37 protein-coding genes (1 of these 37 running past the window's edge) are annotated in these 57,671 nt (G+C 74.6%); 27 read left to right on the forward strand and 10 right to left on the reverse strand.

The window, feature by feature from the left end; translation table 11 throughout:
• Nucleotides 1–189 precede the first annotated feature (189 nt).
• The gene (locus tag ACR807_RS09360) at nt 190–1,386 is read right to left on the reverse strand and encodes a pectate lyase (protein WP_438920828.1); all 1,197 of its coding nucleotides are present in this window, start codon (nt 1,384–1,386) and stop codon (nt 190–192) included.
• 1,161 nt (nt 1,387–2,547) lie between these two features.
• On the opposite strand from ACR807_RS09360, the gene ACR807_RS09365 reads away from it, so the two are divergent.
• Entirely contained in the window at nt 2,548–2,871 is a 324-nt protein-coding gene (locus ACR807_RS09365; protein ID WP_438920829.1) for a DUF6342 family protein, read from the forward strand.
• Nucleotides 2,872–3,068: 197 nt separating this feature from the next.
• Here the strand turns inward: ACR807_RS09365 and ACR807_RS09370 are convergent, their stop codons facing one another.
• On the reverse strand, nt 3,069–4,238 hold the full coding sequence (locus tag ACR807_RS09370; RefSeq protein WP_438920830.1) for an RNA polymerase sigma factor: 1,170 nt from the start codon (nt 4,236–4,238) through the stop codon (nt 3,069–3,071).
• Between the two features lie 327 nt (nt 4,239–4,565).
• On the opposite strand from ACR807_RS09370, the gene ACR807_RS09375 reads away from it, so the two are divergent.
• Nucleotides 4,566–5,126, forward strand: coding sequence for an EF-hand domain-containing protein (locus ACR807_RS09375; RefSeq protein ID WP_438920831.1), 561 nt, complete (start codon nt 4,566–4,568; stop codon nt 5,124–5,126).
• 52 nt (nt 5,127–5,178) lie between these two features.
• Here ACR807_RS09375 and ACR807_RS09380 read toward each other — a convergent pair whose 3' ends face one another.
• The 3 genes from ACR807_RS09380 to ACR807_RS09390 are packed head-to-tail and all read right to left on the reverse strand — an operon-like array spanning nt 5,179 to nt 6,607.
• Complete coding sequence (locus ACR807_RS09380) at nt 5,179–5,658, reverse strand: hypothetical protein (protein ID WP_438920832.1); 480 nt, start codon at nt 5,656–5,658, stop codon at nt 5,179–5,181.
• Nucleotides 5,634–5,981, reverse strand: a complete 348-nt coding sequence (locus tag ACR807_RS09385) for a DUF6114 domain-containing protein (RefSeq protein WP_438920833.1) — start codon at nt 5,979–5,981, stop codon at nt 5,634–5,636. Before ACR807_RS09385 ends, ACR807_RS09380 begins: the two co-directional genes overlap by 25 nt.
• Nucleotides 5,981–6,607 carry a DUF6230 family protein gene (locus ACR807_RS09390; RefSeq protein ID WP_438920834.1) on the reverse strand — a complete coding sequence of 209 codons (627 nt, stop codon included), beginning with the start codon at nt 6,605–6,607 and terminating at the stop codon, nt 5,981–5,983. Before ACR807_RS09390 ends, ACR807_RS09385 begins: the two co-directional genes overlap by 1 nt.
• Before the next feature lie 211 nt (nt 6,608–6,818).
• On the opposite strand from ACR807_RS09390, the gene ACR807_RS09395 reads away from it, so the two are divergent.
• The 8 genes from ACR807_RS09395 (at nt 6,819) to ACR807_RS09430 (ending at nt 27,458) form a co-directional block, all read left to right on the forward strand.
• Nucleotides 6,819–14,162 carry an SDR family NAD(P)-dependent oxidoreductase gene (locus ACR807_RS09395; RefSeq protein WP_438920835.1) on the forward strand — a complete coding sequence of 2,448 codons (7,344 nt, stop codon included), beginning with the start codon at nt 6,819–6,821 and terminating at the stop codon, nt 14,160–14,162.
• Nucleotides 14,159–15,451, forward strand: coding sequence for a wax ester/triacylglycerol synthase domain-containing protein (locus ACR807_RS09400; protein WP_438920836.1), 1,293 nt, complete (start codon nt 14,159–14,161; stop codon nt 15,449–15,451). The genes ACR807_RS09395 and ACR807_RS09400 overlap by 4 nt, the downstream gene beginning before the upstream one ends.
• Nucleotides 15,448–21,345, forward strand: a complete 5,898-nt coding sequence (locus ACR807_RS09405; protein ID WP_438920837.1) for an SDR family NAD(P)-dependent oxidoreductase — start codon at nt 15,448–15,450, stop codon at nt 21,343–21,345. The genes ACR807_RS09400 and ACR807_RS09405 overlap by 4 nt, the downstream gene beginning before the upstream one ends.
• Nucleotides 21,342–21,512, forward strand: a complete 171-nt coding sequence (locus ACR807_RS09410; protein ID WP_438920838.1) for a hypothetical protein — start codon at nt 21,342–21,344, stop codon at nt 21,510–21,512. Before ACR807_RS09405 ends, ACR807_RS09410 begins: the two co-directional genes overlap by 4 nt.
• Nucleotides 21,509–23,077: a PfaD family polyunsaturated fatty acid/polyketide biosynthesis protein gene (locus tag ACR807_RS09415; RefSeq protein WP_438920839.1), complete on the forward strand. Its 1,569-nt coding sequence runs from the start codon at nt 21,509–21,511 to the stop codon at nt 23,075–23,077. The genes ACR807_RS09410 and ACR807_RS09415 overlap by 4 nt, the downstream gene beginning before the upstream one ends.
• A complete protein-coding gene (locus ACR807_RS09420; protein WP_438920840.1) occupies nt 23,074–24,222 on the forward strand; it encodes an SDR family oxidoreductase in 1,149 nt (382 codons plus the stop codon). The genes ACR807_RS09415 and ACR807_RS09420 overlap by 4 nt, the downstream gene beginning before the upstream one ends.
• Before the next feature lie 118 nt (nt 24,223–24,340).
• Nucleotides 24,341–25,639 (forward strand): ROK family transcriptional regulator, encoded by a 1,299-nt coding sequence (locus ACR807_RS09425; protein WP_438920841.1) that lies wholly within the window; start codon nt 24,341–24,343, stop codon nt 25,637–25,639.
• 298 nt (nt 25,640–25,937) lie between these two features.
• Nucleotides 25,938–27,458, forward strand: coding sequence for a cellulase family glycosylhydrolase (locus ACR807_RS09430; RefSeq protein WP_438920842.1), 1,521 nt, complete (start codon nt 25,938–25,940; stop codon nt 27,456–27,458).
• A 66-nt stretch (nt 27,459–27,524) separates the two neighbouring features.
• On the opposite strand, the gene ACR807_RS09435 is transcribed toward ACR807_RS09430, so the two are convergent.
• Both ACR807_RS09435 and ACR807_RS09440 read right to left on the reverse strand, forming a co-directional pair.
• On the reverse strand, nt 27,525–28,055 hold the full coding sequence (locus ACR807_RS09435) for a flavin reductase family protein (RefSeq protein WP_438920843.1): 531 nt from the start codon (nt 28,053–28,055) through the stop codon (nt 27,525–27,527).
• A gap of 105 nt (nt 28,056–28,160) precedes the next feature.
• A complete protein-coding gene (locus tag ACR807_RS09440; RefSeq protein WP_438920844.1) occupies nt 28,161–29,711 on the reverse strand; it encodes a tryptophan halogenase family protein in 1,551 nt (516 codons plus the stop codon).
• Nucleotides 29,712–30,035: 324 nt separating this feature from the next.
• Here ACR807_RS09440 and ACR807_RS09445 point away from each other — a divergent pair, with 324 nt between their 5' ends.
• From ACR807_RS09445 to ACR807_RS09500, 12 genes are all read left to right on the forward strand, one after another.
• Nucleotides 30,036–37,130, forward strand: coding sequence for a non-ribosomal peptide synthetase (locus tag ACR807_RS09445; RefSeq protein WP_438920845.1), 7,095 nt, complete (start codon nt 30,036–30,038; stop codon nt 37,128–37,130).
• A gap of 5 nt (nt 37,131–37,135) precedes the next feature.
• Nucleotides 37,136–37,357 carry an MbtH family protein gene (locus ACR807_RS09450; RefSeq protein WP_438920846.1) on the forward strand — a complete coding sequence of 74 codons (222 nt, stop codon included), beginning with the start codon at nt 37,136–37,138 and terminating at the stop codon, nt 37,355–37,357.
• A gap of 211 nt (nt 37,358–37,568) precedes the next feature.
• Complete coding sequence (locus tag ACR807_RS09455; protein WP_438920847.1) at nt 37,569–38,513, forward strand: ABC transporter ATP-binding protein; 945 nt, start codon at nt 37,569–37,571, stop codon at nt 38,511–38,513.
• A gap of 2 nt (nt 38,514–38,515) precedes the next feature.
• Complete coding sequence (locus ACR807_RS09460) at nt 38,516–39,349, forward strand: hypothetical protein (protein ID WP_438920848.1); 834 nt, start codon at nt 38,516–38,518, stop codon at nt 39,347–39,349.
• Between the two features lie 1,913 nt (nt 39,350–41,262).
• Entirely contained in the window at nt 41,263–42,726 is a 1,464-nt protein-coding gene (locus tag ACR807_RS09465) for a tryptophan 7-halogenase (RefSeq protein WP_438920849.1), read from the forward strand.
• Nucleotides 42,727–42,800: 74 nt separating this feature from the next.
• Nucleotides 42,801–43,733 (forward strand): ArsR/SmtB family transcription factor, encoded by a 933-nt coding sequence (locus ACR807_RS09470; protein WP_438920850.1) that lies wholly within the window; start codon nt 42,801–42,803, stop codon nt 43,731–43,733.
• Between the two features lie 100 nt (nt 43,734–43,833).
• Nucleotides 43,834–45,018, forward strand: a complete 1,185-nt coding sequence (locus ACR807_RS09475; RefSeq protein WP_438920851.1) for a LeuA family protein — start codon at nt 43,834–43,836, stop codon at nt 45,016–45,018.
• 11 nt (nt 45,019–45,029) lie between these two features.
• Entirely contained in the window at nt 45,030–46,427 is a 1,398-nt protein-coding gene (leuC, locus tag ACR807_RS09480; RefSeq protein WP_438920864.1) for a 3-isopropylmalate dehydratase large subunit, read from the forward strand.
• Complete coding sequence (gene leuD / locus ACR807_RS09485; RefSeq protein WP_438920852.1) at nt 46,415–47,014, forward strand: 3-isopropylmalate dehydratase small subunit; 600 nt, start codon at nt 46,415–46,417, stop codon at nt 47,012–47,014. The genes leuC and leuD overlap by 13 nt, the downstream gene beginning before the upstream one ends.
• Nucleotides 47,011–48,039, forward strand: a complete 1,029-nt coding sequence (locus ACR807_RS09490) for an isocitrate/isopropylmalate dehydrogenase family protein (protein ID WP_438920853.1) — start codon at nt 47,011–47,013, stop codon at nt 48,037–48,039. The genes leuD and ACR807_RS09490 overlap by 4 nt, the downstream gene beginning before the upstream one ends.
• Before the next feature lie 43 nt (nt 48,040–48,082).
• A complete protein-coding gene (locus ACR807_RS09495; RefSeq protein ID WP_438920854.1) occupies nt 48,083–49,180 on the forward strand; it encodes an SAM-dependent methyltransferase in 1,098 nt (365 codons plus the stop codon).
• Nucleotides 49,177–50,322, forward strand: coding sequence for a pyridoxal phosphate-dependent aminotransferase (locus tag ACR807_RS09500; RefSeq protein WP_438920855.1), 1,146 nt, complete (start codon nt 49,177–49,179; stop codon nt 50,320–50,322). Before ACR807_RS09495 ends, ACR807_RS09500 begins: the two co-directional genes overlap by 4 nt.
• A gap of 8 nt (nt 50,323–50,330) precedes the next feature.
• On the opposite strand, the gene ACR807_RS09505 is transcribed toward ACR807_RS09500, so the two are convergent.
• A complete protein-coding gene (locus ACR807_RS09505; protein WP_438920856.1) occupies nt 50,331–50,990 on the reverse strand; it encodes a response regulator in 660 nt (219 codons plus the stop codon).
• Between the two features lie 93 nt (nt 50,991–51,083).
• Here ACR807_RS09505 and ACR807_RS09510 point away from each other — a divergent pair, with 93 nt between their 5' ends.
• Entirely contained in the window at nt 51,084–52,619 is a 1,536-nt protein-coding gene (locus tag ACR807_RS09510; RefSeq protein WP_438920857.1) for a sensor histidine kinase, read from the forward strand.
• A 28-nt stretch (nt 52,620–52,647) separates the two neighbouring features.
• Nucleotides 52,648–53,343: a tryptophan 2,3-dioxygenase family protein gene (locus ACR807_RS09515; RefSeq protein ID WP_438920858.1), complete on the forward strand. Its 696-nt coding sequence runs from the start codon at nt 52,648–52,650 to the stop codon at nt 53,341–53,343.
• An 18-nt stretch (nt 53,344–53,361) separates the two neighbouring features.
• Here the strand turns inward: ACR807_RS09515 and gntA are convergent, their stop codons facing one another.
• Both gntA and ACR807_RS09525 read right to left on the reverse strand, forming a co-directional pair.
• A complete protein-coding gene (gene gntA, locus ACR807_RS09520) occupies nt 53,362–54,030 on the reverse strand; it encodes a guanitoxin biosynthesis heme-dependent pre-guanitoxin N-hydroxylase GntA (RefSeq protein WP_438920859.1) in 669 nt (222 codons plus the stop codon).
• Nucleotides 54,008–55,261 (reverse strand): cytochrome P450, encoded by a 1,254-nt coding sequence (locus ACR807_RS09525; protein ID WP_438920860.1) that lies wholly within the window; start codon nt 55,259–55,261, stop codon nt 54,008–54,010. The genes gntA and ACR807_RS09525 overlap by 23 nt, the downstream gene beginning before the upstream one ends.
• A 238-nt stretch (nt 55,262–55,499) precedes the next feature.
• Between ACR807_RS09525 and ACR807_RS09530 the strand changes: the two genes are divergently transcribed.
• From ACR807_RS09530 to ACR807_RS09540, 3 genes are all read left to right on the forward strand, one after another.
• Nucleotides 55,500–57,233, forward strand: a complete 1,734-nt coding sequence (locus ACR807_RS09530) for a fatty acyl-AMP ligase (RefSeq protein WP_438920861.1) — start codon at nt 55,500–55,502, stop codon at nt 57,231–57,233.
• Nucleotides 57,230–57,532, forward strand: coding sequence for an acyl carrier protein (locus tag ACR807_RS09535; protein ID WP_438920862.1), 303 nt, complete (start codon nt 57,230–57,232; stop codon nt 57,530–57,532). Before ACR807_RS09530 ends, ACR807_RS09535 begins: the two co-directional genes overlap by 4 nt.
• Nucleotides 57,533–57,546: 14 nt before the next feature.
• On the forward strand, nt 57,547–57,671 hold part of the coding region annotated (locus ACR807_RS09540) for a non-ribosomal peptide synthase/polyketide synthase (RefSeq protein WP_438920863.1) (this coding region is incomplete at its 3' end). The annotated region continues 19,893 nt past the right edge of the window; 125 of 20,018 annotated nt are visible.

Here is a 57,671-nt window from a genome sequence, read left to right on the forward strand (position 1 = left end):
GGTGCAGGTGGCGCTGTTGAGCGCGAAGCCGGCGGGTGCGGGGGCCGTGGCCGCCGGCACCCCGCCGCCCACCACCGCCACCACCGCGGTGACCGCTCCGGCGAAGCGCGCGCGGAGCATCGTCATGCGTTTCACGGATCTCCTTCGATCGATGAAGCGATGCCGCTGTCGGGTCGCCCCGCGGGCCGACTACCGCTGGGTGATGTCGGACGGCGAGTAGAAGCAGTTCCTGCCGTCCGCGCCCTCGCCGATCTTCTTCGGCTCGGAGCCCTTCGGCACGCCCTGGTACTTCTCGCAGATCACCGCGCTGCCGTAGACGGTGATGCGGGAGAAGCGGGCGGTGTCGCCCCAGTTCGTGTTGATGCCCGCCAGCACCTTGGTCGACCGCGCCGTGACGCCGTCCATGACCACGTGCCGCTGGTAGGACGTCGAGCAGTTGCCGCACGCCCGGTACAGCTTGCCCGCGTTGTGCACCTGGAAGTTCCGGATCGTCACCGTGCCCGCGCCGTTGTGCTGGAACACCTTGTCCGACGCCGACTTCGCGCCGCCGCCGTCGACCAGGTAGGTCGCCGAGGAGCTGGAGGACTTGAACGTCGCCGCGTCCTCGCCCACGTCGTTCCACCAGACGTTGCGGATGGTGCAGGACCCCTCGCAGTGGATGCCGTCACCGGCCGGCGCGTCGATGAACAGGTTCTCGATCGTGCCGCCGTTGGCCACCACGAACATCGGGTCCTGGCTCTCGCCCTGACCGCCGTCGCCGATGCCGTAGTACTTCTTCATCCCACCGTTGAAGTACGTGCCCACGTTCCGCGTGGTCGTCTGGTGCACGCTGCCGGTGTCGGTGGGCCACGGGCCGCTGCCGTCACCGCCACCCGGCTGCTGCGACGTCGTGGTCGTGGTCGTCGTCGTGGTCCGGGTGGTGGTCGAGGTCGAGGTGCTGGTGCCGGTGGGTGAACCGGTGCACACCACGCCGTTGAGCGTGAACGACGACGGGGCCGGGTTGGAGCTCGTCCACGATCCGTTGAAGCCCGGCGTGACCGAGGCGCCCGTGCCCAGCGAACCGTTGTAGCCGGCATTGCGGACCGTCACCGCACCACCGGACTGGGTGAATTCACCGCCCCACAGCTGCGTGACCTGCTGACCCGCGGGGAACGCCCACTCCAGCGTCCACCCCGACAGCGCGTCACCCAGGTTGGTCACGGTCACGTTGGCGCTGAAACCACCCTGCCACTGAGTGGTCACGCTGTAGTCCACCCGGCACCCGACCGCCGCATTGGCATTCGTGCCGACCGCCATCACCAGGCCCCCGGTCAAAGCCGCCACCGACATGGTCGCGGCAATACCGGTGGTCCGACTCCTCACCCGCTCGCCCATGCGCAGACTCATGCGTCGCCTCCTTGCGAACAGCACTCCTGGACATCGGTTCCGCATCAGCGTGCCCACCGCCAACTGGCGGGATCAGCGGTGATCACAGGCTCTGGGAACGCTCCCAGAGAGCATTGCGCAACTTTTCGGGACTGGCAACAACATTCACATTCATGAACGGCCGGTTCCGTTTCGATCATGCAGGTACGACGCTTGCGGATTGACAATTCGTCAACCGGACATCAGGTCGCATCACCGAGAGCGAGCGGTCAAGACTGCGCGCTGTGCATCTTTCCGGCCAATCGCAGATCATTCACGAACATGAACAAAACGAGTGCGAACGACGACGACGCTTGACGCGTCCGGGTTTCACACCCCGGTGTTGAGGTGGAGTGCGAGGGTGGCTGGGTCGGGCCGGCGGTGCGGGTACGGCGGCAGGCAGTGGCCAGGCGGACGTCAGCTCCGCGGCCACTCGGCCGCAGGTGCCGCTGCGGCGCGGATGCGCCGGCACTCGAAGCTTCCCACCGACCAAGGGGAACGGCGGTGCTCCGGCCGGCGAATAGTGCATACGAGTGACGCCGTCCCCGCTGGGATGGACGACTCGGGTGACGCGGTTGACGGCGAAGTCCTGCTCGGTTTTACGGGGTGATCGATCACGTAATCGCGAACGGGTTGCGGCACTCTGCGGTTTTGCGGTAGATATGCACTGGAGCCCACCCGACCTCGAAGCCGCTGTTCACGGCGGCTTCCGGAGTTGTCGTCCGAGAGGCGTGTCCAATGTCTGACGTCGGCGCACTCGATGTCGTACGCACTCGGGTGGTCATCTCGCATTCGCGCAGAAGGCGCTGCGCCATCGGTCCCAGCGTCCTCCGCCATCCGGCGGTTCATTCCGGCCGGTCGACGGCCGACGCCGAAATAATTGTGGTCCGGCGAGATCGTGGTGCAACGCCGTGACATCTCGCCCCGATCCCCGGTCGAGGGCCAGGAGGGGTGGGTTCGCGGTTGAGGCTGGTCACACCTGGTTCGTGGCTCGGGGCGTTCACGGCGGACCGGCCGGGCCCGCGGGCGAGGAGAGGCGAGTGGTCGAACCGGCGACCACGGCGCCGGCACGTGCCGTGCGGGTGGGAAGTCACCTGCTCCGGAGTTCCGAACAAGGTTTCCCGGAAACGGAAGGACATCGTGATGGCGGACATCGACCTCGGAGAAGCGACGGACTGGGCGGAAGGGGACACGCACGGCCGGATCAGCCTGCAACCGAACAAGGAGTTCAACACGCCGACGCAATCCGCGCCTGCGGAGAAGGACGTGGTCATCAGTTCGCCGTTGAGCATCGAGCTCTCGGTCAACACCAACCACTCCACCGATCAGCAGGGGGACAAAGTCATCTTCACCACCTACCACGGTGACCAGAAGAGAACCATCGCGGTGCTCGACTCCCAGGGCAACCTCTACATCGCCGGCCGCGTCTTCGAAGGGCAAACGAACCTGTTGACCATGTACACGTAGGCGCGGCTGCGCCCCGGCACGATCACGTCGTGCTGTCGTGCCAGATGCCCGCGGGCGGTTCCGCCGCGGGCATCGGTGCTGTCGTCCGGCCGCCTCCCGCGGTGACGACGTCGCCCTGCGCGAGTCCTCCTCCCACGCGCAGAACGTCGGAGCGGCGCTGCGCCTCCGGGCGGCACCGGCCGAAGGGGAAGGGTTTTTCACCACCTCCGCTGTCCGGTCTCGTGCCGGGTAGTCGATCCGGCGCCGCCCACTGCGGGTTCCCGCGAAGGGGCGACGATGCCGTCCCGGTGCGGCGCCGCGGGTGCGTCGGGCGTTCGGGACTCCTGTCGGGGTGTGCCCGGCCATCGCGCGTCCGGGACGTCGGTGCCGATCGGTGACCGTGCGCCGATCGGCGGCCGTGGGCCGACCGGGGACGTGGGTACGGGTGCGGCGGTGTCGGTCGGCGTGGAGGAACGTGCCTCGGCGAGCGCGGAAGGGGTGGGTGGGGTGGTTCCGGGCTGCGGGGTCGTGTTCTCCCGGGCGCGCGGCGCGGCAGTGTCCTGAGTGGTCTCGGGTTCCGGGCCGGGCGCGGTGGCCCGGTCGCGGGTCGGCGGGCTGGTTCGGGACTGCTCCGCCGCCCCGGGCGGGGTGGCCGTGGGCGTGGGACCGGGTATCGCGGGCGGTGCGGTCGTCGTGCCGGGCGGGGCGTGGACCGTGACGGGCGGGGCGTGGACCGCGACGGGCGGTGGATCGGCTACCGGGCCGTGGTGGGGCAGCGGGGTGACGCTGATCGCGACGGCGGTCAGGGCGACGGGTGCGGTGGCCGCCGCCGCCGCGGTGCTCTGGCGAACCCAGCGCAGGACGGTGCCGGCCACCGCGGCGGTGGCCCCGGCGGCGAGGTGGCGCAGCAGGCGACGGGCCCGGGTGAGGTGGGACTGCACCGCACGGGTGGTCAGTCCCAACTCGGCGGCGGTCTGCCCGGTGGTGGCACCGGCGGCGATCGACCGGCACACCTGCCGCGTGGTGGGCGGCAGGTCGTCCAACGCCTGGACCAGCCAGGCGGCCAGTGCCCGGTCGACGACCACCTCGTCGGGGTCCACCGGGGGCGGGGTGGCGGCCCGCAGCCGCGCGAGGGCGCCCTGCTCCCGTTGTGCCCGCCGGACCCGGTCGACCGACCTGTGGCGGGCGACCACCCCCAACCACCGGTCGAGCGACTCCACGCCCCCGGTCCCGTCCCTACCCGCGTCCGCCCGGTCGCGGGCCAGCAGGGTCAGCAGGGTCAGCACCGCGTCGTGCACGCAGTCCTCGGCCTCGAACCGCGACATCCCCGCCTGTTGACAACGCCGCACCACCCGCGCCACCACGCGAGCCAGCTCATCGGAGTCCATCCCGCTCCTCCCACCCTCGCGCACCTCACCTGCCCGCCCCTTCGCAGGCCGTGAGGCGACGCGCCGTTCCACCCGGTGGCGTGTCACCACCTTCAGTGGCAGCATCGCTGCGGGTGACACCGACGTGACGTTCGGAGCAACTGAATGACCCGTTCGGGTTAATATTAGTGTGAAAGGTGGAGCTGCGGCGGGGCAACCCCGCCGAACAGGGCCCCGATGGGTCAACCCATCGGGTAACGCGGGCACCCTTTCGGACCTTGTCCGCTGACTCCGGACGGCGGCATCCTGTGTGCCGTCCGCCTCGACCGATCACGCGGGGAGCGTCCAGTGCCGGTGAACGACCTGCTCAAGGCCAAGATCGAACACGGCTTCTCGCACCTGGACGTGGACGGCGACGGGCTGCTGACCGAACAGGACCACGTCCTGATGGGGCGCCGCACCGCCGAAGCCCTCGGGCACGCCCCCGGCTCCCCGCAGGAGCAGCGCATCGTCGACGCCTACCTGCGGATCTGGCACGACCTGCACCTGCCGCACATCCCCGATGGGGGCGTCGCCATCTCGCGCGAGCAGTTCGTCGGCTCCACCGGGTCGCTGTCCGACGACCCGGAGGGCGCGCGGGCCGGCGTCGGCGCGCTCGCCGAGGCGTTCCTGTCCATCGCCGACACCGATGTCGACGGCCGGGTGAGCCCGGTCGAGTACGCGGCGTTCCTGCGGGGGCACTTCCCCGGCTTGACCGAGGCCGAGGTGGCCGAGGCGTTCGCGCACCTCGACACCGACGACGACGGTCACCTCACCGCCGAGGAGTTCACCCGCGCGTGCGTGGAGTTCTGGTCCAGCACCGACCCGGACGCCCCGGGCAACTGGTGGATGGGCCGCCCGTTCGCGTGACCCCACGGGACTTCGCGGGACTCCGCGGGACGAGCCGGCGGCACGCCTCCGGCTAGCGCTGCCGTTCGAGGGCGAAGCGGCTCACCGTCGCGGTCGACGCGTCGAGCCGCACGTCCTCGGCCACGACGTCGGTCAACGTGACCGACGGCGCGGGCAGCGACAGCGGGAGAGCGTTCGCGGCCAGGGTGATCGGCACCCGGCCGAACAGCCTGCCCGACACGGACCTCGCCTCCAGCACCACGGTCCCGGAGAAGCGCGAGTTCCCGACGCGGATGACCACACCCGGCCGCGGGACCAGCTCGGCGTCGAGCAGTTCCAGCGATCCCATGCGCAGCACGACCTCGGAGCCCTGTTCGTAGCGGACGTCGTGCGCGACCGCGGTGCGGGCGCGGAGGGACCCGTGCGCCACGTCGACCGGCGCCGACGACCCCACCGCGGGCCAGCTCTCCCGCACGGGCCACACCGCGGTGGCGCCGAGCACGAGGACCACCGCGGACAGGCGGCCGATCACGCCGGTCGGCCCGCGCGCCACGCCGTCGCGAGGGAACCGGCGACGAGGGCCAGCGCCGTCCCGACGAGGAACCCGCCGAGGTTCGCCACGACGTAGGCGACGAACCCGAGGGCAATCACCGCCACACCGATGGCGACGCTGCGCGCGGGCCGCCGCCACAGCGCGACACCGCCGCCCACCAGGCCCGCGGCGACGAGCACCGAGCCGATCCCGCCGATGCCCTGGACGAGCAGGAACCGGTAGCCGGTGACGGGGACGAGCAGGACCTCCACCCCGGCGAGCACCGCGAGCAGCCCCGCCCAGAACGGGCGCTCGCCGCGCCACCGGGTGAACCGCGCGACCATCAGAAGCACTCCTGGCGTCCGGGCACCGCGGTGATGTGCAGGCCGGTGAGCTTGAAGACGCCCGCGGTCGTGGTGCCGGACCTCGACCTGAGGTCGTCGATGACGATCGCGTCCGCCTGGTGGGCGTAGTCGCCGTCCCTCCCGGTGACGCCGCGCGCGCCCCGGTCGACCTTCCCGGCGTCCGTTCCCAGCACCAGGTTGGTGAGCGTCGCGTCGGAGTGCATGTCGGAGAGGTTGAGCACAAGGTCGCTCGCCTCGACCGCCTCGTCGCCACCCGCCCTGGCGACGATCGTCACCTCCCCGACGAGGCTCGGGACCAGGGCGGAGAAGCACAGGTCCTCGACCCGGGCGGACCCGATGCTGGTGACCACCACCGCGTCCTGGTCCTCGCCGACGCCGACGAACTGGGCGAAGCCGTCGCCCTCCACGCGCTTGGCGGAGAACTTGAAGTTCTCGCCGGAGAAGGCGAAGGCGGTGGGGACGGCCGCGGTGGCGGTGGCGGTGACCAGCCCCGCGGCGAGGCCGGTGCTCGTGGCGAGCACGACGGTGAACCGCGACCACCGCGTCCGGCCTCGTGCCGGGGTCAACGGCGTGGTGCGGTCGTCGGACATGCGGTCGTCGGACATGGGGGCCTTCCGCAGGGGGAACGGTGTCGCGGAGGCCGACCGTAGGGGGGCCACCGGGAGGTGAAGCCCGTGCGCCACCGGATCGGGTGAAAGATCATCACATGATCACCCGAAGGAGTGGACGACGTTTGGGTGCGGCGAACCCGGTCGGTAGATCTTGTCGCCCCGACCGGAGTGCGACGGCCTCGCACCGATCGCCACGGAGCCCTCCTTGACGCAGCACGACCTCGTCGCCGTCGTCGGCGTCGCCTGCCGGCTGCCCGGCGGCATCACGGACCTCGACGGGCTGTGGGCGGCGCTGTCGGCCGGGCGGGACCTGGTGGGCGAGATCCCGCCGGACCGCTTCGACGTCGACCGGTTCATCGACGAGCGGGGGCCGCGCCGGGGCAAGAGCTACGCCCGCGCCGCGGGCGTGCTCACCGGCGTGGACCTCGCCGCGTTCGACGCGGACTACTTCGGCATGTCCCCGAAGGAGGCGACCCGGGTCGACCCGCAGCAGCGGCTGCTGCTGGAGATGGCGGTCGAGGCCCTCGACGACGCGGGCATCGACGCCCGCGCGGTGGCGGGGTCGGACGCGGCGGTCGTGGTCGGCATCTCCGACAGCGGCTACAGCACCCTGCAGCAGACCGACCTGCGCGGCATCAACGCCTACACCAACGCGGGCGGCGCGAACTCGATCGCGGCCAACCGGTTGTCGCACTTCTTCGACCTGCGCGGCCCGAGCCTGGCGGTCGACACCGCCTGCTCGTCGTCCCTCGTGGCCCTGCACCAGGCGGTGCGGGGCCTGGCGGCGGGGGAGGGCGGACTCGCGCTGGTCGGCGGGATCAGCCTGCTGCTCAACCCCGCCACGCACGTCGGGTTCGCCCAGGCGTCGATGCTCTCGCCCAGCGGGCGCTGCCGGACCTTCTCCGCCGACGCGGACGGGTACGTGCGCGCCGAGGGCGGCGCGGTGGTGGTGCTCAAGCGGCTGTCGGACGCGGTGCGGGACGGCGACCGGGTGCACGCGGTGGTCCTGGGCAGCGGGGTGAACTGCGACGGGCGCACCGCCGGTCTCTCCTCGCCCCGTGCGCGGACCCAGGAAGCCCTGCTGCGCGAGGTGTACCGGCGGGCGGGCGTCGAACCGGGTGAACTGGCGTACTTCGAGGCGCACGGCACCGGGACCCCGGCGGGCGACCCGGCCGAGTGCGCCGCGGTGGGCGGCGCGCTGGGGCGCGGCCGGGGGACCCCGCTGCCGATCGGGTCGGTCAAGACCAACCTCGGCCACCTGGAGGCGGCGTCCGGCCTGGCCGGGCTGCTGAAGGCGGTGCTCGTGCTGCGGCACGGCGAGATCCCGGCGTCGCTGCACGGCGAGCGGCCCAACCCGGCGATCGACTTCGCCGGGCTGGGGCTCGCCCCGGTCGCGCGGCGGACCCCGCTGGAGCACGCCGGTCGGCCGGTCGTGGGCGTGAACTCCTTCGGCTTCGGCGGTGCCAACGCCCACGTCGTCCTGACCGCCGGCCCCACCGGACCCGACCCTGCGGCCGACCCCGCGCCCGACGCGGGACGCGCGCTGCCGATCGTCGTGTCGGGGCACTCGCCGGAGGCGCTGGCCCGAGCCGCGGCGCTGCTCGCCGAGCAGGCGGACCGGACCGCGCCGCGGGACTTCTACGACCTCTGCCACACCACCACCCGCCGCCGCGGCCGGCGCCCGCACCGCGCGGCGGTCCTGGCGCGGGACCCCCGCGAGGCCGCGGACCGGCTGCGCGCCCTCGCGGAGCGACCCGAACCGGTCCGGGAGAGCACCGGCGGGACCGCTTTCGCCTTCACCGGCAACGGCGCGCACTGGGCGCGGATGGGCGTCGACCTCCTCGACGACCCCGCGTTCCGGGTGGCCGTCGAGGAGGTCGACGCCGCGCTGCGGGAGCACCAGCGGTGGTCGGTGCTCGACGAGCTGCGCGCCCGGCCCCGCCGTTCCCGGCTGCGCCGCACCGAGTTCGCCCAGCCCGCGTTGTTCGCCGTGCAGGTCGGTGTCGTGGCGGCACTGCGGGCGCGCGGGATCGTCCCGGCGGCCGTCGTCGGGCACAGCGTGGGGGAGATCGCCGCGGCCCACGTCGCGGGCGCGCTGGACCTGGCCTCCGCGTGCCGGGTGCTGGCCGTGCGCAGCGCCGCCCAGGGGCGCACCGCGGGCCGGGGCCGCATGGCCGCCGTCGGGCTGCCCGAGGCCGAGGCGGTGCGGCTGTTGACGAGCCGGCCCGGGTTGTCGCTCGCCGGGGTCAACAGCGACCGGGACGTGACGATCAGCGGTGACGCCGGGCAGCTCGCGGACCTGGGCCGCGAACTGGCGGCGCGGGACGTGTTCTTCCGGGAGCTCGACCTGGACTACGCCTTCCACAGCCCGGTCATGGACGCCGTCGAGCACGAGGTCCGCGCCGGACTCGCGGGCCTGGTCGCGCACCGCGCGGCGGTGCCGGTGGTGTCCTCGGTGACCGGCCGGCCGATCACCGGTCCCGAGCTGGACGCGCGGTACTGGTGGCGGAACGTCCGGGAACCGGTGGCCTTCGCCCCCGCCGTGCGACACCTGCTGGACGACGGCGTCGACGCGTTCGTGGAGATCGGGCCGCACCCCGTGCTGCGCACCTACCTGCGCAGGCTCGCCCCCGAAGCGCTGGTGCTGCCCACCCTGCGCCGGGACTCGCCCGGCGGACCGGCGATCCGCGCCACCACCGAAGCGCTCCTCGCGGCCGGCGCGCCGGCCGACCGGGACGCCCACTTCCCCCGTCCCGGGACCGTGGTGGGGCTGCCGGCCTACCCGTGGCAGCGGGAGCGGCACTGGAACGGGGACACCGACCGGTGGGTGCGCTCCAGCGGCACCGGGAGGACCGACCACCCGCTGCTCGGGGAACGGGTGCCGGTCGCCGCCCCCACCTGGCAGGACGTGGTCGAACCGGTGCGCGTGCCGTGGCTGGCCGACCACCGCGTCGGCGGCGCCGTGGTGATGCCCGCCGCCGGGTACGTCGAGATGGCGCTGGCCGCCGGCGCACGGGTCCACGAGGACGCCGTGGAGGTCACCGACCTGCGGATCGACCAGGCGCTGGTGCTGCCCTGGGACGAGGACGTCACCACCACCCTGCAGTGCTCGCTGACCGAGGACGGCGGCCTGCGCATCGCCGGCCGCACCGACGGCACCGACGCGTGGCGGGTCCACGCGACCGGGCGGGTCCGCCGCCTGTGGGCCTCGCCCCCGCCGGCCCGCCACCCCGGCGCCGGACGGCCGGAACCGGTCGACGTGCCGGTCGAGCGGCTCTACCGGTCCGCGGCCGAGGCGGGCCTGGACTACGGCCCGCGGTTCCGGGTCCTGCGGGAACTGCGCGTCGGACCGGACGAGGTGGTCGCGCGGTACCACTGCGGGGAAGCCGTCGCCGGTTACGAGGCGCACCCCGTCGTGCTGGACGGCGCGCTGCAAGCCGGTGCGCCGCTGCTCGGCGACACCGCCCCGGGCAGCGCCTTCCTGCCCGCGGCCATCGGCGCCGTCCGGCGCCACCGAGCCCCGGCGCGCACCGGCTTCGCGCACGTGCGCTCACGCCACCGGGACCACGCGCACGTCCGGTGGGACGTGGTCCTCACCGACGAGTTCGGCGTCGTCGCGGTGGAACTGGACGACGTGGTGCTGCGCCGGTTCGACGCGACCGGCACCGACCGGGTGGAGCGGCTGCGCACCGTGCTGCGGGCCGCCCCGCTCGGGAACGGGGCCCGCGCGCCGCTGCCGGGCGCGCGGGACGTGCTCGCCGCGGCGGCGGACGGGGTGACGTGGGCGCGCCGGGAGCTCGAACGCCTGGACGACGGGTTCCTGCCGCGCCTGGTGACGTGCTCCGCCCACTACGCCGCCGCGGCGCTGGGGGAGTTCACGCCCACCGGGGCGCCGTTCACCACCGACGACCTGGTGACCGCGGGGATGCTGCCCAAGCACACCCGGCTGGTCGAGCTGCTGCTGCCCGCCGCCGAGGAGAACGGGCTGGCGCACCGGGTGGACGGGCGGCGGTGGCGGTTGACCGGCGACGCCGACCCGGACGCGGAGTTCGCCTCGGCGGTGGCGGAGCACCCCGGGCACCTGCCCGAACTGGTGATCAGCTCGCACGTGGGCGGCCGGCTGGCGGACGTCCTCGGCGGGCACGTCGACCCGACCGAGCTGATCTTCACCGAGGCCGCGCGGTTCCTGGAGCAGTACTACGACGTCGCGCCCGTCTACGGGGTGTTCAACCAGCTCGTCCGGGCGGTGGTGCGCGCGGTGGTCGCCGACTGGCCGGCGGACCGGCCGCTGCGGGTGCTGGAGGTCGGCGGCGGCACCGGCGGCACCACCGCGGCCGTGCTGCCCGTGCTGCCGCCGGAACGCGCCCACTACGTCTTCACCGACCGGAGCCACGGGTTCTTCCCCCGCGTGCGCACGCGGTTCCAGGAGCACGACTTCGTCCGCTACGAGGTGCTCGACCTCGACCACGACCCGGTGCCGCAGGGGTTCGCCCCCGGCTCGTTCGACGTCGTGATCGCCTCCAACGTGCTGCACGCGACGGCCGACCTGCGCCGGTCGCTGCGCTCGGTGGCCGACCTGCTGACCGACCGGGGGCTGCTGGTCGCCTACGAGGCGCACACCCCGGAGTACCTGGCGCTGCCCTTCGGCGTGCTCGACGGGTTCTGGCGCCACACCGACACCGACCTGCGCGGCCGGTCGCCGCTGCTGTCCCGGGAGCAGTGGCCCGCCGTGCTCGACGGGTGCGGGTTCACCGAGGTCGCCCAGGTCGGCGCCGAGCGGGGACCCGTGCACGGCGCGGGCGCGGTCGTCGTCGCGAGCCGCGCCGCCCGCACCCACCCGCCGGCCGCGCCGCCGCACCCCGCGCCGCTCCACCCCGCGCGGCCGGGCGTGCGCCGGGTCCTCGCCGCCGAGGACGACACCGAGTCCGACCTCGTCGCGCGACTCGCCCGCCACCTGGCGGGCGACACCCGCACCACGACCGCCACCACCGACGCCGACCGGTGGGCGTCGCTGCTCGGGGACGCGGGCACGGAGGTGGACGTCGTCCTGGTGCTCGCCGAGCACCCGACCGCCGACGTGGCCCACCACACCACCCGGCGGGCCTCGGTGCTGCGCGCCCTGGCCACCGCGTGCGACCGCCGCGCCGGCGCGGGCACGGTGTCGCTGTGGCTGGTCACCCGGCCCAGCGGGGCGCTGCCCGCCCCGGAGCGGCCCGACCACCCCGCGGACGCGGCCACCTGGGGCGTGGCCCGGTCCCTGGCCGGCGAACGCCCCGACCTCACCCCCCGGCGGCTGTCCCTGCACCGCGGCGCCGACGACGCCGGGCGGCTCGCCCGGGAACTGCTCACGCCGTCCGACGAGGACGAGGTCGTGCTCACCGGCGCCGGGCGCTTCGTCCCGCGCGTGGTCGAGGCGAAGCCGCCCGCGGACCGGGCGCGGACCTCGTACCGGCTCGACCTGCGGAAGGAGGGGCTGTCGTTCGAACTGGCCTGGGTCACCGCGGCGAACCCGGCACCCGGCCCGGGTGAGGTGGCCGTCTCGGTGCGGGCGTCCGCGCTGAACTACCGCGACGTGGTGCTGGCGACGGGTGCGCTGCCGCCCCAGGCGTGCGCGGAGTCCTTCGACGGCGGCGCGCCCGGTCTGGAGTGCGCCGGGGTCGTGACCGCCGTCGGCCCGGGGGTGACCTCCGTCCGGCCGGGGGACCGGGTGGCCGCGCTCGCGGCGAGGGCGCTGTCCGACGAGGTCGTCACGCCCGTCGAGTTCGTGATCCCGCTGCCCGGGGACGTGCCGTTCACCGCCGCCGCCACGCTGCCCGTGGCCGCCGCGACCGTCGAGCACGGCCTGGTGACCCTGGCCCGGCTGGCGCCCGGCGAGGTGGTCCTCGTCCACGGCGGCGCGGGCGGGGTCGGCCTCGCCGCCCTGCAGTGCGCGCGCCGCCGCGGCGCGACGGTGATCGCCACGGCCGGCTCACCGGTCAAGCGCGCCTTCCTGCGCTCGCTCGGCGTCGAGCACGTGCTGGACTCCCGCGGCCTGTCCTTCGCCGCCGAGGTCATGGCGATCACCGCGGGGCGCGGCGTCGACGTGGTGCTCAACTCCCTGGCCGGCGAGGCGCTCACGCGCGGCCTGGAGCTGCTGCGCCCGCACGGCCGGTTCGTGGAGCTGGGCAAGCGGGACGTCGTGGAGGACCGGGGGGTGCCGCTGCGGGCGTTGCGCCGCAACGCGAGCATGGTCTGCGTCGACCTCAGCGCCATGGCACCCGACGACCCCGCCGTCCGGGCGGGCCTGTTCACGGCGGTGGCGGAGCACATCGCGTCCGGCGCGTACCGCCCCCTGCCGCACGTGGTGTACCCGGCGGCGAGGGTGGCCGAGGCGTTCGAGCTGCTGCGGCACTCCCGGCACATCGGCAAGGTCGTCGTCTCCCACGGCGGTGACGTGCCCGTCGAACCACCACCCGCCGCGGTGCGGCTGGACGGGACCGCCACCTACCTCGTGACCGGGGGGCTCGGCGGGTTCGGCGCGGCCGCCGCGCGCTGGCTGGCCTCCCGGGGCGCCCGGCACCTGGCGCTGGTCGGCCGCAGGGGAGCCGACACCCCCGAGGCGCCCGGCCTGCTCGCGGACCTCGCCCGCGCCGGCGTGACGGCCACGGCCCACGCCGCGGACGTCGCCGACGAGAGCGCGATGCGGCGCGTCCTCGCCGCGGTGGCGGGTTCCGGCCACCCGCTGCGCGGTGTGCTGCACGCCGCGATGGTGCTGGACGACGCGCCGCTGACCGAGTCCGACGACCGGCGCTTCGGCACCGCGTTCCGACCCAAGGCGCAGGGCGCGGTCGTGCTCGACGCGCTGACCGCGAGCACCGACCTGGACTTCTTCCTGCTGTTCTCCTCCGCCGCCGCGACGATCGGCCTGCACGGCCAGGCCAACTACGTCGCGGGCAACCTCTTCCTGGAGGCCCTGGCGCGCGCCCGGCGCGCCCGGGGCCTGCCGGGGCAGGCGATCGGCTGGGGAGCGATCTCCGAGGTCGGCCACGTCGCGCGCAGCGGTCTGCAGGACAGCGTGGCGGAGGTGCTGCGGCCCGTCCGGCCGGCGGTGGCCCTCGCCGCCCTGGGGCAGGTCCTCGCCGGCGACGACGACGTCCTGGTGCTGGCCGGCCTCGGCCGCAACCCGGCCGGGAGGCTCCTGCCCGGTCTGGGCTCGCCCCGGACGGCCGGCCTGTTCCCCGCCGCGGTCGGTGCGGCGGCGGCCCGCGACCCGCGGGAGTTCCGCCGGTCCCTGGCCTCCGCGACACCCGAGCAGGGGCACGCGCTGCTCCGCCGGGCGATGACCGAGCTGCTCGCCTCGGTGCTGCAGACCGCGCCGGAGCGGGTCGACGAGGCCGTGCCGCTGGACCGGCTGGGGGTGGACTCGCTGATGAGCGCGGAGTTCCTCGTCGCGGTGCGGCAGCAGCTGGGGTGCGAGCTGTCGGTCATGGAGGCGGCCAAGGGCGGGTCGATCTCCGAGCTGGCCCGGATCGCGCTGCACCGCACGACGTCCCGGGCGGCCCGCCGGTGACGGGCGCGCCGGCGCACCGCCCGCTGCGCCCGCTGGACAACGCCTACCTGGACTGCGACCGGCCGGCGGGCAAGGACGGCACCGAGATCGGTGTCCTGCTGCGCTTCGCCGAACCGCTCGGCCGGTCGGTCGAGGACTGGCGGGCACTGGTCGCCGCCCGCCTCGACGCCGTGCCCGACCTCCGCCTCGTGCCGCACCGGCCGCGGCGCCGGTGGCTGCCGATGCGGTGGGCCACGGCCGAACCCGACCTCCGGCACCACGTGCGCGAGGTGGGGTCGGACGGGCCGGACGGGGTGCGCGACGCCGTCGAGGAGGTCATGGCCGGCAGGCTCCCGCTCGACCGGCCGCTGTGGCAGCTCGTCGTCCTCCGCGACCCCGCCGGCGGGGAGGCGGTCCTGTTCCGGGTGCACCACGCCCTCGCCGACGGCGTGGGCATGGTCGAGCTGGGCACCCGGCTGCTCGGCCCCGACCAGCCCGCGCCCGTGCCCGCCGGGACCACGCCGCCGCGGGGGGCGCGGCTGCGCGCGTGGCGGGAGGTGGTCGCCGGGACGGCGCGCTACCTGCGCGGGTTCGCGCCGCCGGCCGGGCGCGCCCTCACCAGCCGGGGGCTCACCGGCACCCGCCGGCTGGCCTGGGCGGAGACCGGCGTCGACCGGCTGCACTCCGTCGCCCGGCAGCACGGCGTCACCGGCACCGAGGTCTACCTCGCCGCCCTCGCGGGCGCGTTGCGGCAGTGGCCGCACACGCCGTGGCGCTCGGGGCCGCGCACGCTCTGGGCCCTGGTGCCGGTCGACACCAGGGCGACCGGTGCCGACGACGGCCTCGGCAACCAGGTGGTCAACCTGCGGGTGCCCCTGCCGTGCGGCGAGCCGGACCCGCGCCGCCGGCTCGCCCTGGTCGCGGGCAGCGTGAACACCGCGGCGCAGCGCCGGCGCGCCGAGGTGATGCGCGCCGGCGTCGAGGTGCTGCCCGACCTGGTGGTCAGGGCGCTGTTCTGGTGCACCCACCGGCGGTGGCACGTCGACCTGGTCGCCAGCAACGTCGCGTCACCGGGCCACCGGGTCAGCCACCGCGGCACCCTGATCACCGGGGCGTCGCCGATCGGGTTCCTGCCCCACCGGCGGCCGTTCGGGGTGGTGCTCGGCGCCTACGGGGACCGGGTGTCCCTGCACGTCGCCGCCGACGCGGGCCTCCCCCGACCCGACGTGCTGTGCAAGTTGTGGACCCAGTCGCTGGGCGAGCTGGCCTCGTTGCCGGCGCTCCCGCCACCTCACGGAAGAGACCGATGACCCACGTTCGTGCCGCACTCGCCGACCACCCCGTCGCCATCGTCGGGATGGCCGGTGTCTTCCCCGGCGCACGCGACGTCCAGGAGTTCTGGACCAACGTCACCCGGGGCGTCGACTGCACCACCGAGGTGCCGGACACCCACTGGCGCAGCGCCGACCACTACGACCCCGACCCGGACGCCGAGGACAAGACGTACTGCCGGCGCGGCGGGTTCCTGCCGAGCCTGGGGTTCGACCCGGTCGAGTTCGGCATGCCCCCGGCGACGATCGAGTCCACCGGGGTCGTGCAGCTGGTCAGCCTGCTGGTCGCCCGCGACGTCCTGCGCGACGCGGGCTGCGACCGCGACTGGTTCGACCCGGCCCGCACCGGCGTCGTGCTCGGCTACTCGGGCGCGCCGTCGATCGCGCAGATGCTGGTGCCCCGCCTGCACCTGCCGGTCCTGCGGGCCGCGCTGCGGCGGTCCGGGGTGGACGAGCAGCGCAGCGCCGAGGTCGCCGAGCGGTTCCGCGACTTCTACCTGCCGTGGTCGGAGGACTCGTTCCCCGGCATGCTCGGCAACGTCATCGCGGGCCGCGTCGCCAACCGGATGAACCTGGGCGGGATGAACTGCACCGTCGACGCGGCGTGCGCCAGCTCGCTGGCCGCCGTGCGGGTGGCCGTCACCGAACTCGTCGAGCACCGGGCCGACCTGATGGTCACCGGTGGCTGCGACGCAGACAACTCGATCACCTCGTTCGTCAGCTTCTCCCGCACGCCCGCCCTGTCGCGCAGCGAGGTGGTCCGCCCGTTCGACGCCCGCGCCGACGGGACCCTGATCGGCGAGGGCGTCGGGATGCTGGCGCTGAAGCGGCTCGACGACGCGGTGGCCCACGGCGACCGGGTCTACGCGGTCATCCGCGGCATCGGCTCGGCCAGCGACGGCGGCGCCACCAGCATCTACGCCCCCAAGCACGACGGGCAGGCGACCACCCTGCGCCGCGCCTACGCCGACGCGGACTGCTCGCCCGCCACGGTCGGCCTGTTCGAGGCGCACGGCACCGGCACCCCCGTCGGCGACGAGGTGGAGCTGCAGGCGCTCGCCACGGTGCTCGCCGAGGCCGGCGCCGAACCCCGCCGGGCGGCGCTGGGCACGGTGAAGTCCCAGATCGGGCACCTGAAGGGCGCGGCGGGCGCGGCCGGGCTGATCAAGGCCGCGCTGGCCCTGCACCACGGGGTCCTGCCGCCCACGATCAACGTCGACACCCCGACCGAGTCGCTCGCCCGCGACGACGCCCCCTGCTACCTCAACACCACCACGCGGCCGTGGGTGCGGGACGCCCGCGGTCCGAGGCGGGCCGGCGTCTCCGCGTTCGGGTTCGGCGGCACGAACTTCCACGTGGTGCTGGAGGAGCACGGCGAAGCACCGCCGACCACCGGCCACCGGGGCGCGACCGCGCACCTGTGGGCGTGCGCCGACCCGGCGCTGCTCCGCGCCGAGGTCGCCGGCGGCGCGGAGTGGGACGACGCCGAGCCGGTGCCCGGGACCCACGCGCGGGTGGGGTTCGTCGCCGCCGACGCCCGTGACCTCGACGAACTGCGGGCGCTGACCCTCGACCTGCTCGACGCGCGCGCCGACGAGCAGGAGTGGGACCACCCGCGCGGGGTGCACTACCGCCGTCGCGCACTGCCCGGCCGGCCCAAGGTGGCCGCGCTGTTCGCCGGCCAGGGCAGCCAGTACACGGGCATGGGGCTCTGGCAGGTCCTGGGCGTGCCCGCGGTGCGGCAGGCGTTCGAGACCGCGGACCGGTTCACGCCGGGCCTGGCGGACGTGGTCTTCCCGCCGTCGTGGCGGGACGACGCCGAGGCCGTCCTGCGCCGCACCGAGCACGCCCAGCCGGCGATCGGCGCGCTGTCCGCCGGGCAGTACCGGTTCCTGCACGACTGCGGCCTGCGCCCCGACGGCCTGCTCGGGCACAGCTTCGGCGAGCTGACCGCCCTGTGGGCGGCGGGCTCGCTGGGCGACGACGACTTCCACCGGCTCGCCCGTGCCCGGGGCGCGGCGATGCGGCCGGCCGGGACCCCCGGCACCGACCCCGGCGCGATGGTCGCCGTGACGGCCGCCGCCGCCACCGTCGAGGAGATGATCCGCGCCGAGCCCGACCTGCTGATCTGCAACCACAACGCACCGGACCAGGTCGTGGTGGGCGGCGCGACGGCCGCCGTCGAGCGGTTCGCCCGCGCCTGCGGCGCGGCGGGCGTCGTGGCGGTGCGGCTGCCGGTGGCGTGCGCGTTCCACACCCCGCACGTGGACCACGCCGTGCCGGTGTTCGCCGACGCCGTGGCGCGGGTGGAGTTCCTCCCGCCGGCCACGCCGGTCCACAGCACCGTCGCCGGCGCGGAGTACGGGGCCGACACCGGGGCCAACCGGCGACTGCTCGTGGAACAGCTCCGCCGTCCCGTCGACTTCGCCGGCCGCGTCCGGCAGCTCCACCGGGAGGGGTTCCGGGTCTTCGTCGAGTTCGGGCCCAAACAGGTCCTCACCCACCTCGTCCGGCGGACCCTCGGCGCGGACGACGTCGTCGCCGAGCACACCGACGGCGGGCCGGGCCGCGACGACGTGCAGCTCAAGTCGGCGGCACTGAGGCTGGCGGTGCTCGGGCTGCCGGTGCGCGGCATCAACAGGCACGCGCCGAAAGCCGTGCCCGCCAAGCCGCCGTCGGCCGCCTCGGTGGTGCTGCGCGGCACCTGGTACCTGTCCGAGGAACGGCGGCGGGCGCAGGACGCCCTGCTGGACGCCCCGGCCCCGGCCCCAGCCCTGGCCCTGGCCTCAGCCCCAAACCCGGCCCCGGCCCTCGCTCCGCTCCCGACCGCCGACCCGGCACCCGCCCACGACGACTGGGCGCGCGTCGCGGCGGAGCACGTCGCGCTGCACCAGCGCTACCTCGACGGCCAGTTGCAGGTGGCCGAGCAGCTCGTCCGGCACGTCGAACGGCCCGACCTGGCGGCGGGGGTCGCGGCCGTCGCGCGGCACGGCATCGCGATGGGGGAGGCCCACGTCCGGGCGAACGAGGTGCTGAGCACGCTCCTGGGCTCAGCGGGCTCAGCGGGCTCAGCGGGCTCGGCGGGCTCGGCGGGCTCGGCGGGCTCCGCGTCCGGCCCGGTGCCAAGCTCGGTGTCGAGCCCGGCGCCGATTGCGCCACCCGTCCTCGAAGCACCGCGCCCGGCGCCGGTCGCCCCGCCCGCCCCCGCACCTCCCGCCCCCGCCCCGGCGGAGGCACCTCGCCCGATGTCGATCGAGGACGTCGACCCGGACGAGCTGAGGGAGACCCTGCTCCGGGTCGTGGCGGACAAGACCGGCTACCACGTCGACATGCTCGAACCGGACCTCGACCTCCAGGCCGACCTGGGCATCGACTCGCTCAAGCGCGCGGAAATCCTCAGCGAGCTGTGGAAGCGGTACCCGGTGCGCAGCCTCGACGGCATGGGCATCCAGCAGTTCGTCGAGATCCGCACGCTCAACGACACCGTCGAACTCCTCGTCGGCCTGCGGGGGCAGCTCTTCGGCGAGGACGCCGACGACGCCGACGTGGTGCGCTCCGAAGTCCGGCTGGTCCCGCTGCCCGCGATGGACGTCGTCGAGAGCGCCTACCACCCCGAACCCCGGGCGATGCTCGTGGACGACGGCGGGGACCTGTGCCGGGCCCTGGCCGCCGAGCTGACGGCCCGGGGGTGGCGCGTGCACGCGCTGCCGCACGAGGACTGGACCGAGGACTCCCTCGCCGCGGCGCTCGACGCGGTGATCGCCGAGGCGGGTCGCGTGGACCTCGTGGTCGTGCCGGACGCGGACGCCGACGAGGCCGCGCCCGACGCGGTGCGCCGCCACGCGCACGCCCTGCTGACCGCCAAGCGCCTGATGGACCCGCTGTGCGCCACCGCGGCGACCGGCGCGCGCGCCGCGTTCCTCGCGGTCGGCCGGGGCGGCGGCGTGCCCACCTCGGCGCTCGGCGGACTGGCCAAGACCCTCGCGCACGAGGCGCCGCAGCTGTTCTGCCGCTCGGTGGTGCTGTCGGCCGAGCTGCCCGCCGAACGCGCGGCCCAGGCGGCGGTGCGGGAGCTGGACGACGCGGCCACCGACGTGAACGAGGTCTTCCGCGACGGCGTCGACCGCCGGGTCGCCCGGCTGGTCCCGCTGCCGTCGACCCCGGCGCGGCACCCGGCGCTCGACCGGGACGACGTGGTCGTGGTGACCGGCGGCGCGCGCGGCATCACCTCGTCGTGCGTGCTCGCGCTGGCCCGCCGTGCGCCGTGCCACTTCGTGCTGCTCGGCCGCACCGGGCGGCAGGACGAGCCCGCGTGGGCGACCGGGGTCCCGGCCGACGGCCTGCCCGCCGCCCTGCTGGACCACCTGCGGGGCACGGGCAAGGCCCTGCCGCCCGCGGGGTTCGAGGCGCGGGTGGCCGCCGTGCGGGCCCGGCGCGAGGTCGAGGACACCCTCGCCGCGCTGGCGGGGACCGGCGCCACCGCGGAGTACGTCGCGGTCGACGTCACCGATCGCGACGCCGTCACCGCCGCGCTCGCGCCGCACGCCGGCCGGGTCACCGCGCTGGTCCACGGTGCGGCCGAGATCAACGACGGCCCCCTGCGCGGCAAGGACCTCGCGGACGTGGAACGGGTTCTCACCGCCAAGGTCGTGGGCCTGCACAACGTGCTCGGCGCGCTGGACCCGTCGCGGTTGCGGCACCTGGTGCTGTTCGCGTCGGTCGTGGGGCTGATCGGCAACACGGGGCAGGCCGACTACGCCGTGGCCAACGGCGCGGCCAACCGGTTCGCCCACGACTGGCAGGCGGCGCACCCGCGGTGCCGGGTCGTCGCGATCAACTGGGGCCCCTGGCGCGGCGGCATGATCACCGAGACGCTGCGGGCCGGCCTGGAGATGGCCGGCACCCGCGTGATGAGCACGGAGGCGGGCTCGGCCCGGTTCGTGGAGGAGGTGTTCGCCGACCGCGGCACGGCGTCCCCGGTGGTCGTGATCTCCACGCCGATCGCGCTGCCCGCGCCCTCGGCGCCGCTGCCCCCCACCGGACGCCGGGTCGTGCGCCGGCTGGACCACCTCGTCGCCGAGCCGGTGCTGCGCGACCACACCATCGACGAGTACCCGGTGCTGCCGCTGACCGGCGCGCTGGGCTGGTGCGCCAACGTGGTCGAACACCTCCTGCCCGGTGAGCACGTCGTGGAGTGCCGCGACTTCGCCGTGCACAAGGGCCTGGTCTTCGACGGCGACGAGCGGTCCGCGTTCACCGCGGAGGTGCTGCCCGCCGAAGGCGGAGCGCTGCGCGTGACCATCACCAGCGCCGGCCCGGACGACCGCCGGACCCCCCGGTACGCCGGGACCTTCACGACGAGCAGGCGCGTGGCGCGCGACCAGGAGCGCGGCCGGGCCTGGCACGAGGAGCTGGCCGCACCGCCGACACCGCGCCCGGAGTACTTCGACGTGCTGTTCTGCGGCCCCACCCTGCGCGGGCTGCGCCGCGTGCTGGCCGAGGACGACTCCGGGGTGGTCCTGGAGTGCTCCGTGCCCGACACCGACCTGGCGGGGGGCGCGTTCGCGGGTCGCCTGCACAGCACGGTGCTGGCCGACCAGCTCGTGCAGGCCGCGGGGCTGTTCGTCGTCAGGCGGCACGACTCGGTGTGCCTGCCGGTCGGCGTCGGGACCTGGCGGATGTCCGACCGGCTGCCCGCCGACGAGCCGTTCGTCATCGAGGTCCGGCCGTCGGGGGAGGACGGCCTGGAGGTGCGGGTCGACGTGACCGCGTCGGCCGCCGACGGCCGCGTCCTGCACCGCGTGTCGGGGCTGAAGATGCTGCGGATGCCCTACGCCTCGACGTGGCGCCCGGCGGCCGGGGTCGTGCGGTGAACGACGTGCTCTCGTTCGACGGCGAACCACTGCTCGCCGCGCTCCCGCAGCCCCCTCGGCCCGACGACCTGCGGCGGCTGCGCGACACCGTGGCCCGCGCGCACGCCTCCGCCCTCGACGCCCACCACGCGCTCCAGGCGCGGTCGCTCGACGGCGGTGCGGCGTGACCGCCGTCGTGGCGGACGACGCCGTCCACCACGACCCCGAGGGCGTCCGGCGGGTCGTGGAGGCGGTGGACCGGCCCTGCTTCATCGTCCAAACCGGGCGCGGGATCGGCGCGAGCACCCGCTACCCGACGACACCGGGGCTGTCGCTGCTGGCCAGCGCGCCCGCCGTGCCACCGGAACGCCTCGGCGACAGCCGGTTCGCCCGCCACCACGGCACCCGGTTCCCCCTCATGGCCGGGTCCATGGCGCACGGCATCGCCTCCGTCGAACTGGTCGGCGCGATGGCGAGGGCGGGGTTCCTCGCCTCCTACGGGGCCGCCGCGGTGCCCCTGCGCGAAGTGGACGCCGCGGTGGCCCGGCTGACCCGGGAGATCCCCGGCCTGCCCTTCGCCGTGAACTTCATCCACGACGGCCGCGACGAGCGGGGCATGGTCGAGCTGATCCGCTGCCTCACCCGGCACCGGGTGCGCTGCCTGGAGGTGTCGGGCAACATGCTGATCAGCAAGGAGGTGCTGCACTACCGGCTGTCCGGCATCACCGAGGACCGCTCCGGCGCGGTCGTCCCCGCCAACCGCCTGGTCGCCAAGGTCGCGCACCCCGACATCGCCCTGCGCTTCCTGCGCCCGGTCGACCGCGCGCAGGTGGACGAGCTGGTCGCCGAGGGCCGGCTCACCGCCGACGAGGCCCGGCTTGCCGAACGCCTGCCCCTGGCCGACGACATCACCGTGGAGGCCGACTCCGGCGGGCACACCGACGGGCGTCCGCTCGCCGTGCTGTTCCCCGCCATCGTCGCGCTGCGCGACCAGGTTCAGCGGCAGCACCGCTACGCCGAGCCGGTCCGCGTCGGCGCCGCCGGCGGGATCGGCACGCCGCACGCCGCGCTGGCCGCGTTCGCCCTCGGCGCGGCGTACGTGGTCACGGGCTCGGTCAACCAGGCGTGCGTGGAGGCGGGCACCTCCGACGCGGTGCGGCGGATGCTCGCCGCCGCCGGGATCACCGACTTCGAGTCCGCGCCGTCGCCCGTGGCCTTCGAGGCGGGCACCACCGTCCAGGTCCTGCGGGCGGCCAGCCGGTTCCCCGTGCACGCCCGGCGCCTGCACCAGCTCTACGAGCACCACGACGGCCTCGACGCCCTCCCGGCGCAGGAGCGGGACCGGCTGGAGCGGGTGTTCCGGCACGACCTGGACGAGGTCTGGCGGCAGGCCGCGGAGCACAAGATGACCACCGACCCCGCGGCCGTCACCCGGGCCACCACCGACCCCAAGCGCGCCATGGCGATGGTGTTCCGCTGGTACCTGGCGATGTCCTCGCGCTGGGCGGTCGCCGGGGTCCCGGACCGCGAGGCGGACTACCAGGTCTGGTGCGGTCCGGCGATGGGCGCCTTCAACGACTGGGTGCGCGGCTCCCACCTGGAGCGGTGGTCGAACCGCCGGGTCGCCGAGGTCAACCGGCACCTCCTGCGCGGCACCGCGCACCTGGCCCGCCTCAACCAGCTCACCCTCGCCGGCGTCCGGCTGCCGGACGAGTGGACGCGCTACCGCATCGAACGGGAGAACACACCGTGACCACCGGCATCACCGGCGCCACCGGCTTCCTCGGCTCCCACCTGCTGCGCGAACTCCTCGGCAACGGCGACGAACCGATCACCGCCCTGGTGCGCCCGAAAGCACGCCGCCCCTCCCGCGACCGGCTGATGAGCGCACTCGCCGCCGCAGGTGCCGACACCGCCCTCCTCGCCCGGGCCGACGACCTGGTGACCGTGGTCGAAGGCGATGTCGGCAAGCCGCGCCTCGGGCTCGACCCGACCGCGTACCGCAGGCTCGCCGACTCCCTCGACACGGTGTGGCACAGCGCCGCCCTGGTCGCCCTGACCGGTCCCCGCGACCCGTTCACCGCCCAGAACGTCGTGGGCACCCAGGCCGTGCTCGACCTCGCCGAAGCCGGCGCGCGGCGCCCCCGCGTGCACCACGTGAGCACCGCCTACGTCGCGGGAGGGCGTCGCGACGGCACGGTCTTCGAGGACGAGCTCGACGACTCGGCGGGCTTCGAGAACTACTACGAGGCGTCCAAGTACGAGGCCGAGCTGCTGGTCCGCTCCTGGGCACGACGGCACCACCGGCCGGTCAGCGTCTACCGGCCGAGCCTGCTGCTGACCGACCAGCCGATCCCCGCCGGCGCGCCGGGCCACACCTTCGCCACCCTGGCCCGCATCGCCTCACCGTTCCTCGGCGACGGCCCGGTCGCACCGAGCCCGCTGCTCACGGCGGCCGACACCTACCTGTCCTCGACCCCCGAGAGCAGCACGTCACTGCCGCTCCCGCTGCCCGGCAGGGCGAACGGGACGATCAACTGCCTGCCGGTCGAGCACGCGGTGCGCATGATGCTCGCCGTCGCGGCCCGACCACCGGCGAACCTGGTCGACACCTACCACCTGGTCAGCCCGCACGAGACCGCCAACACCGACCTGCTGGCGGCCATCGCGCACCACCTGCCCCGGATGACCCTGACCTTCGGCTCCCCGCCCGCCGCACCGTCCCCGGTCCAACGGCTGTTCTACGACGTCGTGTCGCCGTTCCTGAGCTTCTTCCGCCACGACCGCCGCTACGACCGCCGTCACCTCGGCGAGGCCACGAAGGGGGTCGCCGACCCGGCGCCGCCGGACGCCGCCTACCTCCGGTCCGCGGTGGGGTCGTACCTGTACCACCGCTAGCACGCGTTCGCGGGACACCACACGGGCCGCGGGTGCGCAGCTCACCGGTCGCCGTCGCCACCGTCCCGTGAACCGCGACTGAAGTAGCCTGGCGACGTCGTCGGGTGGAGGAGGTTCCGTGGCGAGGAGCCCGCTGTGGGCGAGCCGGCCGAAGACGCGTGGCCTGGTGCTGGACGTGATCAGGGCCGCGCGGACGATCAGCCGGGTGGAACTCGCCACGGCGACCGGCCTCACCGGGGCGACGATCTCCGAGGTCGTGCGCGAGCTGCTGGGCGACGGCCTGGTGGTCGAGGTGGGGCGCGGTGCCTCGACGGGCGGCAAGCCGCGCACGCTGGTCCAGCTCAACCCGCCGGCGCGCTACGGCGTGGGCGTGCAGCTGGAGCGCAACGCGTGCGTCATCGTGGTCGTCGACCTGGCCGGGCGGCCGGTGGCGCGGACCTCGTTCCACGGCGTCGCGTCGATGCCGCCGGACCGGGCGCTGCCGCTGGTGGCGTCGCAGGTGGACGCCCTGTTGACGACGGCGGGCGTCGACCGCGCGAAGGTGCTCGGGGTCGGGCTGGTCAGCTACGGCCCGCAGGACCGGCGCGCGGGTGTGCTGCTGACGCCGCAGCCCACCGGCGAGTGGTGCGACCACCCCGTCGCGCAGCGCCTCTCGGAGCACCTGGAACTGCCCGTGCTGCTCGACAACGACGCCGCGGCGGCGGCCATCGGCGAGTACTGGATGGGTGCGGTGGACCCGCGCAGCACCTACGGCTGCATCTACATGGCCACCGGGATCGGCGGCGGGGTGGTGGTCGCGGGCGAGGTGTACCGGGGCAGCTCGTCGAACACCGCGGAGATCGGCCACGTCTCGGTCGACGTCCACGGCGACGAGTGCCCGTGCGGCAACGTCGGGTGCCTGGAGAACTACGCCGGCCCGTCGGCCGTGGTCCGGCAGGCGTTGGCGATCCCGGCCCTCGCCCGAAGGCTGGCGCTCGACCCGGCCAACGAGGACTTCCTGACCGAGTTCTCGCGGATCGCGGCCGCCGCGAACACCGGTGACCCCGAAGCCCGTGAGCTCGTCGAGCGGTCGGCGCGCTACCTCGGTCACGCCGCGGTCACCCTGGCGGTCCTGTTCGACCTGGACGCGATCGTGCTGGCCGGGCAGAGCTTCACGGTGGCGGGCTCGACCTACCGGGCGGTGATCCAGGAGCAGGTGGACCGCCGGCTGTTCGCCCGGCGGGCGCACCCGGTGCGGGTGGTGCCCTCGGTCAACGGGTCGGACGCGGCGGCGATCGGCGGAGCGGTCCTCGTCCTGCAGAGCGAGTTGACCACGGGCCGCGGCCGGTCCGAGGACGGGGCGCGCCCGGTGCCCGCCGGCGCTGCCGAGGCGCCCGACCACTCGCCGTCGGCCGGGGTGCCGAGCACGGGGCAGTAGAGCTGTTGTCAAGTTGCCTGAATAAGTCGTCACCAGGGCGGATGGCCTCGTGTGAGTGGTGATGCTGCGGTATGCCCTGGCGGCCTCCGCCCAGGGTATTGACTTACTTCGGCTACCTGAGTAACCCTCTGGGTGGTCTTGGCTCGTGTGGTGACCGACGAGGAGGAGGCGCATCCGCAGCTTTTCTGGGAGCGCTCCCAGGCCAGGCGAACCGTGTCCGACCACCGGCCTGCCGGCCCGTCGAACCCCTCCGGGGAGACGCGGCGGGGCCGGACATCACCAGCACAAAGGAGTGCCGATGTTGGGAAGAGCCAGAAAACGCCGCACCGCGCTGGCCGCGTTGGGCGCCGTGGTGTCCATCGCGGGCACGGGCCTGCTGGCGGCGGAGGGCGGGTCGTGGGCGAGTGGCGCGGGCGCGGCGCCGGCGTTCGCGTGCCGGGTCGACTACACCACCCACGACTGGGGCAGCGGGTTCGGTGCCACCGTGACCATCGCCAACCTCGGTTCCTCGGCCGTCGACGGCTGGACGCTGACCTACGGCTACACCGGCGACCAGACCCTCCGGCACGGCTGGAACGGTGCGTGGTCCCAGTCGGGCAACAAGGTCACCGTCGCGAACGCGAGCTGGAACGGCACCGTCCCCGCGGGCCGCAGCGTCAGCGCGGGGGCTAACTTCGCCTACAGCGGCACCAACGCCAAGCCCGTGGACTTCGCCGTCAACGGCGCCGCGTGCACCGGCACCGACCCGACGACCACCACCACGACGACCACCACGACCACGACCACTCCGCCGGGCGACGGGCCGGCGCCGGAACTGCGGGTGTCCGGCAACGAGCTGGTCACCGAGGACGGCACGCCGTACCGGCTGCTGGGCGTGAACCGCTCCAGCGGCGAGTTCGCCTGCGTGCAGGGCAAGGGCATGTGGGACGGCGGCCCGGTGGACCAGGCGTCGGTGGACGCGATGAAGACCTGGAACATCCACGCGGTGCGGGTGCCGTTGAACGAGGAGTGCTGGCTGGGCGTCCACGGCTCGCCCGGCGGCGCGGTCTACCAGCAGCACGTCGAGGACTACGTGGACCTGCTGGTGGCCAACGGCATCAACGTGATCCTCGACCTGCACTGGACCTGGGGCGCCTACACCGACAGCCCGGACTGGCACTGCAAGGACGAGCACGCCGTGTGCCAGAAGCCGATGCCCGACGCGAAGTACTCCCCGCAGTTCTGGACCGGCGTCGCGAACACCTTCAAGGGCAACGACGCCGTCGTGTTCGACCTGTTCAACGAGCCGTACCCGGAGATGGCCGCGAACTGGGACAAGACGCTGGGCTGGCAGTGCTGGCGCGACGGCGGCACCTGCACCGGCATCCCCTACGAGGTCGCCGGGATGCAGGACCTGGTCGACGCGGTGCGGTCCACCGGCGCGACCAACGTGCTGATGCTGGGCGGCCTGGAGTGGGCCAACGACATGCGCGAGTGGCTCGCCCACAAGCCGATCGACCCGGTTGGCAACATCGCCGCCTCGTGGCACGCCTACAGCTTCAACGCCTGCGTCACCGAAGCCTGCTGGGACACCCAGATCGCCCCGCTCGCGGCGCAGGTCCCGGTCGTGCTCGGCGAGTTCGGCCAGGACGACTGCGGCTTCGACTACATGCAGCGGCTGGTCGACTGGGCCGACGCCCACCACATCGGCTACCTGGCGTGGACGTGGAACCCCTGGGGTTGCAGCACGGGCGCCGTGCTGATCAAGGACTGGAGCGGTACGCCCGAACCCGGCGTCGGCGAGGGCCTCAAGGCCCACCTGCTCTCCGTGACGCCGTAACCACCCGCACCCGGGCAGGACCCGGTAGGCCCGCCGCCCACCCCGGCGGGCCTGCCGGCCGGGGAGTCACGTGCCCCCGCCGTCACCGTTCCTGGTGCCGCTCCCCGACGCGAGCCGCGGCCACGGGTGGTAGTCCCGCAGGCCGTAGAGCAGCGGGGGCGCGGTGGAGCGCCGGACGATGGCCAGCGGGCGCCCGAGGACGATGAGGTGCCCGCCGGTCGGGATGGTCCGCGAGACGGCGCAGTCGGCCACCGTGTGCGCGTGGTCGACCAGGTGCGGGCCCGCCCCCGACCCGGGGCGGTCCCAGGGCACCCGGCTGAACCGTCGGGGGGAGCCCGAGGCGAACAGCTCCGCCGCGGCACGACCCCGCGAGTGCAGGAGGTTGACCGCGAACAGGCCGCTCCCCGACACCGCCGCCGCCGTCGGGCTGCCGGTCCGCAGGCAGACGAGCAGCGTCGGGGGGTCGAGGGTGGCGCTGCACAGCGAGGAGCACGTCATGCCGCGCGGCGTCCCGTCCGGGTCGAAGGCGGTGATCACGGCGACACCGGTGGGGAAGCGGGACATCATGTCCCGCAGCCCCACGTCCGGCCCTGTCATCCGACCTCCGTCTCCGGCTCCCGGCGGGACCGACCGGGCCCCGGCGGTACCGGGCCCCGGCGGTACCGAGCCCCTGCGGGACCGAAGCCCCGGTGGCACCGGACCTCAGCGGAACTGGGCGAAGTACTCGTACTGGTTCGGCAGCGTGCGGACGAGTTCGTCGGCGCGGTCGCGGATCTGCTCGAACTGCTTGCGCGCGGCCGTGTCGTCGATGAGGTCCAGGGCGGGGGAGTGCCGCAGCGGCAGACCGCCCATGCCGAGCAGGACGCACGCGTACGAGTACGGCGGCAACCCGTGGTAGTAGGGGTAGATCGTCTCCGAGTCCGGCAGGTGCGTGCGCCACCGCTCCAGGCGCTCCTCCATGCCGTCCGGCAGCACCCGCGTCTTGGCGTCGCGCCAGTACTGGGTGTCGTTCCGCGCGGCGGCCCGGTAGTGCAGCACCAGGAACTCGCGCACCCCGTCCATGACGTGCCCGACCGCTTCGTTGTAGAGGTCGCGCAGCGCGACGTCCCAGTCGTCGCCGGGGAAGAACTTGACGAGCTGCTCGATGGCGTGGTGGATGAAGAAGATCCCGGTGGACTCCAGCGGTTCGACGAACCCGCTCGACAGCCCGACCGCGACGCAGTTGTTCACCCACGACCGCCTGCTGCGGCCGATGCGCATCCTGATGTGGTTCGCCTCGACGTGCTCGGCCTCGGGGCCGACGAACTCGCGCAGCGCCCGTTCGGCCTCCTCGGGCGACAGGTAGTCCTTGGCGTAGACGTACCCCGTGCCGATCCGGCCGAACAGCGGGATCGTCCAGATCCAGCCCGCCTCGCGCGCGGTCGCCGTGGTGCACGGCCGGATGCCGCGGGTCTCCATGTCCAGCGGCACCTGGAGGGCGACGGCGCTGTCGTTGGGCAGGGTGTCCTGGAAGGACTGGAACGGCTCGCCCAGCGCCTTGTTGATCAGCACCCCGCGGAAGCCGGTGCAGTCGACGAACAGGTCGCCGTGCAGCTCGCCGTGCTCCTTCGTCACCACGTGGTCGACCCAGCCCCGGGAGTCGAGCGCCACGTGGACGACGTCGTCGACGACGTGGCGCACGCCGCGGTCGACCGCGTACCCGCTGAGGTACTGGGCCAGCTTGGCGGCCTCGAAGTGGTAGGCGTAGGGGAACTGCGTCTTGCCCTGGTGCTCGGACATCGTGAGCACGTTCGACTCCGCCACGTCGCCCGGCAGGTCCCGGCCGAGCAGGCTGCCGTCGGGGCGGCGCGGGCTGCGCTCGGCGTCGCACAGGTTGGCCATGAGGAAGCAGTCGCGGTCGAACCGGTCCGTCGGTCCGCCGCGCAGCCACCAGTCGGTGAGCGGGAAGCCCTCGACCGAGCGCAACTGCTCGAACGGGTGGTAGAAGTGGTGGCCCGGCTCGCGCCAGTCCTGGAACCGCACGGCGAGCTTGTAGGTGGCGTTGCACGCCGGCATCCAGTCCGACTCCTCCAGGCCCAGGTAGGCGAAGAAGTGCCGGATGTCGCTGAACGTCGCCTCCCCGACGCCGATGGTGCCGATGCGGTCGGACTCGACCACCGTGACCTGCACGCGATCGTCGAAGGCGGCCTTGAGGTAGGAGGCGGTCATCCACCCCGCGGTGCCGCCGCCGACGATGACGATCCTGTCTGGCATGGGGCGCTCCATCGCATGTCCGTCGCGCGGGGAGCGGCGTGCGCCGGAAGGCGCCGGACGTCCCGCGTGGACGCCGCAGCGGACCGCTTTCCCTGTCGTCGTCCCGATACTAGGAACGGTGCGACAGCGCGTGCCAGGTGCTTAAGCACAGCGCGAAAGACCCGGGCCGTCCGGCGAACGGGCAGGTGGCGGCGTGCGGGGGCGGACGTTCAGCCGCAGCTTAAACGCCGGGGGAAGCGTTGACCCCCCGACGTGCCCGCTTGTTTCATCGCTGCACCGGTGGTGGTCCGGCCCCCGGGTCCTGAGCGACTGGAGGACGTCACGGTGACCGTGGTCGGACTTGCCGATGTGCTGCCGCTGACGCCGCTGCAGGAAGGTCTCCTGTTCCACAACCTCTACGCCCCCGAGGCCGAGGACGTGTACCTGTCGCAGCTCGTGCTGGAGGGCGAGGGGCCGCTGTCGACGGACGCGCTGCGCGCGGCGCTCGACGCGCTGCTGGCCCGGCACAGCACGCTGCGCGTCGGCATCCGGCACGAGGGGTTGAGCCGACCGGTCCAGGTCGTGCCCGCCGAGGCCGCGGGCCGGTTGCGCGAGGTCGACCTCGGCGCCGAACCGGACGCGGGCGCCGCGCTGGAGCGCCTGCTGGACGAGGACCGGTCCGAGGGCGTCGACCTGGCCGACCCGCCCCTGCTGCGGCTCCTCGTCGTGCGCATGCCCGGGACGCGGTGGCGCCTGGTGCTGACCTACCACCACCTGCTGCTCGACGGCTGGTCGGTGCCCGTGCTGCTCAACGAGCTGTTCACCCTCTACACCCGCGGACCCCGCCACCCGCTGCCCCCGGTCACCCCGTACCGCGCCTACCTGGGCTGGTTGGCGGGGCGCGACCAGGAGGCGGCGCGCGCGGCGTGGCGGGCCGCGCTGGGGGACCTGACCCGCCCGACGCTGCTCGCCGCGCCGGGCGTGACGCGGGTCCCGGTGCGCCCCCGGCGCGTGGAGTTCGCCCTCGACGAGGACCGGACCGCGGCGTTGCGCGACGTGGCGCGGGCGCGGGGGCTGACCGCGGCCACCGTCGTGCGGGCCGCGTGGGCCGTGGTGCTGGGCGGCCTGCTGGACCGCGACGACGTCGTGTTCGGCACGACCGTGTCCGGGCGCCCGCCCGAGGTGCCCGGCGTGGACCGGATGATCGGGCTGTTCATCAACTCGGTGCCGGCGCGCGTGCGCCTCGACCCCGCCGAGCCGGTGGGCGCGCTGCTTGACCGCGTGCACCGGGAGCACGGCGCGCTCATCCCGCACGAGCACCTCGGGCTCGCCGAGGTGCAGCGGGTCGTCGGCGCGGGCGAGCTGTTCGACACCATGACCGTCTTCGAGAACTACCCGCACGACGGCGGCGGCGCGGTCGTCCCCGGCGGCTCGGGGACGCGGGTCCTCGGGATCAGCGGGCAGGACAGCACCCACTACCCGCTCGGGCTCGTCGCCGTCCCCGGCCCACGCCTGCTCCTGCGCCTCGACCACCGCCCCGACGTCGTGGACGAGGCCACCGCGGACTCCGTGGCCAGGCGGCTGGCGCGGGTCCTGGAGAGGATGCTCGACGACCCGGGACGCCCGGTCGGCGACCTCGACCTGGCCGACCGCGAGGTGGCCGGCCGTGAGACAGCCGACCGCGAGGTGACCGACCGCGAGGCGGCCGCCCCCGACGCGGCGGGCGCGCCCGGCACGAGCGTGCCCGCGGTGTTCGCCCGGGTCGCCGCCGCCACGCCGGACGCGGTCGCACTGCGCGCCGACGGCCTCGACCTGACCTACGCCGAACTCGACGCGCGGGCGGACCGGCTGGCCCGCAGGCTGGTCGCGGCGGGGGTCGGGCCGGAGGACCCGGTGGCGTTGCTCATGCGGCGCGGGCCGGACGTCGTCGTGGCCGAACTCGCCGTGCTCAAGGCGGGCGGCGCCTACCTGCCGCTGCACCAGGCCCACCCCGACGACCGGCTCCGCCGCGTGCTCGCCGGGGCCGGCGTGCGCCTGCTCCTCTCCGACGACGCCTCCGCCGCCCGCGCGGACGCGCTCGGCGTCGCCGTCCTGGGCCCCGACGACGGCGCGTCGCTGCCCGAGCCGGCCGCGCGTCCACTGCCCGACCAGCTCGCCTGCCTCATGCAGACCTCCGGCTCGACCGGCGGGCCGAAGAACGTGGCCGTCACCCACCGCGCCGTCGTCGACCTGGCACGCGACCACTCCTGGGTCGACGGCGCCCGCGAACGGGTCCTGGCGCAGTCGCCGCACGCCTTCGACGCCGCCACCAACGAGGTGTGGCCCTGCCTGCTCACCGGCGGCACCGTCGTGTTCGCGCCGCCCGACGAGCTGTCCCCGGCCGCGCTGGTGCGCCTCCTGGAGTCCGAGCGCGTCACCGGCGCGTGCCTGACCGCGGCCATGCTGCCCGTGCTGGTCGAGGCGGGCCCGGCCCTGCCGCGCTCCCTGCGGCAGCTGTGGGTCGGCGGAGAGCAGGTCGCGCGCCCGGCGGTGCGGGCCGTGCTCGACGCGTGCCCGGACCTGGTCCTCACCAACGCCTACGGCCCCACCGAGGCCACGTCGTACGCCACGACCTACACCGCGCGCGCCGCTACGGCCGTGCCCGAGGTCGTGCCGATCGGCACGCCCGCGGCGCACGCCCGCGCGTACACGCTCGACTCGGCGCTGCGCCCGGTCCCGCCCGGCGGGACCGGGCACCTGTACCTCGCGGGCACGGGGCTCGCGCGCGGCTACCGGGGCCGACCGGGGCTGAGCGCCGAGCGGTTCGTCGCCGACCCGTTCGGGCCGCCCGGTGGGCGGATGTACCGCACCGGGGACGTGGTGCGGGTGGCCGGCGACGGCGAGCTGACCTGGGTCGGCCGGGCCGACGACCAGGTCAAGGTGCGGGGCTTCCGGGTGGAGCCGGGTGAGGTCGAGGCCGCGCTGGCCGCGCGGCCCGGCGTCGCCGCGGCCGTGGTGGTCGCCGTCCAGGACACCGGTGGCGTCCGCCTGGTCGCCCACGTGCTGCCCGCCCCGGGCGCCACACCGGTGCTGCGGGAGCTGCGGGACGCGCTGTCCGCCGTGCTGCCGGACTACGCGATCCCCGACACGATCGAGCTCGTCGACGCGTTCCCGTTGACCCCGAACGGGAAGGTCGACCGCCGCGCCCTCGCGGAGACCCGGCCCGACCGGCACGTCCGGGTGGCGGGCAGGTCGCCCCGCGGACCCCGCGAGGAGGTCCTGTGCGGGCTGTTCGCCGACCTGCTCAACCTGCCCGCGGTCGGCGTGGACGACAACTTCTTCGACCTCGGCGGGCACTCCCTGTCCGCCACCAGGCTGGTCAGCCGGGTCCGGTCGGTGCTCGGCGTCGAGGTCGAGCTCCGCAGCGTCTTCGACTCGCCCACGCCCGCCGGCCTGGCGGCGGCACTGGACACCGAGGTCGGGAACAGGCCGGCGATCCGGCCACGGGGCCACGACCGGCCCGTCCCGCTGTCGTCGACGCAGCGCAGGCTGTGGTTCCTCGACCGGATGGAAGGACCCTCGTCCACCTACAACGTCCCGGTCGCCCTGCGCCTGCGCGGTGAACCGGACCTCGCGGCGCTCCGCGCCGCGCTGGCGGACCTGGTCGAGCGGCACGAGTCGCTGCGCACCACCCTGGTCGGCGACGGCGGCGAACCCCGGCAGGTGGTCCTGGCGCCACACGAGGCCGTGCCGCCGCTGCCCGTCACCGCCACCTCGGCCGAGCGGCTGGCCGAGGACCTCGCCGCCGCCGCGGCCGTCCCCTTCGACCTGGCCGCCGAACCCCCGCTGCGCACCGGCCTGTTCTCCCTCGGGCCGGCGGACAACGTCCTGCTGCTCGTGGTGCACCACACCGCGGCCGACGGGTGGTCCCGCAGGCCGCTGCTGACCGACCTCGGCCGGGCCTACGCGGCCAGGCGGGCGGGCCGGGCCCCGGACCGGACGCCGTTGCCCGTCCAGTACGCGGACTGGGCGCAGTGGCAGCACGACCTGCTCCAGGGCGCGCACGACCCCGCGAGTCCCCTCGCCCGCCAGCTCGACCACTGGCGCACGACCCTGCGCGACCTGCCCGAACACCTCGACCTGCCGCTGGACCACGCGCGGCCCGCCATCGGCTCGCCGCGCGGCGACGCGGTCGGCTTCACCGTGCCCGCCGAGCTGCACGCGCGGATCGCGGGCGTGGCCCGCGACCACCGGGCGACCACCTTCATGGTGCTCCAGGCCGCCCTGGCCGTCGTGCTCCGCCGGATGGGCGCGGGCGAGGACATCCCGTTCGGGACGCCGATCGCCGGCCGCACCGACGACGCCCTCGACGACCTGATCGGGTTCTTCGCCAACACGCTCGTGCTGCGCACCGACCTGCGGGGCGACCCCACCTTCGCCGAGCTGCTGGCCAGGGTCCGCGCGGTCGACCTCGCGGCCTACGACAACCAGGACGTGCCCTTCGAACGGCTGGTGGAGCTGCTCAACCCGACCCGCTCGACCGCCGCGCACCCGCTGTTCCAGGTGCTGCTCACGCTCGACAACACCACCGGGCCCGACGCGGGCGCCGAGTTCCTCGACGGGCTCTCCGCCGAGGCCGTGCCGGTGGACACCGGGGTCGCCAAGTTCGACCTCGCGTTCGGCTTCTCCCCGCACCGGGGCACCGGCGTCCAGCACCCGCCGCTGCACGGCGTCGTGGAGTACCGCACGGACCTGTTCCGGCAGGACACCGCCGAGCTGCTCGGCCGCCGCCTGCTGGTGGTGCTCGACCGGCTCACCCGCGCGCCCGGACTGCGCGTCGGCGAGGTCGACCTGCTCGAACCCGGCGAGGCGGACCTCGTCCTCGACACCTGGAACCCGGTCGACCCGACCACCTCGCCCGCCACCGTCCCCGCGCTGTTCGCCGCCACCGCCGCCCGCGTGCCCGACCGGGTCGCCCTGGTCCACGACGACGGCGACCAGGTGGAGCTGACCTACCGACAGCTGTCCGAGGCCGTCAACCGGCTGACCCGGCTGCTGGTGGAGCGCGGCGCCGCACCGGAACGACCCGTCGCGGTGGCCCTGCCGCACTCCCCGGACTGGGTGGTGGCGCTGCTCGCGGTGTTCGCCTCCGGGGCCACCTACCTGCCCGTCGACCCCGGCTACCCGCCCGACCGGGTGGCCTTCATGCTCGCCGACGCGGACCCCGTGCTCGTGCTGACCACCACCGGGTGGGCCCGGCGCGGGGCGCACGGCGACGCGCCCGTCGTGGCGCTCGACGACCCCGCCGTCGTCTCTGACCTGGCGGGGCGGTCCGGTGAGCCGCTGACCGACGCGGACGTGCCGGCGCCGCCGCGGGTGGACAACGCGGCGTACACCATCTACACGTCGGGCTCCACGGGCAGGCCCAAGGGCGTGGTGCTGACCTGCGCCGGCGTGGTCGACCTGGTCAAGGAGCAGACCGAGCACTTCGGCGTGTCCGGGCGCAGCCGGTTGCTGCAACTGGTGTCCTCCAGCTTCGACGCCTCGCTCTGGAACGTCTTCGGCGGCCTGCTCAGCGGCGCGGCGGTCGTGCTGGCGCCCGACGAGCGCCCGACCGGGGCCGCGCTGGCCGCGTTCGCGGCACGCCACCGGGTCACGCACGTCGCGCTGCCGACCGCGGTGGTGGCCGGGTTGCCCGACGGCGGCCTCGCGCCCGGGGTCACGCTCACCGTCAGCGGTGACGTGTGCCCGCCCGAGCTGGTCGCCCGCTGGGCCGCGGACCGGCTGATGGTCAACGGGTACGGCCCCACGGAGGCCACCATCGGCGTCACCTGGTGGCGGTGCGACCCCGCCGACACCGGCCGGGTGCCGATCGGCAGGCCGTTCCGCAACTCCCGGATCTACGTGCTCGACCCGGCGCTGCGGCCGGTGCCGCCGGGCGCCGCGGGCGAGCTGTTCATCGCGGGACCCGCGCTGGCCCGCGGCTACCACGGCGCGCGTGCGCTCACCGCCGAGCGGTTCGTCGCCGACCCGCACGGCGCGCCCGGGACCCGGATGTACCGCACCGGCGACCTGGGCCGGTGGCGTCCCGACGGGGTGCTGGAGTTCGTCGGCCGGGTGGACGAGCAGGTCAAGATCCGCGGCTTCCGGGTCGAACCGGCGGAGGTCGAGGCCGCGCTGGCGGCGCACCCGGACGTCGCCGAGGCGGCGGTCGCGGTGTGGCAGCGCACACCCACCGACCGGCGGCTGGCCGCGTACGCGGTGCCGGCGCCGGGCTCCACCGCCACGGCGCCCGCCCTGCGGGCCCACCTGCTCGCCACGCTGCCCCGCTACCTGGTCCCGGACCGGGTAGTGCTCGTGGACGCCCTCCCGCTGACCCCCAACGGCAAGGTCGACCGGGCGGCGCTGCCCGAACCCGCACCCGTGGCGCGGGCGGACCGGCGCAGCCGCACCCCGGTGGAGGAGGCGCTGTGCGCGTGCTTCGCCGCCGCGCTCGACCTGCCCGACGTCGGCGTGCACGACGACTTCTTCGAGCTGGGCGGCCACTCGCTGCTGGTCACCGACCTGGTGGGCCGGGTGCGGGAGGCGCTGGGGCGCGAGGTGTCCATCCGGGACCTGTTCGTCGCGCCGACACCGGCGGCGCTCGCCGAGCGCGCGGGCGGCCCGTCCGACCCGCTGGAGGTCCTGCTCCCGCTGCGCGCCGAGGGCACCGGGACGCCGCTGTTCTGCCTGCACCCGGGCCTGGGGCTCGGGTGGTGCTACGGCCCGCTGGCCCGCCGGTCGACCGGCCCGGTGTACGCCGTGCAGGCCAGGGGGCTGCGCCTCGGCGAGGACCCCGCCGCCACCGTCGAGGAGATGGTGGCCGACTACGTCGCGGTGATCCGCTCCGCCCACCCGGACGGGCCGTACCGCCTGCTCGGCTGGTCGTCCGGCGGGCTGCTGGCCCACCGCGTCGCGACCGCCCTGCGCGCCGCCGGGGAGCGGGTCGAGCTGCTCGCCCTCGTCGACGCCTACCCACCCGCTCCGGGCGGGGTGGGGGAGTGGTCGGAGGACGAGGCGTACGCGCAGCTCGCCGGTGACCTGGGCGTGGACCCCCGGACCCTCGACGACCGCGGCGCGGCGGACCTCGCCGCCCGGTTGGCCGACCTCGGGCACCCGATGGGGCACCTGCCCGGCGGGGACCCCCGGTCCGCGTCGGCGGTGTTCGTCAACACCAGCAGGCTCACCCGCGACGTGCGGCTCGACCCGTTCGACGGCGACGTCGTGGTGTTCACCGCCGAGGACACCGCCCGGCGGGACGACCCGAGGTGGTCGGCGGGGGCGTGGCGCGGCCTCACGGGCGGGCGGCTCGCCGAGCACCCCGTGCCCGGCGGCCACGAGGACCTGATGACCGTCGAACGGGCGGTCGACGAGATCAGCCGTGTCCTGGCCGCCAGGGCCGGGACCGACAGGGAGGGATGACAGCGGTGACCAACCCGTTCGAGGACCCCGACGGCCGGTACGCCGTGCTCGTCAACGACGAGGGGCAGTACTCGCTGTGGCCGACCTTCGCCGACGTGCCGGCAGGGTGGTCGGTGGCGCTCCAGGAAACCGACCGGCAGTCCTGCCTGGACTTCATCGAGCGCACCTGGACCGACATGCGCCCGCGCAGCCTGGTCGAGGCGATGGAGAAGACGGCGGCCGACTGAACGACCCCGCCCGGAGGCCCAGAGGCCCAGAGGCCCGGACGGCACAGACGGCCCCGACGGCACCGCGCCGCCGGGGCCGTCGGCGTCGTCGGCGTTGTCGATCACCCGAACGGTCTCTGTCGAAAGTCCCGGTCGAGTGCTGCTTACGACCGATGGATCGGCCGCGTGCAGTCCCTAACCTCGATCACGACATCATCGACGGAGGGGTTCCTTGATCACGCTGAGCGGGCTGACGAAGCGCTACGGGGACACCGTGGCGGTAGACGACCTGGACCTGGAGATCGCTCCGGGGCGGGTCACCGGCTTCCTGGGGCCCAACGGTTCCGGCAAGTCCACCACCATGCGCATGATCCTCGGGCTCGACAGCCCGTCCGAGGGCCGGGCGTTGATCGACGGGAAGCCCTACGCGGCGCTCAGCCACCCGCTGCGGCGCGTGGGCGCCCTGCTCGACGCGAAGTCGCTGCACCCCGGCCGCCGGGCCCGCAGCCACCTGATCGCGATGGCCCGCAGCAACGGCATCCCGCTGTCGCGGGTCGACGAGGTGCTGGAGATCGTCGGCCTGGAGAAGGTGGCGCGCAAGCGGGCGGGTGAGTTCTCCCTCGGCATGGGGCAACGGCTGGGCATCGCCGGCGCGCTGCTGGGCGACCCCGACATCCTCATCCTCGACGAGCCGGTCAACGGCCTCGACCCGGACGGCGTGCGCTGGGTGCGCGAGCTGGTGCGCGAGCTGGCCGGCGAGGGCCGGACGGTCTTCGTGTCCAGCCACCTGATGAGCGAGATGCAGCTGACCGCCGACCACCTGGTCGTCATCGGCAAGGGCAAGCTCATCGCCGAGGGGCCCATCGAGTCGATCATCGGCAACAGCTCCGCCACCGCCGTGCGGGTGCGGGTGCCCGATCCCGCCCACTTCGGCCGGCTGCGCGAGCAGTTGCTGCACCACTCGTTCACCGTCACCGCGGAGACCGCCGACAGCATCACCGTCGCGGGCAGCGCCGTCGCCGAGATCGGCGACCTCGCCTTCGAGCACGGCGTGCGGCTGCACGAGCTGCGGGTCGTCGAAGCCTCGCTGGAGGAGGCGTACATGGAGATCACCGGCGCCAGCGTCGAGTACGGCGCGCCGTCCAGGGGCGCCGCGAACACGGAAGCGCAGGTCTGAACATGGCGGACAACGTCGCTCCCCCGGCGGAGCGCTCGCGGAGCAGGGCGTCGAACGCCGAACTGCCCGCGCCGAGCGGCGGCGGGTTCCCCGGCGCGGTGTCGTCGGAGTGGAGCAAGTTCTGGACGCTGCGCTCGACGTGGTGGACCCTGATCGCCTCGACGCTCCTGCTGGCCGCCTTCACCGCCGTGATCGCGCTGGCCACCCGGCTCCAGGTCCAGGCCGAGAACGAGCCGCCCGGCTCGGTCCCGGTGGGCAGCGTGGGCGTCTCCGGGTTGCAGCTCGTGCAGTTCGCCATCATCGCGCTGGCGATCATCGCCGTGTGCTCGGAGTACCAGACCGGCAGCATCCGCTCGACCCTCCAGTGGGTGCCGAAGCGGGGCCGGGTGATCACGGCGAAGACGACGGTCGTCACCGTCGTGTGCGCGGCGGCCGGGATCGTGTTCGGCCTGCTCGGGGACGGCATCGCCTGGATCGCGCTCGGCCCGTACCGCAGCGGCGGCGTCGACGACGTCGTGCGCGACGTCCTCGCGGTCACCGTCTACCTGACCTCGCTCGGCGTGTTCAGCATGGGGCTCGGCTTCATCATCCGCAGCACCGCGGGCACCTTCGCGATCGCCCTGCTGGCGGTGTTCGGCCTGCCCGCCGCGTTCCAGGCCGTGGACAGCGCCATCCTCAACACCATGGGCCAGTACCTGCCGCTGTCGGCCGGCGGGTACCTGATCGACCGGGCCGTGGAGCCGTACGGACCGGGCACCGCGGTCGTCGTGCTCGTGGCGTGGGCGGTCGCCGCCGTAGTCGCGGGCGGGGTGCTGCTCAAGCGCCGCGACGCCTGACCGGGAGCCGGAACGCCCGCACCTGACCGCCGGTGCCCATAACCGGGCACCGGCGGCGGAAGAACACCGCGCACCGGGGGATCGCGCCCGAATTCGCTTCCCGACCGGGTTTCCCCGTTCTCGCGGTCGATTTCACGGGTGGGTCGCCGGGGTCCCGTCCCCGGAATGCGCGTCGACCGGCGGTAAGGGACGCCGGTTCGCGATCGGCCGGTGGTCGCCACGACGGCCCCCGGTCGATCGGCATGCCCGCTCCGCGGAGTCGTCATCCGTGTCCGGACCTCTCCGGTTCTCCGGGGAGGAAGACGTGGTTGCCCCTGTCGGCACGCGGCCGAGCTGAATGATCCGGGGCGGGTGCTCCACCACCACGTGAACCGGGGACCCGCCTTCTCCGCTGTCGTGCCCGGAAGCGGATCACAGGATGGTCGGAAGTCCGAATCGGTACCGGTGACCGGGTCGGAACCCGGTCTTGGCGGAAAGACGGCCGCAGTTCGTCCGCGGGGAGATCGGGTGCGGGACCCGGCGTCCGGCGAACACCGCCTTCAGCGTCGGCGGCACCGCCGTGTCACCGTCGCGGGGAAATCCGCTCGGAATTCCGGCTGCGGTCGCCGGGCCCGTCGCCGCGTCGCTCGACCCGGGAAGTGCGGGCCGGACGCCCGGGGCGCGGCTTGAACGGCCGCGGGTCCGGGGGTTGCTGAGGACGTGGTGGCGAACGGCGGTCGTCCACCGGGCCGGTCACGACCGCGACATCGGGATTCGGTCCCGCACCCCGCGGTCAGATCGCCCATTCGGGTCAGAAGATGGCTCGACAGTGGTGTCGACGGGGCGGGGCGACAGGTTGGCACCCCGATCGGGGTAGCGCGACGAGGTCTGCGGTCGACTCAACGTGAGCATTGCCGACCCTGCTTCCAGGGGTTGACCCCGACGGCGGCCTGTGCGGTGGCGGTCGGGGGACGGGCATCGACCGTCACCCGGGGTGCCTTGATCGTTCCTTTGAGTCACCGCCCGAGCGGCGGAGAGCGCCCGTCGGTGACGCTTCGACCCGGCCGATCGGGTCCGAGGTGCGGTGATCCGCTCCCGTCCGTGCTCGAACACCGGGTGAGCGCGTTTCCGGTTCCCGGTGTCGTCTCCCTTTCCCCTTTGAGGTGCACTGCCGCGTTCGGCGTGGCCGGTGGGAGAACGCGAAACGGAACGGGGCCCCGGAATACCGGTGCGGGCCGACCGCGTCCCGGTGCGGAACCGCGGTGGTGAAAGGGGCGGCTCGTGCGCGTGGTGACCCGGTCCGGGGTCGATGAGTCGTCGCGGTAGTGGCGGTCGGCCGCCGGGGTGTCGTGATCCCGCGGTTCGTCGGCCGCCGGGACCACGAGTGCGGTCGTCGACGTGCTTTCGCGTTTTTCGCGACGCGTGGTGTCCGCACCCTCCCGGTTCCCGCATTCCGGTGTGATCGGGAACCGCGTCGGCAAGGCGGGCTCCGGCTGCCGGTTCTTCGGTGCGGGATGGCTGTCCGCGCTTTCCCCGAGTCTCGGCTGCGTAAGGTCGGTGCGGTCGGAGAGCATTCCCGGGGCACCTCTTCCGGCGTGCGGGCAATTCGCTCGGTGAATGACGTTCCCCGCCACTCCCGCCTTGTCGGGATGTCGGGCTTTTCGGGGTGACTTCGCAGGTGGGGTGCCGATCGAACCACCCCGGGTACGCCATACGGCCGATACTTCGGGGTGGTTGACACCTTCGCGGAAGCTCTTGCAAGATGAGCCCGGTCAATGGAAGCCGGGTCGTGGTTCGTGCCGGCCGAGAGGCTGGTGCGTGGGGGCGACCGACATTCCTGTGGTCGGTGATCGTCAACCCTATTCGGGCCGGTCGTGGGGCAAGGCGACGATGTGGTGAATACCCATGATTGCGGACACCGGAATTGAGGGAGCATGACGGGCGGAGACCGGGAAGAGGATTTCGACGTCGTCGTCGTGGGCGGCGGGCCCGGCGGGTCGACGACCGCGGCGCTGGTCGCGAGGCAGGGCCACCGGGTGCTGCTCCTGGAACGGGACCACCACCCCCGGTACCAGATCGGGGAGTCCCTGCTGCCCGCCACCGTGCACGGCGTCTGCCGCATCCTCGGCGTCGCCGACGAACTGGCGAACGCCGGTTTCCCGCGCAAGCGCGGCGGCACGTTCAAGTGGGGCGCTTCGCCCGAACCGTGGGACTTCTCGTTCGCCCTTTCCCCGCGCATGGCGGGTCCCACGTCCTACGCCTACCAGGTCGAGCGCGCGCGGTTCGACGAGATCCTGCTGCGCAACGCCGCGGCGGAAGGCGTCGAGGTCCGCGAGGGGTGTGCCGTCCGCCGCGTGCTGACCGAGGACGACCGGGTGACGGGTGTCGAGTACACCGACCAGGACGGCACCGAGGTCGCGGTGCGCGCGCGGTACACGATCGACGCCTCCGGGAACACCAGCAGGCTGCACCGCGAGGTGGGCGGCGCGCGGCAGTACTCGCCGTACTTCCGCAACATCGCCGTGTTCGGCTACTTCGCGGGTGGGCGACGGCTGCCCGCCCCCAACAGCGGCAACATCTTCTCCGTCGCCTTCGACGAGGGGTGGATCTGGTACATCCCGCTGCGCGACGACCTGACCAGCGTCGGCGTCGTGCTCGCCGCGGACCGCGCGGGCGACGTCCAGGCCGACCCGGAGCGCGGCTGGCTGGCGGCCATCGACCGCTGCCCGGCCGTCGCGGAGATGCTCGCCGGGACGCCGCGCGCCACCGAGGCGCCCTACGACCTGGTCCGCGTGCGGAAGGACTACTCCTACGACAAGGAGGCGTTCTGGCGACCGGGCATGGCCCTGGTCGGTGACGCGGCGTGCTTCATCGACCCGGTGTTCTCCTCCGGCGTCCACCTCGCGACCTACAGCGGCCTGCTCGCCGCCCGGTCCCTCAACAGCGTGCTCGCGGACGAGGTGCCCGAGGACGTCGCGTTCGGCGAGTTCGAGGCCCGCTACCGCCGCGAGTTCGGGCTGTTCCACGAGTTCCTGGTGGCCTTCTACGACCTGCACCAGGAGCGCGACTCCTACTTCTGGAACGCCAAGCGGATCACCGGGGCCCAGGCGTCCGAGGGTGAGGCGTTCGTCGAGCTGGTCGGGGGGATCGCCTCCGGCGACAGCGGGGTCCGCGCCCCGGCCGGCGGCCTGGCCGAAGCGGTCGCCGCCGCGGTCGACGGCGGCGAGGGCGCCAACCCGCTGCTGCGCGCCAAGGTCGTGAGCGCGTCCCTCCAGGAGGGTGCCCAGTTGCAGGCGCTGGCCGAACTCGGGGAGGACAGCGGTCCGCAGACGCCGTTGTTCCAGGGCGGCCTGGTGCCCTCGGCGGACGGCCTGCGCTGGGTGCGTCCCGCCGGCTGACGCTCCCGGCAACCCCCGCGGTGACGCGCCGTGCGGCGCCACCGCCCATCGCTGTGCCGGATCGGGGAGGTAACGTGCAGCGGATCCACTTCAACGCCGAGGACCTGGCCAGGGTCCACGTCGTCAGCACCCTCGGCCACGAGGCCGAGGCCGTCTTCGCGTTGAGCATGATCGCCAGGGGAGCCGCCGCCCACTTCGGGCCGTGGCACCACCGGCTCGCCGTGCACCTGGGCGCGCACCACGACGCCGTGCAGGGCGCGGCGAGGGCGGCGCGCACCGCCGACCTGGTGCGGCTGGTGAGCGGCGTCGCGGCCACCGCCGGGACCGGCGCGGCCCGCGACGCGCTGCCCGCCGTGGTGCGCGAACTCGACCGGCGGGCGATCCAGCCCTACTGGCCGGGCATCAGTGCCTACCTCGCGGGCGAGCGCGACGCGCACGGGCGCACGCTCCTCTCGGGGGGCGTGGCGAGCCTGCTCGCCACGCTGCACCCGGCGATCCGCTGGTGCCCGCCGGTGCTGGAGGTGCCCTCCGACGACGACGAGGACATCCACCTCGGGGGTGCGGGCATCGTGCTCGCGCCGTCGCTGTTCCTCACCGGCAGACCCGCCGTGCTCGTCCGCCCCCCGTCCCCCGGCGGCCAGGTGGCGCTCGCGTTCTCCGCGACGCCCACCGCCGACGCCGCCGCGGGCCTGTGGGGCACCCGCGCGCTCGTGCGCGAGTCCCTGGGGCCGCTCGTCGGCCGCACCAGGGCGCGCCTGCTGCGCGAGACCAGGACCGGCTGCACGACCGGCGAGCTGGCCCAGCTCCTCGGCATCTCCTCGGCCTGCGTCAGCCAGCACACCGGTGTGCTGCGCGAGGCCCGGCTGATCACCACCCGCCGGCACCGCAACACCGTCGTGCACTGCATCACCACGCTCGGCATCGCGCTGCTGGGCGAGGACTTCGCGTCACCCCCGCAGGTCCCCGCGCCGACGCCCGCCGGGCAGCGAGTTTCGCGGGTGCCTTAAAGGCGTGGTGCGCGGTCGCGGGGTGCGCTGGGATGAGACCGGCGGGGGCAGACACCGAGCACTGCTGGCGGTTCGGCGAACCGTCGGGACGGAGGGCCGAGTGAGCGGTAACAACGAAAGCCGGCACAGGAGGATCGCGGTCTTCGACGCCACTCTGCGCGACGGTGAGCAGGCGCCGGGCAACGCGATGTCGCCGGAGGACAAGCTGCGGTACGCGTTGGAGTCCGAGGCTTTCGGCGCGGACGTGATCGAGGTGGGGTTCCCCGCGTCGTCCCCGGCGGACTTCGTGGCCGCCGGGCTGATCGCCGACGCCCTGACCACCGCCCGGTTCTCCACCTTCAACCGGTGCTCGCGCCAGGACATCGACGCGTCGGCGTCCGCCGCGGGCATCCACCCCCGCCACCAGGTCGCCGTCTGCGGCACCGGCAGCGACCTGCACCTGGAGCACAAGCGCGGCATCACCCGCGAGCAGGCGCGCGCCGAGGGCCGCGACGCCGTGGGGTACGCGAAGTCGCTGGGGGCGACCGACATCGCGTTCTGCGTGGAGGACGCCAGCCGCGCCGACCGCGACTTCGTCAAGGCCCTGGTCTGCGACGCGGTCGAGGCGGGTGCCACCACCATCGGCATGGCGGACACGACCGGGTCGGCGACGCCCGACGAGTACGCGTCGCTCTTCGCCGCGGCGCGCCGGTGGTTGCCCGCCGACATCACGCTCTCCACGCACTGCCACGACGACCTCGGCCTGTCGCTGGCCAACGCCCTGGCGGCCGTGCTCGCCGGCGCGGACGAGGTGCAGACCACCCTCGCGGGCATCGGCGAGCGCTCCGGCAACACCCCGCTGGAGGAGGTGGCGGCGGTGCTCGCGGTCAAGGGCGACGCCCTCGGCCTCTCCACCGGCATCGCCCTCGACCGCCTCTACGACTCGTACCTGCGGCTCGCGGAGACCATCGGCCTCCAGACGCCCAGGAACAAGGCGGTCTTCGGGGACAACGCCTTCGCCACCCAGGCGGGCATCCACCAGCACGGCATCCTGCAGAACCCGGCCACCTACGAACTCGTCGACCCGGCCCGGTTCGGCAGGCGGCGGCGGCTGCTGGTCGGCAGGCACTCCGGCCGCACGATCGTGCGCCACCTCCTCGCCGACCTCGGCCGGGCCGACGACGACGAGCTGGTCGAACGGCTGTACCAGGAGCTGGTCGCGGCCCGCGCCGGGGCCGAGTGCGACGAGCTCGACGCGCTGCGCGCGCGGGTGACCGCCGAGCTGGAAGCGGTGGCGCGCTCGTGACACCGAGGACGATGGCGCAGAAGGTCTGGGACGCCCACGTCGTCACCACCGCGGGCGACGGCGCCGACCTGATCTACATCGACCTGCACCTGGTGCACGAAGCCAGTTCCTCGCAGGCGTTCGACGGGCTGCGGACCGAGGGGCGCCGGGTGCGCGCGCCGGGGCTGACCCTGGCCGTCGAGGACCACAACGTCCCCACGCACACCCTGCTGATCACCGACCCGGTCAGCGTCGAACAGCTGGAGACCCTGCGCCGCAACTGCGCCGAGCACGGCATCGAGCTCTTCCGCCACGGCGACCGCGCCCAGGGCGTGGTGCACGTCATCGCCCCGGAGCTGGGGGTGGTGCACCCCGGCATGACCGTGGTCTGCGGCGACAGCCACACCTCCACGCACGGCGCGTTCGGCGCGCTCGCGTTCGGCATCGGCACCACCGACCTCGAACACGTGCTGGCCACCCAGACGCTGGCGCTGCGCAGGCCGAGGACGATGGCCGTCGAGTTCACCGGGCGGGCACCCGCCGGCGTCACCGCGAAGGACATGATGCTGGCGCTGCTGGCCGAGGTCGGCGCCAACGACGCGGCGGGGCACGTCATCGAGTACCGCGGCGACCCGGTGCGCGAGCTGTCCATGGAAGCCCGCATGACCATGTGCAACCTCAGCGTCGAGGCGGGCGCGCGGGCCGGGATGATCGCCCCGGACGACACGACCTTCGCCTACCTGGAGCGCACCGAACGCGCGCCGACCGGGGCGGCCTGGGAGGACGCGCTGGCGCACTGGCGCGCGCAGACCACCGACGAGGGCGCGGTGTTCGACCGCACCGTCCGCCTGGACGTCTCCGGGCTGACCCCGTTCGTCACCTGGGGCACCAACCCGGGGCAGGCCGTCCCGCTGTCCGAGGTGGTGCCCGACCCGGACTCGTTCACCTCGGAACCCGAGCGCGACAGCGCCCGGCGCGCCCTGCGCTACATGGACCTGCGCCCCGGGACGCCCCTGCGCGACATCCCCATCGACATGGTGTTCCTCGGCTCCTGCACCAACGGCAGGATCGAGGACCTGCGCACGGCGGCCGACGTCCTGCGGGGCCGCCGGCTCGCACCCGGCACCGAGATGCTGGTGGTGCCCGGCTCGATGGCGGTGCGGGCGCAGGCGGAGGTCGAGGGCCTGCACGAGGTGTTCACCGCCGCGGGCGCCTCCTGGCGGTTCTCCGGGTGCTCGATGTGCCTGGGCATGAACTCCGACCGGGTGAGCGGCGAGCGGCGGTGCGCGTCGACGTCCAACCGCAACTACGAGGGCAGGCAGGGCCCGCGGGCGCGCACGCACCTGGTGTCGCCCGCCACGGCGGCGGCCACCGCCGTGCTCGGCCGCCTGGCCGCCCCCGCCGACCTGGAGGAACCGTGCTCCCGCTGACCGAGCACACCGGCACCGCCGTCCCGCTGGCCCGCAGCGACGTCGACACCGACCAGATCATCCCCAGCGACCACTGCCGCAGGCTGACCAAGACCGGGTTCGCGCCCGGACTGTTCGCGCAGTGGCGGCAGGAGGAGGACTTCGTCCTGAACCAGCCCCGCTACGCCGGGGCCACCGTCCTGGTCGCCGAGCGCAACTTCGGCACCGGCAGCTCGCGCGAGCCCGCGGTGTGGGCGTTGCGCGACTGGGGTTTCGCCGTGGTCGTCGCCGAGGGGTTCGGCGACATCTTCGAGCGCAACGCCCTCAAGAACGGCCTGCTCACCGTCCGGCTGCCCACCGACGCGGTCACCGAGGTGCGCTCGGCGGTGGAGGCCGACCCGACGCTGCCGGTCACCGTCGACCTCGTCGCGCTGGAGGTCCGGCTGCGCGAGCGGCGGTGGTCGTTCGACGTGGACGCGCACGCCCGGCGGCTGCTGCTCGACGGCCTCGACGAGATCGACCTGACGCTGTCCCAGGAGGACGCCATCGCCGCGTACGAGCGAGGACGCCCCCACTGGCTGGCGCCGCGCCCGGCAGGGGTCCGATGACGACCGTCGCGGTCGTCCCCGGCGACGGCATCGGACCGGAGGTCGTCGCCGAGGCGGTCGCCGCCGTCGACGAGCTGGGGCTGGGGATCGACTTCGACGTGCTCGACGGGGTCAACGCCCGGACCTACCGCGAGCACGGCACCGCGATGACCGACGCCGACTTCGACCGGGTGCGCGCGGCGGACGGCGTGCTGCTCGGCGCGATCGGCCACCCCTCGGTCCCCGACCCGGCGTACGGGCGCGGGGTCCTGCTGCGGATGCGCTTCGAACTCGACCTGTACGCCAACTACCGCCCGGTGCGGCTGCTGCACGACAGGCTCAGCCCGCTGCGCGACCCGGCCCGCCGGGGCATCGACTGCGCCATCGTGCGGGAGAACACCGAGGGCCTCTACGCCGGCATCGGCGGCGCCCTGCGCCCCGGCACCGACGCCGAGGTCGCGGTCGACACCGAGGTCAGCACGCACGCGGGCGTCACGCGGGTGCTGAGGTTCGCGCTGTCGGCGGCCACCCGCTCGGTGTGCATGGTGGACAAGGCCAACGCCGTGGAGAGCGGGGGCGGCCTCTGGCAGCGCTGCTGGGACCGGGAGCGGCGGACCCGGCCCGACCTGGAGACCCGCCACCTGTACGTGGACGTGGCGGCGATGCGGCTGGTGAGCGACCCCGACTCGTTCGACGTGATCGTCACCAACAACTCCTACGGCGACATCCTCAGCGACCTCGCCGCCGAGGTCGGCGGGGGACTGGGCTGCGCCGCGTCGGCCAACCTCAACCCCGAGACCGGCGCCGGCCTGTACGAGCCGGTGCACGGCAGCGCCCCGGACATCGCGGGCACCGGGCTGGCCAACCCGGTGGGCGCGGTGCTCAGCGCCGCGCTGCTGCTCGACCGGCTCGGGCACGACGGGCCCGCCCGCTCGCTGCGCGAGGCGGTCCGGGAGACCGTGGAGGCGGCGCGCTGCACCCCGGACCTCGGGGGCGACCTCGACACCCGGGCGGCGGGCGCGGCCATCCGCGCCGCGTGCCGGTGAACCACCCGATCCACCGCTCGACCCGAGACTTGGAGGGGCGCACGTGACGATCCCGGAAGCTGTGCTGGTCGAGGACCCGGCCGTGCAGGCGGTGTGGAAGCCCGTCGTCGGCGAGGGCGTCCCGGACCTGGCGGCCCAGCACGTGCTCGCCTCGACCCTGGTCGGCCTGGGCCGGGCCGGGATCGCGCAGCGGCTGTCCGAAGAGGACTGGACGGCGCTGGCCGACCTGGTGCCGGCCGGCGGGGTGCCGCACCTGGTGCGCAACGTCCTGCGCTACCTGGAGATCCGCGGCGTCGTCGAGTCCGACGGTATCCGGTGGGTGGGCGCCGAACCCGCCCCGGGGTGCGAGGACGGCGGCCGGTGGAGGCTGACCGGCCGCGGGGCGGTGCTGCTCTCGCAGGTCGGCGAGTCCCTGCTCGGCTTCTACGTGGAGGCGTACGGCCCGGTCCTGGCCCGGATCGGCGGGCTGCTGGACGGCACGGTCGACTACGGCACCGACGTCGAGCGCGACACCGAGGCCCTCGGCCGCCGCTGCGAGCCGATGACGATCAGCTTCCTGGCCCGGCTGCTCGGCGACCTGATGGCCCGCCGCGACGCGCACTCGGTGCTCGAACTCGGCTGCGGCACCGGCGGCCTCGCCCTGCACATGGCGCGGACCGACCCGGAGTTCCGCGCCATCGGCCTGGACATCGCCGAGGACGCCATCGCGCTGGCCGAGCGCCGCCTCGCCGGGACCGACCTCGGCGGTCGCGTCCGGTTCGTCGTCGGCGACGCCTTCCGGCCCGACACCTGGCCCGCCGACGCCGCCGACTGCGACTTCTACCTGGCCGTGGGCGCGCTGCACGAGCAGTTCCGCGACGGCGAGGACGCGGTGGTCGAGCTGCTGTCGCGGTACCGGTCCCTGCTGGCGGCCAAGCCCGGCCGCGTGCTCCTGCTGGCCGAACCCGAACTCCAGATCAACGCGGGCGACGCCGAGTACTACCTGGCGCACGTGCTCACCAAGCAGGGCTTCCCGCAGGGCAGGCAGGCGTGGCTGGACGTCATCGCCGCCGCCGGCCTGCGCTGCGAGCGCGTGTACGCCCAGCCCAACGTGGAGTTCCGCTTCGCCTTCTACGAGGTCACCGCCGGGGACCCGGCATGATCTCCAGGCGGGCGGCGGGACTGCCCGTCCCGATCCTGCCCGGCCTGCTCGCCATGGCCACCGGCTCCGACGTGGTCGACCTGGCCCTCGGCATCCCGCCCGGCGGCCCCGCGCCCGACCTGTCGGACGCGGCCCACGAGGCGCTGCGCTCGGGCGCCCACCAGTACACCGACCCGGCGGGCCTGCCCGCGCTGCGCGAGGTGGTCGCGGCCGAACTCTCGCGCGAACGCGGCGTGCCGGTCGACCCGGACCGCGAGGTGACCATCACCTGCGGCGCGACCGAGGGCGTGCTGGCCGCGCTGCTGGCGGTCACCGACGCCGGCGACGAGGTGCTGGTGCCGGACCCCGCCTTCGAGAACCACCCCGGGGCCGTGGTGCTGGCGGGCGCGGTGGTCCGGTCGGTGCCGCTCGCAGGTCCCGGCTGGACCCTCGACCCGGACGCGCTCGCCGCCGCCTGCACCGAGCGCACCCGGGCGATCCTGCTGAACACGCCGCACAACCCCACGGGGCGCGCGTTCACCCGGGCCGAGGTCGAGGGCGTGCTGCGGCTGTGCGAGGAACGGGACCTGGTGTGCGTGACGGACGAGGTCTACCACCGGTACGCGTTCGACGGCCGCGAGCACGTCTCACCGCTGGGGCTGGCCGGTCCGGACGAGCGGGCCGTCGTGGTCGGCAGCTTCTCCAAGGTGCGCGCCGTCCCGGGGTGGCGGCTCGGGTACGCGGTCGCGGGCGAGCGGCTGACGACCGCCCTGCGCGGCGTCCACGCCAGGCTGACCCTGGGCGCCGCCACACCGCTGCAGCAGGCGCTCGCCACCGCCGGACCGGTCGGCGAGCCGTGCGGGACCCGGGAATCCGCGGCGCGGCGGGCGCAGCTGGTCGCCGGGCTGACCGAACTCGGCCTCCGGGTGGTCGAACCCGAGGGGGGCTGGTTCCTGCTCGCGGGCGTCGACGGGCTCGGCTGGGCCTCCGACGAGCTGGCGGGGAAGCTCGCGGCCGAGGCGGGCCTGCTGGTCGCGCCCGGCACGGTGTTCTTCGCCGACCCCGCCGAGGGCAGGCGGTGGCTGCGGTTCAACCTGGTGCGCGACGAGGCCACGACGGCCGAGGGGCTGCGCAGGCTGCGCCGGTTCCTGAACGGGTCGTGATGCGCGCGTCAGCGGTCCCCGTCGACGAGCTGCGCCTCGTAGCCCAGGATCGCCGCCTCCACCCGGTTGCGCACCCCCAGCCGGTTCAGGATGGAACTCACGTGCGTCTTCACCGTGCCCTCGACCAGGGACAGCGCCCTGGCGATCTCGGCGTTGGACCGGCCGGCGGCCAGCAGCGCCAGCACCTCCCGCTCCCGGGCGGTGAGCTGGTCGGTGAGCTTGCGGGCGACGACCGACCTGGAGAGCCGGTCACCGCTGAGCCTGGTGATCACCCGCCGCGCCACGCGGGGCGACAGGAACGCCGCGCCGTCGGCGACCGCCCGCACCGCGGCCAGCAGCTCGCGCGGGTCGCCCGCCTTGAGCAGGAACCCGCTGGCGCCGTCGCCGAGGGCGCGGGAGATGTAGTCGTCCTCGCCGAAGGTGGTGAGGATGACCACCGCGGTGGCCGGGGCGCTGCGGCGGATCTCCGCCGCGGCGGACAACCCGTCCAGCTCGGGCATCCGCACGTCGAGCAGCACCACGTCGGGCCGGTGCCGCAGCACGAGGTCCACCGCGGCGCGGCCGTCGGCCGCCTCGGCCAGCACCTCGACACCCGGGTCCGTCTCCAGGATCGCCCGCACGGTGGCGCGCACGCTCGCCTCGTCGTCCGCCAGGACCACCCTGATCACGGCCACCCCCCGATTTCCCGCGCTGACCCGGTGCGGCTGCATGGTCGCACAGCGTGCACGGTTCCCGGACCGGGGGCCGGTAGGGTCGGGCCCGTGATCGGAGTCGCCGCGCGGTACCGGGATCGACGGGCAGCGGTCGCCGACGCGGTGCTCTGGGCGCTGCTGTCGGCCTTGGTGCTGCTCGGCTCGCCGATCGGGCCGGTGGCGCTGCCCTGGGAGTGGCGGGTCGCCGCCCTGGTGCCGCTGGCCGCCGCCGTCGTGCTGGTCCGCGCGCTGCCGCCGGCGGCGCTGGGCGCGGTCGCCGCGCTGAGCGTGCTCGACGCCTGGTTCCTCCCCGCCCTGTTCGCACTGTCCTACCTGGTCGGCAGGCACGACGCCCGTGAGCGGCGGGCGCTCTACACCTTCGCCGGGATCGTCGTGGCGGGCACCGCGACGCTGCTCGTCCTGCCCGACGCCGGGACCGCGCTGCGCACCGTGCCGCTGCTGACGCTGTCCATCACCCCCTGGCTGATCGGCCGCCACCGGCGCGTGCAGGGCGACCTGGTCGCCGCGGGCTGGCAGCGGGCGGTGGACCTGGAGCGCAGGCAGCGCGAGGTCGCCGAGCGCGCCCGGCTGCGCGAGCGGTGGCGCATCGCCCAGGACATGCACGACCAGCTCGGCCACGACCTGAGCCTGCTCGCCATGCGCGTGGGCCTGCTGGAGGTGGCGGGCACCCGGGACGACCGGGTGCGCGAGCTGGCGCGCGAACTGCGCGAGGTGGCGCAGGGCGCGGTCGAGCGCCTGCACGACGTGATCGGCGTGCTGCGCGCGGACGGCGGCACCGACGACGGCACCGACGACGTGGCGGCCCGCGCGCCGGTGCCCGACGACGTGGCGACCATGGTCGACGCCGCGCGCCGGGCGGGCATGGCGGTCGAGCTGCGCCGGGACGGCGCGGAGCAGCCGCCGGAACCGGTGGAGCAGGCCGTGCGCCTGGTGGTGCGCGAAGCGCTCACCAACGCCGGCAAGCACGCGCCGGGGGCCCGGGTGCGGGTGCGGCTGCGCACCGCCGTCGACGGCACGGACGTCACCGTCCACACCGGTGCGCCGCCCGCGGGGCGACCGGACCGCGTGCGCGGCAGCGGCAGCGGGTTGGCCGCCCTCGCCGAGCACACCGCCGGGCTCGGCGGCGCCTTCGACTCCGGCGCCCGGGACGGCGGGTTCGTCGTCCGCGCCCGGTTCCCGCGCACCGGGCGCGACCTGCCGAAGGCGCCGCCGCCGGGCGACGCCCCGGCTCGCCGGAGCCGCGGCCTGGCCGCGGCCGTGGTGCCGCCGCTGGCCGCCGTCGTGGTGCTGCTCAGCCTGATGATGGCCTACTTCGCCGACACCACCGACGACACGGTCCTCGCCCCCGGGACCTTCGACGGCCTCGCGCTCGGGCAGGCGCGCGCGGACGTCGCGGGGCTCCTGCCCGCGCGCCAGGTGGCCGTGACCGAGGTGGCCGGCCCGCCCGCGCCCCCCGGTTCCCGGTGCGAGCACTACCGCACGCGCGACGGCGACCTCTTCGAGTCGGACATCCCGGTGCACCGGCTCTGCTTCACGGACGGGCGGCTCGTCCTCAAGGACGCCGTCTCGGCCCGCTTGAACTGACTCTCCACACGGACGGGGACGGGAAGACATGCCCGACGCACCGCAAACCGACCAGGTGTACGGCGACATCCTCCGGCTGGAGCCGCTGCTGGCGTCCGCCCACGTGCACGAGGGCTCGCCGGAACGGATGTTCTTCCTGGTGACCCACCAGGCGTGCGAGCTGTGGTTCGCCCTGGTGCTGCGGCACCTCGACGCCGCGGCGCGCGCCCTGCGCGACGGCGAGGCGGACGCGGCGGCCGGCTGGCTGGAGCGGCTGCCCTCGGTGGTGCGCGTCCTGGTGGCCCAGTTCGACGCGCTCACCACGCTCACGCCCGCCGACTTCGAGGGCATCCGCACCGCGCTCGGCTCGGCCAGCGGCATCCAGTCCGCGCAGTTCCGCGAGATCGAGTACGCCTGCGGCCTGCGCGACACCCGGGCCCTGACCACCAAGGGCTTCAGCGAGGCCGAGCGCGACCGGTTGCGGCGACGGCTGACGGAGCAGTCGGTCGCCGACGCCTACGAGGGGTTGGTGAAGCACCGCGGGCACGCGGACCCCGGCGTCGCCCGGGTCCGCGCGGCGCTGCTGGACTTCGACGAGGCCTTCGTGGTGTGGCGGGCCAGGCACGCCGGGCTCGCCGAGCGCTTCCTCGGCGGGCGGCGGGGCACCGGCGGCTCCGACGGCCCCGCCTACCTGTGGCGCGCCGCGGCCAAGCGGCTGTTCCCCGACGTGTGGGGCGCGGCCTGACCCGGGCGGGTCGTCGGCTCAGTCGTCGGACCGGAACGGGCAGCGCCACTCCGGTCCGACGACCCGGCCCGAGTACTGCCCGGCCTCGGAGGCCGTGCCGTGCTCGCTCAGCATGGGGTTGATCCCGCCCTGCAACGCGACCTCCAGCGCGCGGATGCGCCGCTGGAACCCCGCGTACGCCCCGGTCTGCCTGAGCCGGCGGAACTGCCGGTGCGAGTTGAACACCAGGGTCGGGTAGGCGAAGCGGCGGGAGACCCGGGACGCGCCGGGGTGCAGGCCCGCGACGAAGAACGGGTGCTCGGCGACGCTGAAGCCGAAGTGCGGCGACCCCGGGTCGGAGGACACGTCGCCCGCCCAGCCGAACTCGCGCGCGTCGACCCGCCGCAGGGCGGTCAGCCGCTCCCACAGGTCCCGCTCGAACGCCTCCTCCGAGCCGCGCCCCGGTGCGCGGAACACCGCGCAGAACGCGGCCAGGGCCGTCCGCTCGTCCGGGATGCCCGCGGCGAAGTCGACCAGGTCGGCGTGCAGGCGCTCGTCGTCGGCCGCCGACGTCAGGTCCCCGTACACCCGCAGGGTCAGGGTGCCGCGGCGCAGCGCCGCCCTGGCGGCCAGGCAGGTGAAACCGGGGCCGGAGACCCAGGTGGCGAACTGCCGCCCGATGTCGTCAGCCGGATCTTCGGCTCGCACGTCCCACTCCCGGCTCGGGGCGCGCGGGGCGGATGGCGTCGAACTCCACGTCGAGCGCGCGCGGCCCGCGGAGGGTGACGTTCGGCTTGTACTCCACGGTGTCCCGGGCCTGCCGGGGGGCCACGACGCGGTCCGCGAACAGCTCGAACGCGATCGCCGCCTCCAACCGGGCCAGGCCCGCGCCCAGGCAGAAGTGCGGGCCCCCGGCGAACGCGAGGGACGGCGTGGACCGGTCCCGCCGGAGGTCGAACCGGTCCGGGTCGGGGTACGCCGCCGGGTCCCGGTTGGCCGCGGCGAGGAGCACCAGCACGAGGTCGCCGGTCTCGACCGGGGCGCCGCCGACCGACAGCGGCGCGGTCGCGACCCGGGTGACCAGCTGCACCGGCGCGTCGTGCCGCAGGACCTCCTCCACCGCGGCCCACGCCAGCTCCGGGTCGTCGCGCACCTCGGCCAGCTGCGCGGGGTGGCGCAGCAGGGCCAGGACACCGTTGGCGATGAGGTTGACGGTCGTCTCGTGGCCCGCGTTGACCAGCATCACGCAGGTGGCCAGCAGCTCGCTCTCGCTGAGCCGGTCGCTCTCCTGCTCGACCCTCAGCAGGCCGGACACCAGGTCGTCGCCCGGCTCGTCGCGGCGCCGGCGCAGCAGGTCGCGGAAGTAGGCGACGAACGCCGCCCGCGCCCGGGCCGCCTCCGCGCCGACCTCGGGGGTGCGCAGGCCGGGCAGCGGCGGTTCCAGCGCGGCGGACAGGTGGGCCGACCACCGGAGGAAGTCGCGGCGGTCGGCGTAGGGCACGCCCAGCAGCTCGCAGATCACCCGCACCGGCAGCGGGTGCGCGAAGTCGGCCACCACGTCGAAGGTGCCGCGGTCGGCGGCCTCGTCGAGCAGGCCGTGGGCCAGCTCCCTGATCCGCGGACGCAGGGCCTGCACCACCTTGGGGGAGAACGCCTTGGCGACCAGCCCGCGCAACCGGGTGTGGTCCGGCGGGTCCAGGTGCAGGAAGTTGCGCGTGCGCGGACCGCGGCGCGTGGGCGACTGGCGGGCGCGCTCGCGCTCGCTGCTCATCGCCGGGTGGCGCAGCAGGGTCCGGCAGTCGTGGTAGCCGCTGACGGGGACGACGCCGTCGTCGGTGGTGAACGGGCCCGCTTCCCGCAGGCGGCGCAGCACCGGGTACGGGTCCGGCCTGCTGTCCCGGCTGACGAACCGGGCCAAGTCCTGCGGTGGACTGGACATGGGTGCCACTGTCTGGTCGCGGCATTGGGGCGGTCAAGCGCGCCGGTGGATTTTCAGCGACGGCTTAACGTCCGCGCGAATGGCGCGCCGGGTATTTTCCGCACTGACCTTGAGCTGCGGGTTCCCTGTTTTCCTGGCTTGTTAAGCCCTCCTTGAAAGGTCTTCGCCGGCACTTTTCCGGGCGCGTTTCCCGCCTAAGCTCGGCCACTCTGGGTCCGGGGCGGAAGGCGGTGCGCGGGTGCGCGAGTGGATCAGGGGAGGCACGGGGGTGGCGGAGGTGGTGCTCGGGCACGTCGAGCGCGACCCCGGGGCCCTCGCCGTGGTGGACGTGCTGGGCAGCGGCCCCGACGGGCCGTCCGCCTCGTGGACTTACGGAGAGCTGCACCAGCGGGCCGCCACCGTCGCGGCCCACCTGCGCGAGCGGTGCGCGCCCGGCGACCGGGTGATGCTGCTGTACCCGGTCAACCGGCACTTCGTCGCGGCGTTCCTCGGCTGCCTCTACGCCGGCGTCGCCGCGGTGGTCGTCCCCCCGCCCGGGGGCTCGCAGGTCCAGCGCCGCCGGGCCGGGTCCGTGGCGGCCGACGCCGGGGTCCGCCTCGCGCTGACCGACTCGGAGAGCGCGAGGGCGGTGCGCGACTGGGTCGCCGAGCTGCACCTGTCCGAAGTGGACATCACCGTCACGGACGCCGGGGGGTACGCGGACCCCGCGGACTGGCGGCCGGTGCGCACCGACCAGGACTCCCTGGCGCTGCTCCAGTACACCTCCGGCTCGACCGGCTCGCCCAAGGGCGTCGTGGTGCGCCACGGCCACCTGCTGGCGAACGCGCACGCGTTCGGCGCCGCGCTGGGCTGGAGCACCCCGCCGCGCTTCGGCGGCTGGATACCGATGTTCCACGACATGGGCCTGATCATGCAGCTCGTCCCGGCCCTGCTGGCGGGGACCGCGGACGTGCTGATGACCCCGCCCGCGTTCATCCGGGACCCGTGGTCCTGGCTCGACGCCATCGGCCGCTACGGCATCACCTGCTCGGCGGCGCCGAACTTCGCCTACGACCTGTGCGTGCGCCGCGTGGACCCCGAGCGGGTGGCCGAACTGGACCTGTCCGGCTGGGAGTACGCGATCAACGCCTCCGAACCGGTGCGCATGGCCACCATGACCGACTTCGCCAAGCGCTTCGCCGCCGCCGGCTTCCGCGAGCGGTCGTTCGTCCCGCTCTACGGCCTGGCCGAGTCGACGGTGTTCACCTCGGCGACCGCCGACCGCGCGCCGCAGGTCCTGCGCGTGGACGACGTCGCCCTGGGCCGGGGCGAGTTCACCCCCGCCCGGCCCGGCGCGCCCGCGCGGTCCGTGGTCAGCTGCGGCGCCCCGGTCTCCGCGGCCGAGGTGCGCGTGGTCGACCCCGACACCGGCGCGCCGCTCCCGCCGAACCGGGTGGGCGAGATCTGGCTGCGCGGCGACAGCGTCGCGGGCGGCTACTGGCTCAACGAGGCGGAGACCGCCCGCGTCTTCCGCGCCACCAGCCCGGACGACCCGACCGAGTTCCTGCGGACCGGCGACCTCGGCGTGCACCACGACGGCGAGCTGTACGTCATCGGACGGCTCAAGGAGGTGCTGATCGTGCGGGGCCGCAACCTCTACCCGCAGGACATCGAGCACGAGCTGCGGGCGCGCCACCCCGAGCTGGGCAACGTGGGCGCGGCCTTCTGCGTGCCGGCCGGCGGGACCACCGAGGGCGAGCCGGGACCGGACGAGCTGGTCGTCGCCCACGAGGCCCGGGAGACGGACCCGGAACGGCTGGCCGCGCTCGCCGTCGCCATGAAGACGACGGTCGCGCGGGAGTTCGGCGTGTCCGCCTCGGACATCGTGCTGGTGCCGCCCGGCGGCGTCCCGCGCACCAGCAGCGGCAAGATCCAGCGCTCGCTCATGCGGGAGCGGTACCTGGCCCGCGGGGACTCCGGGGAGGGGGCATGACGACCACCGGCGCCCGACGGCCGTCCGGCCCGATCTCGGCGGAGCAGCTGCTGGACCGGCTCACCGCCGTCGTGTCACCCCACGTGAAGGTCCCGCCCGCCGGGCTCGACCCGGCCGTGCCGCTGGCGGAGTACGGCCTGGACTCGGTGACCGCCATCGCCCTGGCCGCCGAGGTCGAGGACGACCTGGGCGTCGTGCTCGCCGACGACGCGCTGTGGGAGCACCCCACCCTCGAAGAACTGGCCGCACTGCTGGAGCGGGAGCTGTTCGGCCCCGCGTCCGGCCCCGCGTCCGACTGAGCGACGGGAGCGGGATGCCCAGCACCGGCACGTCTCGACACGCCCTGACCGCTCGACACGCCCTGACCGCGGCCCAGGCGGAGGTGTGGGCCGCCCAGCAGCTGGCGCCCGCCGACACGGCCTACACCATCGGCTTCTA

Origin of the sequence: Saccharothrix sabaoui, from assembly GCF_051756985.1 — a bacterium.
GTDB lineage: Bacteria > Actinomycetota > Actinomycetes > Mycobacteriales > Pseudonocardiaceae > Actinosynnema.

Bases quoted from the DNA above. Each gene is read 5' to 3' on its own strand.
- ACR807_RS09360 (WP_438920828.1), bottom strand. From the start codon at position 1,386: ATGAGTCTGCGCATGGGCGAGCGGGTGAGGAGTCGGACCACCGGTATT.
- ACR807_RS09365 (WP_438920829.1), top strand. From the start codon at position 2,548: ATGGCGGACATCGACCTCGGAGAAGCGACGGACTGGGCGGAAGGGGAC.
- ACR807_RS09370 (WP_438920830.1), bottom strand. From the start codon at position 4,238: ATGGACTCCGATGAGCTGGCTCGCGTGGTGGCGCGGGTGGTGCGGCGT.
- ACR807_RS09385 (WP_438920833.1), bottom strand. From the start codon at position 5,981: ATGGTCGCGCGGTTCACCCGGTGGCGCGGCGAGCGCCCGTTCTGGGCG.
- ACR807_RS09390 (WP_438920834.1), bottom strand. From the start codon at position 6,607: ATGTCCGACGACCGCATGTCCGACGACCGCACCACGCCGTTGACCCCG.
- ACR807_RS09405 (WP_438920837.1), top strand. From the start codon at position 15,448: ATGACCCACGTTCGTGCCGCACTCGCCGACCACCCCGTCGCCATCGTC.
- ACR807_RS09430 (WP_438920842.1), top strand. From the start codon at position 25,938: ATGTTGGGAAGAGCCAGAAAACGCCGCACCGCGCTGGCCGCGTTGGGC.
- ACR807_RS09435 (WP_438920843.1), bottom strand. From the start codon at position 28,055: ATGACAGGGCCGGACGTGGGGCTGCGGGACATGATGTCCCGCTTCCCC.
- ACR807_RS09440 (WP_438920844.1), bottom strand. From the start codon at position 29,711: ATGCCAGACAGGATCGTCATCGTCGGCGGCGGCACCGCGGGGTGGATG.
- ACR807_RS09460 (WP_438920848.1), top strand. From the start codon at position 38,516: ATGGCGGACAACGTCGCTCCCCCGGCGGAGCGCTCGCGGAGCAGGGCG.
- ACR807_RS09465 (WP_438920849.1), top strand. From the start codon at position 41,263: ATGACGGGCGGAGACCGGGAAGAGGATTTCGACGTCGTCGTCGTGGGC.
- leuC (WP_438920864.1), top strand. From the start codon at position 45,030: ATGGCGCAGAAGGTCTGGGACGCCCACGTCGTCACCACCGCGGGCGAC.
- ACR807_RS09490 (WP_438920853.1), top strand. From the start codon at position 47,011: ATGACGACCGTCGCGGTCGTCCCCGGCGACGGCATCGGACCGGAGGTC.
- ACR807_RS09500 (WP_438920855.1), top strand. From the start codon at position 49,177: ATGATCTCCAGGCGGGCGGCGGGACTGCCCGTCCCGATCCTGCCCGGC.
- ACR807_RS09515 (WP_438920858.1), top strand. From the start codon at position 52,648: ATGCCCGACGCACCGCAAACCGACCAGGTGTACGGCGACATCCTCCGG.
- ACR807_RS09525 (WP_438920860.1), bottom strand. From the start codon at position 55,261: ATGTCCAGTCCACCGCAGGACTTGGCCCGGTTCGTCAGCCGGGACAGC.
- ACR807_RS09535 (WP_438920862.1), top strand. From the start codon at position 57,230: ATGACGACCACCGGCGCCCGACGGCCGTCCGGCCCGATCTCGGCGGAG.